This window comes from Seinonella peptonophila, from assembly GCF_900129355.1.
Lineage (GTDB): Bacteria > Bacillota > Bacilli > Thermoactinomycetales > Thermoactinomycetaceae > Seinonella > Seinonella peptonophila.
The window spans coordinates 1-56,240 of sequence record NZ_FQVL01000016.1 but is presented as its reverse complement, the minus strand read 5'-3'; the positions used below and the strand labels follow the sequence as shown (position 1 = coordinate 56,240).

Annotated in this window: 68 protein-coding genes and 1 pseudogene (1 of these 69 running past the window's edge); 53 read left to right on the top strand and 16 right to left on the bottom strand. The window is 36.1% G+C overall.

The annotated features are described in order from the left end of the window. The 15 genes from BUB71_RS16975 to BUB71_RS16905 form a co-directional block, all read left to right on the top strand. Positions 1-57, top strand: the end of a protein-coding gene (locus BUB71_RS16975; RefSeq protein ID WP_139279168.1) for a hypothetical protein. The gene continues 843 nt to the left of window position 1, outside the view; the window shows 57 of its 900 coding nt (coding positions 844-900); its start codon lies off the left edge, out of view; the stop codon is at positions 55-57. Then, a complete protein-coding gene (locus BUB71_RS16970) occupies positions 41-814 on the top strand; it encodes an ATP-binding protein (RefSeq protein ID WP_073157760.1) in 774 nt (257 codons plus the stop codon). The genes BUB71_RS16975 and BUB71_RS16970 overlap by 17 nt, the downstream gene beginning before the upstream one ends. A 96-nt stretch (positions 815-910) precedes the next feature. Then, positions 911-1,432: a sigma factor-like helix-turn-helix DNA-binding protein gene (locus tag BUB71_RS16965; RefSeq protein ID WP_073157757.1), complete on the top strand. Its 522-nt coding sequence runs from the start codon at positions 911-913 to the stop codon at positions 1,430-1,432. A 147-nt stretch (positions 1,433-1,579) separates the two neighbouring features. Continuing rightward, positions 1,580-2,104, top strand: a complete 525-nt coding sequence (locus BUB71_RS16960) for an HNH endonuclease signature motif containing protein (protein WP_073157754.1) — start codon at positions 1,580-1,582, stop codon at positions 2,102-2,104. A gap of 19 nt (positions 2,105-2,123) precedes the next feature. After that, positions 2,124-2,636 carry a formyltransferase family protein gene (locus tag BUB71_RS16955; protein ID WP_073157751.1) on the top strand — a complete coding sequence of 171 codons (513 nt, stop codon included), beginning with the start codon at positions 2,124-2,126 and terminating at the stop codon, positions 2,634-2,636. An 87-nt stretch (positions 2,637-2,723) separates the two neighbouring features. After that, the gene (locus BUB71_RS16950; protein ID WP_084731750.1) at positions 2,724-3,617 is read left to right on the top strand and encodes a conjugal transfer protein; all 894 of its coding nucleotides are present in this window, start codon (positions 2,724-2,726) and stop codon (positions 3,615-3,617) included. A gap of 11 nt (positions 3,618-3,628) precedes the next feature. Further along, positions 3,629-3,853, top strand: coding sequence for a hypothetical protein (locus BUB71_RS16945; RefSeq protein WP_073157743.1), 225 nt, complete (start codon positions 3,629-3,631; stop codon positions 3,851-3,853). Positions 3,854-3,866: 13 nt separating this feature from the next. Continuing rightward, positions 3,867-4,274 carry a hypothetical protein gene (locus BUB71_RS16940; RefSeq protein WP_073157740.1) on the top strand — a complete coding sequence of 136 codons (408 nt, stop codon included), beginning with the start codon at positions 3,867-3,869 and terminating at the stop codon, positions 4,272-4,274. Next, positions 4,267-6,750: an ATP-binding protein gene (locus BUB71_RS16935; protein WP_073157737.1), complete on the top strand. Its 2,484-nt coding sequence runs from the start codon at positions 4,267-4,269 to the stop codon at positions 6,748-6,750. The genes BUB71_RS16940 and BUB71_RS16935 overlap by 8 nt, the downstream gene beginning before the upstream one ends. Continuing rightward, positions 6,747-7,265 carry a hypothetical protein gene (locus tag BUB71_RS16930; protein ID WP_073157734.1) on the top strand — a complete coding sequence of 173 codons (519 nt, stop codon included), beginning with the start codon at positions 6,747-6,749 and terminating at the stop codon, positions 7,263-7,265. Before BUB71_RS16935 ends, BUB71_RS16930 begins: the two co-directional genes overlap by 4 nt. Next, the gene (locus tag BUB71_RS16925; protein ID WP_073157731.1) at positions 7,246-9,036 is read left to right on the top strand and encodes a CD3337/EF1877 family mobilome membrane protein; all 1,791 of its coding nucleotides are present in this window, start codon (positions 7,246-7,248) and stop codon (positions 9,034-9,036) included. Before BUB71_RS16930 ends, BUB71_RS16925 begins: the two co-directional genes overlap by 20 nt. Continuing rightward, on the top strand, positions 9,026-9,544 hold the full coding sequence (locus BUB71_RS16920) for a hypothetical protein (RefSeq protein ID WP_073157728.1): 519 nt from the start codon (positions 9,026-9,028) through the stop codon (positions 9,542-9,544). The genes BUB71_RS16925 and BUB71_RS16920 overlap by 11 nt, the downstream gene beginning before the upstream one ends. Beyond that, a complete protein-coding gene (locus BUB71_RS16915; protein WP_175552413.1) occupies positions 9,528-10,628 on the top strand; it encodes a peptidoglycan DD-metalloendopeptidase family protein in 1,101 nt (366 codons plus the stop codon). Before BUB71_RS16920 ends, BUB71_RS16915 begins: the two co-directional genes overlap by 17 nt. A 20-nt stretch (positions 10,629-10,648) precedes the next feature. After that, positions 10,649-13,195, top strand: a complete 2,547-nt coding sequence (locus BUB71_RS16910) for a type IV secretory system conjugative DNA transfer family protein (protein ID WP_073157722.1) — start codon at positions 10,649-10,651, stop codon at positions 13,193-13,195. Between the two features lie 60 nt (positions 13,196-13,255). Next, entirely contained in the window at positions 13,256-14,038 is a 783-nt protein-coding gene (locus BUB71_RS16905) for a DNA-methyltransferase (protein WP_073157717.1), read from the top strand. Positions 14,039-14,363: 325 nt separating this feature from the next. On the opposite strand, the gene BUB71_RS20410 is transcribed toward BUB71_RS16905, so the two are convergent. Both BUB71_RS20410 and BUB71_RS16890 read right to left on the bottom strand, forming a co-directional pair. Further along, a complete protein-coding gene (locus BUB71_RS20410) occupies positions 14,364-14,528 on the bottom strand; it encodes a DUF433 domain-containing protein (protein WP_084731748.1) in 165 nt (54 codons plus the stop codon). Between the two features lie 723 nt (positions 14,529-15,251). Further along, positions 15,252-16,565 (bottom strand): helix-turn-helix domain-containing protein, encoded by a 1,314-nt coding sequence (locus BUB71_RS16890; protein ID WP_073157711.1) that lies wholly within the window; start codon positions 16,563-16,565, stop codon positions 15,252-15,254. 258 nt (positions 16,566-16,823) lie between these two features. On the opposite strand from BUB71_RS16890, the gene BUB71_RS16885 reads away from it, so the two are divergent. The 12 genes from BUB71_RS16885 to BUB71_RS16835 all read left to right on the top strand — a co-directional run bounded on the left by BUB71_RS16885 (position 16,824) and on the right by BUB71_RS16835 (position 26,069). After that, a complete protein-coding gene (locus tag BUB71_RS16885; RefSeq protein WP_073157708.1) occupies positions 16,824-17,237 on the top strand; it encodes a hypothetical protein in 414 nt (137 codons plus the stop codon). A gap of 91 nt (positions 17,238-17,328) precedes the next feature. Beyond that, the gene (locus tag BUB71_RS16880) at positions 17,329-18,135 is read left to right on the top strand and encodes a hypothetical protein (RefSeq protein ID WP_073157705.1); all 807 of its coding nucleotides are present in this window, start codon (positions 17,329-17,331) and stop codon (positions 18,133-18,135) included. A 37-nt stretch (positions 18,136-18,172) separates the two neighbouring features. Then, positions 18,173-18,481 (top strand): hypothetical protein, encoded by a 309-nt coding sequence (locus BUB71_RS16875; RefSeq protein WP_073157702.1) that lies wholly within the window; start codon positions 18,173-18,175, stop codon positions 18,479-18,481. A 31-nt stretch (positions 18,482-18,512) separates the two neighbouring features. Continuing rightward, positions 18,513-18,752, top strand: a complete 240-nt coding sequence (locus BUB71_RS16870; protein ID WP_073157699.1) for a hypothetical protein — start codon at positions 18,513-18,515, stop codon at positions 18,750-18,752. Positions 18,753-18,855: 103 nt separating this feature from the next. Beyond that, positions 18,856-19,116 (top strand): hypothetical protein, encoded by a 261-nt coding sequence (locus BUB71_RS16865; RefSeq protein ID WP_073157695.1) that lies wholly within the window; start codon positions 18,856-18,858, stop codon positions 19,114-19,116. 212 nt (positions 19,117-19,328) lie between these two features. Beyond that, positions 19,329-19,592: a PqqD family protein gene (locus tag BUB71_RS16860; protein WP_073157692.1), complete on the top strand. Its 264-nt coding sequence runs from the start codon at positions 19,329-19,331 to the stop codon at positions 19,590-19,592. 78 nt (positions 19,593-19,670) lie between these two features. After that, a complete protein-coding gene (locus tag BUB71_RS19780; RefSeq protein WP_175552412.1) occupies positions 19,671-19,811 on the top strand; it encodes a hypothetical protein in 141 nt (46 codons plus the stop codon). A 64-nt stretch (positions 19,812-19,875) separates the two neighbouring features. Continuing rightward, positions 19,876-20,796, top strand: a complete 921-nt coding sequence (locus BUB71_RS16855; RefSeq protein ID WP_073157689.1) for a phosphoenolpyruvate carboxykinase (ATP) — start codon at positions 19,876-19,878, stop codon at positions 20,794-20,796. 27 nt (positions 20,797-20,823) lie between these two features. Continuing rightward, positions 20,824-21,219 (top strand): lasso peptide biosynthesis B2 protein, encoded by a 396-nt coding sequence (locus BUB71_RS16850; RefSeq protein ID WP_073157684.1) that lies wholly within the window; start codon positions 20,824-20,826, stop codon positions 21,217-21,219. Between the two features lie 3 nt (positions 21,220-21,222). Then, positions 21,223-22,962: an asparagine synthase-related protein gene (locus BUB71_RS16845; RefSeq protein ID WP_073157681.1), complete on the top strand. Its 1,740-nt coding sequence runs from the start codon at positions 21,223-21,225 to the stop codon at positions 22,960-22,962. A gap of 20 nt (positions 22,963-22,982) precedes the next feature. Then, complete coding sequence (locus BUB71_RS16840; RefSeq protein ID WP_073157677.1) at positions 22,983-24,404, top strand: S8 family serine peptidase; 1,422 nt, start codon at positions 22,983-22,985, stop codon at positions 24,402-24,404. Positions 24,405-25,319: 915 nt separating this feature from the next. After that, positions 25,320-26,069, top strand: coding sequence for a nucleotidyltransferase domain-containing protein (locus tag BUB71_RS16835; protein WP_073157674.1), 750 nt, complete (start codon positions 25,320-25,322; stop codon positions 26,067-26,069). A gap of 236 nt (positions 26,070-26,305) precedes the next feature. Here the strand turns inward: BUB71_RS16835 and BUB71_RS16830 are convergent, their stop codons facing one another. Continuing rightward, a complete protein-coding gene (locus tag BUB71_RS16830) occupies positions 26,306-27,520 on the bottom strand; it encodes a helix-turn-helix domain-containing protein (RefSeq protein ID WP_073157670.1) in 1,215 nt (404 codons plus the stop codon). A 323-nt stretch (positions 27,521-27,843) separates the two neighbouring features. On the opposite strand from BUB71_RS16830, the gene BUB71_RS16825 reads away from it, so the two are divergent. The 3 genes from BUB71_RS16825 to BUB71_RS16815 all read left to right on the top strand — a co-directional run bounded on the left by BUB71_RS16825 (position 27,844) and on the right by BUB71_RS16815 (position 30,793). After that, positions 27,844-28,068 (top strand): hypothetical protein, encoded by a 225-nt coding sequence (locus BUB71_RS16825; RefSeq protein ID WP_073157665.1) that lies wholly within the window; start codon positions 27,844-27,846, stop codon positions 28,066-28,068. Positions 28,069-28,091: 23 nt separating this feature from the next. Then, positions 28,092-29,816: an ABC transporter ATP-binding protein gene (locus tag BUB71_RS16820; RefSeq protein ID WP_073157662.1), complete on the top strand. Its 1,725-nt coding sequence runs from the start codon at positions 28,092-28,094 to the stop codon at positions 29,814-29,816. Between the two features lie 290 nt (positions 29,817-30,106). Continuing rightward, positions 30,107-30,793, top strand: a complete 687-nt coding sequence (locus BUB71_RS16815) for a class I SAM-dependent methyltransferase (RefSeq protein ID WP_073157659.1) — start codon at positions 30,107-30,109, stop codon at positions 30,791-30,793. Positions 30,794-31,020: 227 nt separating this feature from the next. Here the strand turns inward: BUB71_RS16815 and BUB71_RS16810 are convergent, their stop codons facing one another. Both BUB71_RS16810 and BUB71_RS16805 read right to left on the bottom strand, forming a co-directional pair. Then, positions 31,021-31,563 carry an imm11 family protein gene (locus BUB71_RS16810; protein ID WP_073157656.1) on the bottom strand — a complete coding sequence of 181 codons (543 nt, stop codon included), beginning with the start codon at positions 31,561-31,563 and terminating at the stop codon, positions 31,021-31,023. A gap of 16 nt (positions 31,564-31,579) precedes the next feature. Beyond that, a complete protein-coding gene (locus BUB71_RS16805) occupies positions 31,580-32,161 on the bottom strand; it encodes an imm11 family protein (RefSeq protein ID WP_073157652.1) in 582 nt (193 codons plus the stop codon). A gap of 173 nt (positions 32,162-32,334) precedes the next feature. Between BUB71_RS16805 and BUB71_RS16800 the strand changes: the two genes are divergently transcribed. Then, on the top strand, positions 32,335-33,291 hold the full coding sequence (locus BUB71_RS16800; RefSeq protein WP_073157649.1) for an AHH domain-containing protein: 957 nt from the start codon (positions 32,335-32,337) through the stop codon (positions 33,289-33,291). 166 nt (positions 33,292-33,457) lie between these two features. Here the strand turns inward: BUB71_RS16800 and BUB71_RS16795 are convergent. Beyond that, positions 33,458-33,616 (bottom strand): annotated as a pseudogene (locus tag BUB71_RS16795) (Tn3 family transposase); the annotation flags it as partial. Between the two features lie 146 nt (positions 33,617-33,762). On the opposite strand from BUB71_RS16795, the gene BUB71_RS16790 reads away from it, so the two are divergent. Further along, positions 33,763-34,215, top strand: coding sequence for a VOC family protein (locus tag BUB71_RS16790; protein WP_073157645.1), 453 nt, complete (start codon positions 33,763-33,765; stop codon positions 34,213-34,215). Between the two features lie 513 nt (positions 34,216-34,728). On the opposite strand, the gene BUB71_RS16785 is transcribed toward BUB71_RS16790, so the two are convergent. Beyond that, complete coding sequence (locus tag BUB71_RS16785) at positions 34,729-35,307, bottom strand: TetR/AcrR family transcriptional regulator (RefSeq protein ID WP_073157642.1); 579 nt, start codon at positions 35,305-35,307, stop codon at positions 34,729-34,731. Then, entirely contained in the window at positions 35,294-35,632 is a 339-nt protein-coding gene (locus BUB71_RS16780; protein WP_073157639.1) for a hypothetical protein, read from the bottom strand. The genes BUB71_RS16785 and BUB71_RS16780 overlap by 14 nt, the downstream gene beginning before the upstream one ends. Before the next feature lie 173 nt (positions 35,633-35,805). Between BUB71_RS16780 and BUB71_RS16775 the strand changes: the two genes are divergently transcribed. From BUB71_RS16775 to BUB71_RS16735, 9 genes are all read left to right on the top strand, one after another. Continuing rightward, complete coding sequence (locus tag BUB71_RS16775) at positions 35,806-36,729, top strand: phosphatidate cytidylyltransferase (RefSeq protein ID WP_139279166.1); 924 nt, start codon at positions 35,806-35,808, stop codon at positions 36,727-36,729. Positions 36,730-36,748: 19 nt separating this feature from the next. Next, positions 36,749-37,387 carry a lysophospholipid acyltransferase family protein gene (locus BUB71_RS16770; protein ID WP_073157635.1) on the top strand — a complete coding sequence of 213 codons (639 nt, stop codon included), beginning with the start codon at positions 36,749-36,751 and terminating at the stop codon, positions 37,385-37,387. Positions 37,388-38,269: 882 nt separating this feature from the next. Then, a complete protein-coding gene (locus tag BUB71_RS16755; protein WP_073157626.1) occupies positions 38,270-38,569 on the top strand; it encodes a hypothetical protein in 300 nt (99 codons plus the stop codon). Between the two features lie 307 nt (positions 38,570-38,876). Beyond that, positions 38,877-39,527, top strand: a complete 651-nt coding sequence (locus tag BUB71_RS16750; RefSeq protein ID WP_245815689.1) for a BRO-N domain-containing protein — start codon at positions 38,877-38,879, stop codon at positions 39,525-39,527. 55 nt (positions 39,528-39,582) lie between these two features. Further along, the gene (locus BUB71_RS19775; RefSeq protein WP_175552411.1) at positions 39,583-39,729 is read left to right on the top strand and encodes a hypothetical protein; all 147 of its coding nucleotides are present in this window, start codon (positions 39,583-39,585) and stop codon (positions 39,727-39,729) included. A gap of 64 nt (positions 39,730-39,793) precedes the next feature. After that, positions 39,794-40,036 (top strand): helix-turn-helix domain-containing protein, encoded by a 243-nt coding sequence (locus BUB71_RS20475; RefSeq protein WP_084731745.1) that lies wholly within the window; start codon positions 39,794-39,796, stop codon positions 40,034-40,036. A gap of 27 nt (positions 40,037-40,063) precedes the next feature. Continuing rightward, complete coding sequence (locus BUB71_RS16745; RefSeq protein WP_139279165.1) at positions 40,064-40,564, top strand: hypothetical protein; 501 nt, start codon at positions 40,064-40,066, stop codon at positions 40,562-40,564. 97 nt (positions 40,565-40,661) lie between these two features. Beyond that, complete coding sequence (locus BUB71_RS16740; protein ID WP_073157623.1) at positions 40,662-40,874, top strand: hypothetical protein; 213 nt, start codon at positions 40,662-40,664, stop codon at positions 40,872-40,874. A 215-nt stretch (positions 40,875-41,089) separates the two neighbouring features. After that, positions 41,090-41,689, top strand: coding sequence for a hypothetical protein (locus BUB71_RS16735; protein WP_139279164.1), 600 nt, complete (start codon positions 41,090-41,092; stop codon positions 41,687-41,689). A 90-nt stretch (positions 41,690-41,779) separates the two neighbouring features. On the opposite strand, the gene BUB71_RS16730 is transcribed toward BUB71_RS16735, so the two are convergent. Next, positions 41,780-43,111 (bottom strand): helix-turn-helix domain-containing protein, encoded by a 1,332-nt coding sequence (locus BUB71_RS16730; RefSeq protein ID WP_073157615.1) that lies wholly within the window; start codon positions 43,109-43,111, stop codon positions 41,780-41,782. A 307-nt stretch (positions 43,112-43,418) separates the two neighbouring features. On the opposite strand from BUB71_RS16730, the gene BUB71_RS16725 reads away from it, so the two are divergent. From BUB71_RS16725 to BUB71_RS16695, 8 genes are all read left to right on the top strand, one after another. Further along, positions 43,419-43,691: a hypothetical protein gene (locus tag BUB71_RS16725; RefSeq protein WP_073157612.1), complete on the top strand. Its 273-nt coding sequence runs from the start codon at positions 43,419-43,421 to the stop codon at positions 43,689-43,691. Between the two features lie 7 nt (positions 43,692-43,698). Next, positions 43,699-43,968 (top strand): hypothetical protein, encoded by a 270-nt coding sequence (locus BUB71_RS16720; protein ID WP_073157608.1) that lies wholly within the window; start codon positions 43,699-43,701, stop codon positions 43,966-43,968. Positions 43,969-44,237: 269 nt separating this feature from the next. Next, the gene (locus BUB71_RS16715) at positions 44,238-44,618 is read left to right on the top strand and encodes a glycine-rich domain-containing protein (protein WP_139279163.1); all 381 of its coding nucleotides are present in this window, start codon (positions 44,238-44,240) and stop codon (positions 44,616-44,618) included. Further along, the gene (locus BUB71_RS16710; RefSeq protein ID WP_175552410.1) at positions 44,557-45,279 is read left to right on the top strand and encodes a hypothetical protein; all 723 of its coding nucleotides are present in this window, start codon (positions 44,557-44,559) and stop codon (positions 45,277-45,279) included. The genes BUB71_RS16715 and BUB71_RS16710 overlap by 62 nt, the downstream gene beginning before the upstream one ends. After that, positions 45,252-46,154, top strand: coding sequence for a serine/threonine-protein kinase (locus tag BUB71_RS16705; RefSeq protein ID WP_073157599.1), 903 nt, complete (start codon positions 45,252-45,254; stop codon positions 46,152-46,154). The genes BUB71_RS16710 and BUB71_RS16705 overlap by 28 nt, the downstream gene beginning before the upstream one ends. A 193-nt stretch (positions 46,155-46,347) precedes the next feature. Beyond that, a complete protein-coding gene (locus tag BUB71_RS20250; protein ID WP_281248221.1) occupies positions 46,348-46,473 on the top strand; it encodes a hypothetical protein in 126 nt (41 codons plus the stop codon). A 64-nt stretch (positions 46,474-46,537) separates the two neighbouring features. Beyond that, positions 46,538-47,068, top strand: coding sequence for a hypothetical protein (locus BUB71_RS16700; protein ID WP_073157596.1), 531 nt, complete (start codon positions 46,538-46,540; stop codon positions 47,066-47,068). Positions 47,069-47,160: 92 nt separating this feature from the next. Next, positions 47,161-47,397, top strand: a complete 237-nt coding sequence (locus BUB71_RS16695; RefSeq protein ID WP_073157592.1) for a hypothetical protein — start codon at positions 47,161-47,163, stop codon at positions 47,395-47,397. 565 nt (positions 47,398-47,962) lie between these two features. Here the strand turns inward: BUB71_RS16695 and BUB71_RS20405 are convergent. The 3 genes from BUB71_RS20405 to BUB71_RS16680 all read right to left on the bottom strand — a co-directional run bounded on the left by BUB71_RS20405 (position 47,963) and on the right by BUB71_RS16680 (position 49,334). After that, positions 47,963-48,121: a tyrosine-type recombinase/integrase gene (locus BUB71_RS20405; RefSeq protein ID WP_175552409.1), complete on the bottom strand. Its 159-nt coding sequence runs from the start codon at positions 48,119-48,121 to the stop codon at positions 47,963-47,965. Continuing rightward, positions 48,115-48,504: a phage integrase N-terminal SAM-like domain-containing protein gene (locus BUB71_RS16685; RefSeq protein WP_175552408.1), complete on the bottom strand. Its 390-nt coding sequence runs from the start codon at positions 48,502-48,504 to the stop codon at positions 48,115-48,117. The genes BUB71_RS20405 and BUB71_RS16685 overlap by 7 nt, the downstream gene beginning before the upstream one ends. A 116-nt stretch (positions 48,505-48,620) precedes the next feature. Then, the gene (locus tag BUB71_RS16680) at positions 48,621-49,334 is read right to left on the bottom strand and encodes a VOC family protein (RefSeq protein WP_073157584.1); all 714 of its coding nucleotides are present in this window, start codon (positions 49,332-49,334) and stop codon (positions 48,621-48,623) included. A 1,319-nt stretch (positions 49,335-50,653) separates the two neighbouring features. On the opposite strand from BUB71_RS16680, the gene BUB71_RS16675 reads away from it, so the two are divergent. From BUB71_RS16675 to BUB71_RS16665, 3 genes are all read left to right on the top strand, one after another. Next, positions 50,654-50,842, top strand: coding sequence for a hypothetical protein (locus tag BUB71_RS16675; RefSeq protein ID WP_073157580.1), 189 nt, complete (start codon positions 50,654-50,656; stop codon positions 50,840-50,842). Between the two features lie 89 nt (positions 50,843-50,931). Further along, on the top strand, positions 50,932-51,495 hold the full coding sequence (locus BUB71_RS16670; protein ID WP_073157577.1) for a hypothetical protein: 564 nt from the start codon (positions 50,932-50,934) through the stop codon (positions 51,493-51,495). 203 nt (positions 51,496-51,698) lie between these two features. Then, positions 51,699-52,406 carry a Type 1 glutamine amidotransferase-like domain-containing protein gene (locus BUB71_RS16665; RefSeq protein WP_073157574.1) on the top strand — a complete coding sequence of 236 codons (708 nt, stop codon included), beginning with the start codon at positions 51,699-51,701 and terminating at the stop codon, positions 52,404-52,406. 250 nt (positions 52,407-52,656) lie between these two features. Here the strand turns inward: BUB71_RS16665 and BUB71_RS16660 are convergent, their stop codons facing one another. The 4 genes from BUB71_RS16660 to BUB71_RS16645 are packed head-to-tail and all read right to left on the bottom strand — an operon-like array spanning position 52,657 to position 55,461. Next, the gene (locus BUB71_RS16660) at positions 52,657-53,424 is read right to left on the bottom strand and encodes an ABC transporter permease (protein WP_073157572.1); all 768 of its coding nucleotides are present in this window, start codon (positions 53,422-53,424) and stop codon (positions 52,657-52,659) included. Beyond that, on the bottom strand, positions 53,425-54,186 hold the full coding sequence (locus BUB71_RS16655) for an ABC transporter ATP-binding protein (protein ID WP_073157571.1): 762 nt from the start codon (positions 54,184-54,186) through the stop codon (positions 53,425-53,427). Positions 54,187-54,200: 14 nt separating this feature from the next. Beyond that, on the bottom strand, positions 54,201-54,800 hold the full coding sequence (locus BUB71_RS16650) for a hypothetical protein (protein WP_073157568.1): 600 nt from the start codon (positions 54,798-54,800) through the stop codon (positions 54,201-54,203). A 7-nt stretch (positions 54,801-54,807) separates the two neighbouring features. Beyond that, entirely contained in the window at positions 54,808-55,461 is a 654-nt protein-coding gene (locus BUB71_RS16645; protein WP_073157565.1) for a TetR/AcrR family transcriptional regulator, read from the bottom strand. Between the two features lie 432 nt (positions 55,462-55,893). Between BUB71_RS16645 and BUB71_RS16640 the strand changes: the two genes are divergently transcribed. Next, on the top strand, positions 55,894-56,240 hold a 347-nt coding region (locus BUB71_RS16640; RefSeq protein ID WP_139279162.1), incomplete at its 3' end, for a methyltransferase domain-containing protein.

The window sequence follows — 56,240 nt, the reverse complement described above, 5'->3', positions numbered from 1 at the left end:
GTCGATTTCCAAAATAGTTACTATGCAGGAGTCATCGCGGATGAGTGCCTTGAATAATTTATGCCCTCATTGTCAGGATACGGGTTATGTTTTGAAAGATAACTGGACGGCACAAGAGTGTATGTGTTTGGAGCAAAAACGTTTGCATGCACGGTTGAAAAATAGCCTGATCCCTGATGAGTTTCAAGAGGCAACATTTCATAATTACAGCACTCATCATTCTGTCCAGAAAAAACTACTGAAAGCTGCCTTACAGTATATCAATCAATTTCCATCTATTCACGATCAAGCCTCAAATAGTCTAGGGTTTATAGCGAAGGTTGGCGAACAAAAGATTCGATCAGTTAACAATCTAGTGGAAAAACGAAAATTGAAGGAGCGGCATAATAGCTTTGGCTTAGGTAAAACTCATTTGAAAATTGCTATTGCTAAACACTTAATGAAACAGGGAATTTCGGTTTTGGTCATTTCGGATGCTACTTTTATGGATGAACTCATGAATGTCAAAATGTGTGAAGATCAGAATATATTTTCGCAATTGCTTGAAACAGTGACAAAAGTACCAGTACTTGTTTGGGATGACATCGGAAAGGCGAATCCTAGTGAGGCAAAAAAATCGGCTTATTTTCGAATCATCAATGATCGTTGTAGAAAGAGGAGACCAATCCTCTTTAGCTCAAATGAGGACTTAGAGACCCTTGCTTTTCGAATTGGTGATGGAGCAGCTTCACGTTTATTTGGAATGTCTGAAAAACGTCTGTATCTAGTCGAGGGCCCAGATTATCGAATGAAGGGAAAAAATAATTCCCTTTGAATATACCTTGCCGTTTTAAAAATTTCGGGAGTCATTGTCCAAACTAAATATCAGTATCTTCAGACTCCCTGTTCATGTCTTGAGGGGAGAGAGGCAATGAAGGACTTAGTGAAAGAGTATGCTCACTCGCTGAGAAAGGTGAGACAAGCCATCAAATCGTTAGAACTGTCAACGAAAAATACAAGAGATGATGCTCAACTCAAGATCTTACGGAATATGGAAAGAGATTTGGTCTACACCATTCACTTAATGAAAAGGCAAATTTGTGCTTCAAAACGAGATTTATCGCGCAGGAGCAAATCTCAACGCGAGATACCAACTGATCCAAATAAAATGGATTACTATTCATATATGGAGGTATTCAAAGAACCTATCTGTTCAGTTACGGACAACGATCGATTGAAGTTATTTCGAGTGTTGCAAATATTGTCTCCCCACGAGAAAGAAGTCTATATATTGCGAAATGGACAAGGTTTTTTACATAAGGAAATTGCGAGCTTTTTAGGTGTAACTGAATGGAATGTACAACAAACACTGAAGAGAGCAGAACAAAAAATAAAAAGAAGAGTGGAGAATATGGAAATAATTGATTTTTATCAAAATAATTGTTTGAAGTAATGCTGCTGATGTAGATTTTTATTTTATATCGATTGATTCGAGTCAGGTTTTGCCACCTATTAGTGAAAGGCTTTTGATCTAACATTGTGCGAGAATGAAAATAGACATTTCTCAGTTGAAGAATGATAGAGAGGAGATATGAAAGATATGAGATGGTCACAAAAAGTGAAGCAGAGAGATGGGAAATGCGCCATTTGTCAGACTCCAAAGAATTTGACCGCTCACCATTTGTATTCAAAAAGTCGTTATCCCATGTTCTCGGAGGATTTGAACAATGGGATTACCTTGTGTCAGAAACATCATCAGGAATTTCATGATCAATGCGGGAATCAAGCAGGTTTTGGATTTGCGAAATGGCTTTTGAACCAACAACGGGTAAGTAGGAGTCACAAAGATAAAGTGTTTCAGAGAGTTTGCGAGCTGCAAGAAAAACTAGAAGAGTTGCAACGAAAAAGATGGAATCATAATAAGTCGTCATCATTTTCTCAAACGAAAAAAAGATTTGTACTGTTACAAACGAGTGTTTCAGAGAATGAATTTGATACGTTTCAAAGTCTCTGTCAAGCCCTATCGTTAACACCTCAACAAGCATTGCATCGATTGGTTCATGATGAAGGACAAGCATGGTTAAAAAAAGAGAAAGTAAGAGAAACATTACTGTCATTGGCTTAGATGGGAGGTGAAATAGGAGATGAAAGTCTTTGTATATGAATCCAAGCAATTATTGGGTAAGCTTTGTCTGTGGTATTTTCGAAGAAATAAGATTGAGGTTGTTTCGAATCGAAAAAAAGCTGATGTCGCTTTTGCTCCATTTCCTATTCGTATTCTTTCCAAACAAGAAATTGAAAAACCGAAATATGGAACTTTGATCTTCCATCCAAGTCTATTGCCTCGTCATCGTGGCCTTGATCCAATAGCCTGGGCGTTTCGATTTCGTGAAAAGTATACAGGAGCTTGTTGGTACTGGGCAACTCCTGAAATTAATCAAGGTGATATTTGTGAAATGGAAGTACTAGCAATTGGTCCTAATGATACACCTCAAACGTTTTGGGAACATGTTGCAGTTCCTTCAGCCATTCGAATGCTTTATTTTATTATAGAAGACCTTTCAAATGGAATTCAAAGAAGAAGACCTCAGAATCATGATTTCGCCACCTTTGAACCATATGTGACGGAGCCTCCTGGAAAGGAGGATTTTTTTTGATATGGGTAGTTGGATATCTAAAAAAAGATGGTGTTCTCAAAAGAGTAAAGGGCTACAAGAGACAAAATAGGTTGTCAGTAGGTGATAATGATGTTGAAGCAACGAAAGCTAACGTTGCGTGAAATGAAGTTAAAGAAGTGGTTGTTATGGGGGTTATTAATTGGCAACTGTTTGATGGGACTATTGATTGTATTTCTTTGGTTATCTGGAGAATTAAATATAAACGTCTTGAAGAAAAATGAAAAGGAGAATCTAGCGCTTTCAAATGAGGCAAAAGCTTTCGCTGTGCATTTCGCGGTCGATTATTACAACTGGACATTGGGACAAGAAGAAGCAAGAGTGAAACGATTACAACCTTATTTGCCAGAAGGAATGGATACACAAGCAGGTATCCATTTCACTCAACTACAAAGAGAAGCTAGACCTGGAGCAGCACAAGTTTGGAAAGTAGAAAGTCAAGGTTTCAATCAGTCTACGATCACTATCATGATCAATGTGACTTACTATAACCCCAAAAATAGTCAAGATTTTTACACCATTAAACGATGGCTCGCAGTTCCTATTCAAGCGAATCGTTCCGATGGATTTATTATCCGAAATATTCCGTACGTAATTCCTCCTCCTGCTATTGTCCATATGAAAAAATCAGTAGAGGAGGTAAAAGGAAAAGTGGTGGACACTGTTACTCAGAGGCAAATACAAGAGGTGTTGCGAAATTTTTTTGATGTATATAGTCGTGGCAATTTAGATGATATTCGATACTTAACACAATCAGATAAACCAATACAAGGCTTTCAAGGATTGATGAAGTTTCTTTCGCTAGAAGATTTAAAGGTGATTCAATCAGGTCCCAATTGCTATGCCTATACAACAGTTGTTTTACAAGAGAAGGATTCCTCGACCGAGATGATGTATCCCTTTGAAATTAGACTTCGCAAGGAAAAAAATCAATGGTTTGTTTACGAATTGAACCATCAATAGGGGGCGATTGGATGGATGTGCCTATCATAGGCAATGTGGTGGATTTTTTTCTACATGCGTTGAGTTATATTCTAGGTGGCATAGTAGGATATCGGGTATTTATTGCCTTTCAACAAGATAATGATGTTCAGTTATGGAAAGCATGGTTTTGGGGGTTTATTGCATTCGGTCTGATTTCTAAGGTGGGAAGTGTATTCCAGATATTTGGTGATATATGGGATGATATAATCAAGTGAAGTGAGGTGTTATATGCAGAATTTAACCAGAATTTTGGAACGTGAAAACAAGTGGTATAAAGTCGGTCCGATCGTAATTGCACGCGGAATCCCAAAACGGATTCCTTTTTATTTTGTTCTACTTCTTGGGATAGTTTATTTCATCTCTTTGTTACCATTTACGCCTTTTTGGTTTTTTCTTCAGTTGAAAGCGGGTTGGGTGATCAATTATTTGATAGTGCCTACATGGGGTGCGTTATGGATGGAGCGGTTTCAAAATGGACGAAGATCACCTGAGCGATCGGTTTGGATATGGATACAATTTCTTCTATCCAATAAACGGGTGAATCCCTATCGGTCAATAGATCAGCCAGTATGGATTCGTGTTGTCCTTGATTATACGTACCGCCTGAAACCCCGAAAGGAGGAATTGCATGTTTAAATCCTTTGTTTTCCCCATACAACATTTGGAAGGAAATCTTGTTTTTACAACTAAAGGTGAAGTAGTTGCTTATTATGAAATCCCATTGATTAATTATGCCTATTTATCTGATCAGGAAAAACAAGCAGTTACACAACCGTGGATCAAATTGTTTGGTCGCTTGAAAAGAGAGATTCATATATTGTCAGTCCCGCATTTTTTTGATCTAGAGGCGCACCAGGGTCGGCTCAAACAGGAAGTCCCAGATGGATCAATGAAACGGAATGCATTGAAGTACTTGGATCGAATGACGACATCTTTACATCATCTTCAACAAAAGCCCATTCAATCTCGCATTTTTTTAGGTGTGAAGCTCAAAAGAATGCGAATCCGGACTCGACGAAAAAAGCTACTGAAACGGCTGGAATTTAAATGGAATGATTTCCGACAGTATGTTCAATCCGAAGCTGAGTTAGAAAAGACAGATATTCTAGAAGAAGAACTCTTTACCTGCCAAGAGCAAGAAAGAAAAGTGTATGAGGATATTAGCTGTATTTCGGCTCAACCAGTAACCACAACAGATTTAGAATTCATTATTCGACATCAAGCATTTCGAGGGGTTAAAAAGGAAATAACAGGGAATTGGAAGCCTCGAGTCGAAAAGAATAGGGATCAAGCATCTATTCAGTCGAATCCAAAAGATGTTCGTAATTTATTATTAGGCGAGTATGAAATCTCTCCTCAACATATCCGTGTTCGTCATGTTCGAGATGGGACGTTAGAAGATGAGTGGACACAATTTTTGTATCTCTCCTACTTACCAGATCATATTCATTTTCCAGGAGATGAATGGTTATATTGGTTGCAATATCTGCCTTTTCCTTTAGATGTATCGCTAAGAATTCGTCCCATACCAAATGCTCAAGCTATTGAATTGATTGCAAAGCAAAAAAGACGTCTCAATCATTATGTATCCCATACACGGGAGGAAGGGAAACAGCAAGATTTAGATTTGGAGCAAGCATATCTAGAAACAGTTGAGGAAGAAAAAAATCTTAGAAGAAGTCGTGCTCCGTTGCTTGATATTTCAATTGCATTTGCTGTATATGGCTCAACTCAAGAAGAGTTATATCATCGTTCTCATCAGCTGATGAATTTGTATCGAAATTACAATAAAGATATGGAGGTCATCGTTCCAGCAGGGGATCAGCTCCAAGCTTTTTATGAGTTTTTACCTGGTGGCGATACACTTATACCAGACTTTCGCCACAAACTAAAGCCTGAGATGGTTGCGCAAAGTATGGTGAATGGATCGCAGTATTTAGGGGATAATCGAGGGATTTTTGTTGGATTAACTGGACCTGCTGAGTTCTCCAATGAAATGCTAAATCGTCCAGTTTTTTTACATCAGTCCTCAGCGATTCAAGGAGGAAATCAGATTGATACCAAAAGCCCTGGCATTCTATTAATTGGACAAACGGGTTATGGAAAATCTTTTGCTGCATCGCTACTGATGTATCAAGCGATTCATCATTTAGGTGCAAGGACGATTTTAATTGACTCCAAAGGTGAACGTAGTCATTGGATAACTGATTTGCCAGGTTTAGAAGGTCAAGTGGGATTAACCCGACTCGGCAGTGATCCAAAATTCAAAGGTATGTTAGATCCATTTCAGCTATTTCCGCAAGTGGAAGCACCTTTGTATGCCAAAGATTTTTTACAGCAATTGGTTCAAGTCAATCGACAACATCCTTGGCATCATCTCATTCAGGAAGCCATACATCAGGTTAAATGGAGCAAAAATCCATCAATGTCTCAAGTATTATCGGAAATCGAAAAACGAGACAAGTATCTATACAAAACCCTTTCACTATATGAATCGTTTCCGTTTTCTCAGTTAGTATTTGGTACTGGGGAATCCATACTCAATCCATTAGATCTAGATAAGCCGCTAAACATTATCCAAATCGATGAGCTACGAATCCCTGAACGCGATAAGCAGCCTGAGCGTTATGATGAAATGGAGGTTTTGTCTAAGGCATTGATGACTCCAATCACGGGATTTGTAAATCAGCTTGTGAGAAAGAATCGGTTGTACAACCAGATATACTGGGAAGAGGCTTGGATTCCTTTGTCTTCTGAGTCTGGAAGACGTGCAATCGAAGAGGGCATCCGGTTAGGAAGATATTGGAACAGTGGAATACTATTGGTTACTCAAAATGCAACGGATGTTCCAAGAGAGCTTGTGAATAATTTAGGTATTAAGTGTGTATTCAAACTATCCGATGAGAAAGAGATAGAAAGAGCGCTTGAGATATTGGAGATGGAGATTAATCAACAAAATAGACAATTGATTCAGAATCTAAGGGAGGGAGAGTGTATGATGCGTGATGCATTTGGTAGAGTGGGTCGTTTGTTTTTTCATTGTGTATTTCAAGAACTAGCTCAGGCTTTCGATACCACTCCTCCTGAACAAATAGGAGATGAACAAAAGTGAATCTATTACACAAAAGAGCTTTGAGAATTCCGCTGATCTCCATTGGTGTTGTTATGACCATAATTGCTCTATTGATCATGATTGAATTTGGAATCAATTACTTTCTTGTTCCGACCGACAAGTTTGGAAGAGGACCAAGGGGTGTTGTTGCGGCATATGAAAAATCAAAAAAAGAGAAAGATGGTATTACTCTTCAACAAGTCGCACAGCCCCAATTAGCAGAGATGATTGCAGATGTTTATGATTTTAGTCTAGATCAAAAAGCGAAAAAAAAAGTTCCAAGTCCTGGTTTTGTAATGAATGAATACAAAATTGATTCATTTGAATTCTATTATCATGTTAAATGGCAGTATTTGAGCGGAACATCTTCAGAGGAAGGCTATCGAGTGATTTATGACCGAGACAAGAATGAGTGGAAGTTAGAGGAGATTGATAGGAATAAGTTTGAGGTTTTGACAAATGGCTTAACTTCGGAAGTGATACGGAGGAATGTGCATGATCAAGATGTGGATTAGAGTCCTATTAGGAGGGCTCTTATTTTTTATAGTTATTCCGCAAATAGTTTATGGAGCACCTGAACAAAAAGTACCTGATTGGAATTGGATAAGCAAAACAGGTCAATGGATCGGAAACTTGTTCAAAGAAGGAGGGAAACGATTAGATCATTGGGTATCTCCAAATCAATATAGTAAGAAAAAAGAGAAATCAAGTGACTCTGTTGGTATAAATCTCATTGATAATTTGTTGCCACATTCTAAAGGAAACATGAGAGTGGGAAGAGTTGAAGTATTATATAATCAGTACCCATTATCGCACTATCAAATTGATTTATCTTTGGAGAATCCATATTTTTGGGAGTTCAATGACAAAGCAAATAATGTAGGTAACTATTTTTTCAATGAAATCAATAATGCAATATGGAAAGTTAATGTTTTTGGTTCACGTGTGACAGTTTGGGTGTTAGAGAATGCGATCAATTTAAATTTGGTTGAGGATATAGGACAATCAATAAGCGAAGCTCTTAAACGTTTGGCAGGAATCAGCCAAGGAGAGATTTCTCAAAAAGGAATTTATGGTTTGTTGTTTCCATTGATGGTCATCATAATGGGTTTTTGGGTGGGATGGCAATCGATTGCATTAGAGAATGAAGAAGGTGCAATCAAAGGAATTATACATGCATGTGTGGTGATTTTTTTCGCTCTATCCTTTTTCTATTATTCTCATTCAATTATCCAATCGATGAATCAAGCAAGTAGTGGTATGACAAAAGAGTTTCTAGGCATTTCAACGAATCTTATAAGTATGGATTCGATTGATTATACATCCGATGAGGCGGAAGTACGTGCCGGCAATAACTTATGGAATGTGATGGTGTTTAAACCGTATCTCCTGTTGCAGTATGGAACAACATCTGTTGAGGAAAAAAGAAGAAATGACTTATTAAAACAAGATCCACAAAGTAAAAAAAGAGCAGATTTAGTAAAAAAAGAGATATCAGTAAAATCGGATGAAGGTTATGAAAATAAAAATATGACATCATCAAATAACAGCACACGATTAGGTTTTATTGTGATGGTGCTTTGTTTCAACGTCGTGTTAGGGTTGATGGTGATTCTTTTATCAGCAGGTATTCCCTTTTTTCAACTTTACTTCATGTTTTTAATTTTACTCTCTCCTATAGCTTTAGCATGGGCCATTGTTCCTTTTTGGAAAGAATCACTTTATCGATGGTCTTCAGAAGTACTTGGGGCCTTGCTAATGAAATTGTCCTTAGGTGTCGTATTAGCTATCTTTTTTGCTTTTAGTAGTGCTCTGTATGATTTCTCTGAAGAAAAAGGTTATGTGTTTATGATGTTTATGCAGCTTTGTCTTCTTGCGCTTTTATTTTGGAAAAGCAAGGAAATTTTTCAGTTGGTGACAGCTCCAGCAGTGTGGTTAGGGAAATCAGGAACTGGGGTTGATCAAACGATGGAAATATTATTGAGAAAATTGTCTAGTCAATTAATGACGAAAGAAAATATTTTGGGAAAAATCATCCCGAATTCAGACGGAAATTCATCAATGAAAGTAAATATACTGGATTCAAATCAGCCTAAGTCAAATCCACTATATCAAAAGTCAACAGAAATAGATCAACATTTAAGTGTAAAGAAAGAAAATCAAGTTACGAAGCCTACAATGAATCAGAATATCATTCGAAAAAACAATGAAACTGCATTTCCAATGGTCGAAGGTTCATTATCTCCGAAAGATAAGATTAGAAAGGACGAAACGAATGAAACATAAACAAGCTCTCATCTATATCGTTTTTGCATTGTTGATTGGTACCCTGATATGGGGCTTTTTTTATTGGACTTATTCAGAAGATCAGTTGAAAGAAAAACAGGTATCGATTCCTTCAGATTCTATGGTAGCAAGTGAAAAACGATATACGAAAGAAGATATGAAGCAATCGGAAAAAGTAGCAAGAGAATTCTTAATCATGTATCTCAAAGAAAAAATGGAATTAGATCAAATGAAATATCTTGTGACGCCTTATTTGTACATGCAGTTGCAACAGATGCAAAAATTTCATCGAAAGACGGCAGAGGTTCAACTGTATCAAACAGTTTCCATCAATCGTGGGCTTTCAGAAATGACAGAGAATGGAATGTCCTGGACATTTGATGTAATTGAAGAAATCACAAACGCTCAATCAGAGAAAACAACTGAGGAAAAGTTCTATACTCTTCAGCTTATCAAAGAGGATCGATGGCAAGTGGATGAGGTGGATGCACATGGAACCTTTGATTAAAGATAGAGTGAAAAAAGTTAGCAAAACTAAACGTTTAATCAAATGGATCTTGATCTGGAAATATCCGCTCTTATTTTTGACATTATTCCTTGTACCAATCATGATTCCAATTGGTTTTTTATTTGTACTCTTCATTTTGTCCAGCGTTTCCTCTGCCCCAAATCATCAAGAACAGGTGGTGCAGGGGGCAGTTTCTTCTCATTTCCCATCAGTGGCCGCTTCTTATTTACCTATTTACCAAACTGCTGGGAAAAAGTATAGAGTTCCTTGGAACATCTTAGCTGCTATTCATAAAGTCGAAACTAACTTTGGTCAAAATCTCAGTGTTAGCACAGCTGGAGCAAAAGGTCAGACGCAATTTATGGAGAAGACGTGGTTGGGGTGGAGATATCCAGGGGGAAATCGACTTGGCAATTTACCAGACTACATCAATATCACTGATCCAAAACAAATAGCTAAGTACGGTGGATACGGGGTAGATGCAAATGGGGATGGAAAAGCTGAACCAAGTGATCCAATGGATGCGATATATGCTACTGCGAAGTATCTATCTGCCAATCATCGATCAGGAGAAGATTGGTTTTCTCAAAAAGGAGCAGTCTGGCAGTATAACCATGACTATTCTCGCTATGTACTCAAAGTTAAGAAATATGCAGAAGAGTTTATCGATCCAAAAATTACATCGACAGACTCTTTTTTGTTTCCTGTACAGGGTGGACAGATTACTTCACAGTTTGGATCGCGTAGACACCCGATACAAAAAATAGTACGTCAACATGATGGAGTTGATATTGCCAAAGAGAGAGGCACACCCATCTTAGCTGCTGAACAAGGAGAAGTCGTAGAAAGTCGTCCTTCAAGTGGATATGGATGGAAAATTGTTGTTCAGCATGTAAATGGATTCAAAACAACCTATGCACATATGTATCCACAAGATGTCAAAGTTAAGGTGGGTCAGGTTGTGCAAAAGGGTGAAATTATCGCATTAGTAGGAAGCAATGGATGGAGCACGGGGCCTCATCTCCATTTTGAAGCGGAAAAAGATGGGCAGTTGATAGATCCAATGTATTTATTCAAAAAGTAGTCTTATGGGGGATTGATCAAATGAATAAGAAGGAAACTCCATCAATTCAATTCCCATATCAAATTGTGGTTCCACTGTTATTGGGCTGCTATATTTTTAGGAAATATTTATGGGAAGCAAAGTGGAGTTTTAAGACTTGGAAGAATTTCTATGATATATGGAGTTCAAAATCTATCAATCTTACTGTTATGGGTGTCATGCTTTCACTAATTGTAGTAGTATTTCTCTTATTCTATTATCGATTGCGGGCAAAGAGCGATGTGAAATTTTTACGTATCATTCCCTCAAACAAAGTGTCCACTACAGCAAAGATTGCAGAAGAATTTGTAGCTGATTTATATGAGCGTTATCGAACCAAATGGATGCGAATCAAGAGAGGAAGGGAATGGTTTGGACTTTTAACCTATGTGAATCGCTATAATGAGATTGAAATATACTTTTCATATCCTGAGGATAAGCAAACAAGTGTAATACGAGTGTTACAGGAATACTTCCCAGCTTGTGCATTGGAAGAGATCGCAAAAGAAGAGTTGCCCTTGCCAAAGAATCAAAACATGAGTGGGGGCCATTTTTTTATGAATCAAATAGGGAAACAAGCTGGGCTTCCACTTCAATCAATCCAAGAATCTAAGTTGGGAAGTATCTACAGACATATGGATCCATATACTTGGATTTGGGTACGCTTTAGTCCAAATCAATCCTCAAAACGATTGGAAAAAAGGGCTGCTAAGGGATTGGAAAATTTGGGATTTACAAAAGAAGAATTGAAAGGTCTAGTATTTTCAGAGATAGAGTATCCAGAAAAAAGAGTCATGGATTTAAAACCAGAGGAAAAAGCTAGGTATCGATCATTATTTCAGCAACATACTGGACGTGAGAAATCGTTTCAAGTCGCTGTATGTGTGTGGTCACAAAGCTCGGCGAGAGATCGTGTGGTGCAGGATGTAAAAGGATCAATTAAACGTGTGCTGGAGTGGGATAATTATGTTGAGTTAAGGAAGAGAAGATGGTTGTCACATTGGATGAATCCTCTATGTACCTATCAGTCAATTCCTTGGTGGAGACAAGGAATGACGTGGAGCCATAAGGAGTTGGGAAATCTGTTGCATGTCCCTGATGGGAAAGATCCCATATATAACTTGCCTGAGGAGGATGAAGAACGTCCCTATATTGCGACACATGGAGTTCCAGGCCATGAATTGAATGAAGGGATGTTAGTTGGTCGATTGGATCAAGGGTCTGAAAGGGAGATAAGAATTCCCTATCGACAGTGGACATACATGGGATTTGGTTCAGGAGAGACAGGAAGTGGTAAAACTGCTCTATTTTTGAATATGATGTATTCACACTTAGAAGAAGAGTGGTATCGGAATCCATCAGCTCCTGGATTTACATTTGTCGATCCAAAAGGGGATGCGGGACTGAAGTTATTAGCTAAAATCAACAGTGATTTCAAACGATTGGAGCAAGAAGGAATAGATATAACCTCATTAAAAGAACGGATTCATTATTTTGACTTAGCTTCAACTAAGTACATTTTAGGATTGAATCTGTTGCATAAGCATGAAGGAATAGACAAAGAATCAATTGTGAATCAAGCAATGGATTTACTTAAAAACGCCTATCAAGATGACTCTATGTTACTAGATAAATTTGGTCAAATGGCACTACATGCATTACTTGCAGATCATAAAACACACAGTATTTTAGGGATGGAGCAGATATTGAAAAAAGACTCCTCATTTCGAGACCAGGTATTGCCATATCTTGCGGGTTCGATCTATGAAGCTGATTGGGCTGAGAACAAAAAAGCGATTGATCAGGGTAAAGTTACACAACCGATTGTGAATAGAATGCAGAAGATTCGATTAAATGCTAGGATGCGTCGGTTATTTGGACAAGCCGATTTGGGATTACATCCAGCTAAATGGATGGATCGGGGAGACATTTGTATTTTTAATGTTTCAGGACTCGGAAAAGAAGAAAGACGAATGGCAGTTGGGTTTATTATCACGCAATATCATGTACAAGCTCAACAACGAAAACGAAAAAACAAAATTCATTTGCACATGGAAGATGAATATCACTTAGTGCAGATTCCAATTGTTAAAAATATCTACGCGATTGATCGGTACACAGGTCACTGTTTTTTGCCAATGACTCAATATGTAGATCAATTAGAACCAGATATATTGGATGCTTTTGATGGGAATGCCAGTACTCTTATCGCATGTAACCAAGGAAATAAATCGGCTCGTGCAATGGCCGAAATATCTGGAGATCATATTGATCCTTACGAGATACAGAACTTGCCTAGCTTAACAGCTGTGGTTTCCACAAAAAACAGTAAAGGAGAACGTATTACGTTTCGAATCAAATCGAAGCCACCTTATTTGTATCATGAGTCTGGAAAGCCAACCTATTTTGGAACCGATCAGGCAAGGCAAGATCGTGAAGAAGAGGAAGCCTTTCAGGTAGCACAACGATTTGGGGAAGAGCTAATGAAAAGAGATTGTACTCCTGTAAAAGAAGTGGATCAATGGATTCAACAATATCTTAGCAAATAAGGTGGAATCGCTGTTTTTTAAGACAGCGTTTTTTTTGTTGCAAAATGAGGAGGGAAATCGATGAAGAAAAATCATATTTATTGTATCGATAATGTAGCAGGACTGCGTCAATACACCCCAGATGAAAGCATTGATTTGACTGTGACAAGCCCTCCGTATGACCGTTTACGCAAATATCATGGATATATTTTTGATTTTCCAAATTTAGCACGAGAATTGTATCGAGTGACAAAGCCTGGGGGTGTTGTTGTTTGGATTGTGGCCGATCAGACCATCGAAGGAACTGAGACTGGAACGAGCTTTCGCCAGGCTCTTTATTTCAAAAAAATAGGTTTTTTGCTTCATGATACGATGATTTATCAAAAAAGAAATCCAGTACCATCAAATCAAATGCGATACCAGAGTAGTTTTGAATATATGTTTGTTTTTAGTAAAGGGAGGCCTAATACCTTTCATCCAATAAAAGAGCCTACTAAGTATGGTGGAAAACAGGAGTTTCATGGACGAAAACGATTAGCCAATGGACAGTTAGTGAGATACAAGAATAGTGGAAAGCCCATCAAAGCAATGAAAGTACGTTGTAATGTTTGGACCTATAACGTAGGATATCAGCATAGTTCCAGGGATCAAATTGCGTTTGAACATCCAGCTATTTTTCCAGAGGCATTAGCAGCTGATCACATTTTATCTTGGTCAAATCCAGGTGAAGTGGTTCTTGATCCGTTTATAGGTAGTGGTACAACTGCAAAAATGGCGATACTTAATAATCGGTATTATGTAGGTTTTGAAGTTAGCCGTGAATACGTTAAAATTGCGAACAAAAGGATGTCCTCTATAAAATAGCTAGGGATTTGATTTGACAAGATCTTATGGTTGATCATTTTTGAATCTGTCTGTTGGTGGATACTCCTATAGCTAGCCTTTTAGCGTTGGTACAAGATACTCTTTCTATAAGCTAGCTTCCCACAGTCATTCATAATCACCATAGAGGATTTTGAGAGATAGGAAGTTGGGTTAAACACTAATAGAAGACAAGACAATACGACGGGAACATAGTTTTAATATTAGGAGAACTCTAATCCTTTTCTCACCTGCAAAAGGGTTATCCAAAACTTGAATAGCATATTCGACTAATTCTTTGACCATATTGGAAGTTAGTTGGTAATCTTCACATATTTCTTTTTATTGTCATCTCGTCTCTTAGACACGCTAGAACTAGAGAAACTTGAATTCGCGTACCTTTTATTACGGGCATTCCATTGATTATTCTTCTATTACTAGAAATACAATTATGTGCCTCGGCTATTTTGTTCAAATATAAACAACCATCCATTACAATTCCTCCTCTTGTCCATCATCTTATTTATTAGTCATATTATCTTGAAAAAACATGGGAACTTTGTTGAGATAGCCCTGTGGATTGGCACGAAAGCTATCAACATGTTGATTCTCTTCACTCCACCATATCGCTTTGGTTAGACCAAATGCTTGTTCAAGTGGATGCCCTCTATATAATGAAAATAAGACTAAAAAGATTGGGATCTTTCTTAATTGGTTCATTTTCGTACGGGATGGTTATTTTGGAAATCAAAACCCTATAATTCGGCTAACATCGTACAAGACGTTTCTAATCTGCTGATTACTTCTTCAGATCTAATTCAAGGGGTACTTACTTAGCACCAATCTATTTGAGTAACTCTAACATATAGGGCTGTATGATAGGTCGATGTAAATCCTCTTATATTCGAAAATAGGAAGAAGAGCTTTTCAATATGTATTTAGTGAATCAAGTAATATTTTATAAAATCAATAGTAGGTGTGTGACAATTGAAAAAATTGGTTGTTGACGATACAGCTTTCCTAAACCTAAATGAAGAACGTAGGGAGTGCCTTAAAAACGAACAGGCACTCCATGTTTTTGTAGATAGGAATTATATAGAAACTCCTTTTTAATCAAGAACCTGGAGGATCACTTACAAAGTTATGATGAATGGAATCTAAATTTTTTAGCATGAAAACAGAAATGACTTTTGTCATCTCTTTTCACCTCCTTTGTTTAGTTGAATTCTAGCTTACTAACTTTATATTTAGCAAGATAATTCTTAGATCGACTCGAGTCTACTTCTTCATAGCAATGGGATAATTTTAAGTAAAGTTCTGGATCAGTAAACGGGAAGTTATTATTTTCCGATAGAGACTTTGCCTTTTCTAAGAATATAATCGCTGATTCAGGTTCTTGGGTTTTAATATAAAAGTCACCAAGTGTAACCAATGAAGTATAATAACGAATTCCATCATCGTTTTTTTTGCCAAGATCTACAGCCTTAATTAAGTGTTCTTTGGCTTTATCCCAATCAGATAAGGTCATATATAGTTTTCCTAACCTTGTATAGGTTGTAACAAAAAAGTATTTTTGCTTTATTTTCTTTTCTAGTGGTAGAGCAGATGAATACCAATCCTCAGCTTCCCCATAATCTTTTTTAGAGAAGCAAATATCACCCATTGCAGTTAGTAGTTCTACAGCTCTTGAGTAGTGTTTGTTTAACCTCGCTAATTCGATTCCCTCTTCTGCATAATTTAACGCCTCAAGATGATACCCTTTTTTTGAACATAGTATTGCTTTAATTTCAATCGCGTTTAAAAGAGAATCCAAACTCTTATGCCAATTATCCTTTTCTTTTAAAAGCTTTTCCACTGTTAGTAATGCTTCTTCATCCTGATGCATTTTTTCTAAATAAGAGGCTTTACCACTAAGAAGAGAAAGTTTTATGAATGATCTTAATCCGTCTTCTTGAAATGCTTTTAAACCAAGATCAGAATAATGTAAAGCCTGCTCTAAATCATTCTGATAGAAAAAAGCAATCCGACCCAATTCAACGAAACAAGCTGATCTAATATTTGTGTATTCCAGTTCAGGGTATTTGTTTAATAAGACTATAGCTTGATTGAATCTCTTTCTAGCTTTTTCATAATTCCTTTTATAATATAAACAACGACCTTCTAGATGAAGGTATAAAACTTTTAAGTGATTGTTTGTTGGAACAGGAATACTTTTGAGCTCTTTGTATACTTTTTCCGGGTCAATGATATCAGTTAACTTTTCAATTCTCAATAATTTTCTTTGGATTGATTTTTTTTGTGTGTTTTCTTCTTGAATAATTGAAGGTAATTTTTTGAAAGGAATTTTTAAGAAAGTGCAATACTCTTGAATATATTTTTCGGTAACGCTAGGGATGCCACGCTCTATATTACTAAGAGTGGCAGAGGATAATGTTTCCATCATTTTGGCCACGTTTTCAATTGACCAACCGTTCTGTTTTCTTACCTTCCTGAGTGCCTCACCTATTACCTTACGATCAGAATGTATCATAATTAGTCCCTCCTAGAAAGTTCTCTTTAATCTCGTATTAGACGAAATTCAGTGAATTTCCTGCATTCGTAATGTAATTTACCCGAAAAAATATGTTTATTATTATTTTTCTGCATTTCACTATTACGAATCGGGGATTTTCGATGAATATATATATATTTACAAATATTTTATATATTAATAAAATGATGATACCAAGTTAAGTAGTAATGATGAAACGCTATCTGCTATTCAATTACTTATTTACGGAGGCCGAATATGGAAGATAAACATATCAATCGGGTCATTCTCCGATCCTTAAATGAGTATCAACGAACCCTTATGTCTCAACAGGAACAGATTCAAAAAAGTGAAAAACCTTATCGATTTTCTAACGCTTTACTCAAGGGAGAATTGATATGGGTTGAAAAGGCGCAAGCTCTTTATAATGAGAGAACAAAATCACAATCGAGCAAAAATTTAACAAAAAAGATGCAGGATACTCGTCTATTATTGAAAGATTTAAGATCTGAACCAGAAGGTAGTGTGATGGGAATATCTGGAGATTATCAGCAAGTTCAAGTGCTCTATAAAACAACTCAAGGTTTTATTCTGAAAATCGATGGTCAGCATATTTGGGAGACAGAAGATTTAGAGAAAATAAATTTACTGTTTGCAACATTGATTATTTGAAAAAGAATTTGATTGATCAGAATCAATTGCCAAGTTTCATAATGAGAATTTCATCTTCATTCTAACATGAAGAAATGTGGGAGGATTATAAATGAACTTTTTGAAGAAAACCCAACAGGTTGCATTTAGTTTACAAGAGGATTCAAGATTTCCGGACAGCTACGATACATTTACTGAGACGTTAGGTATTCAAACACAATCTAATATTTATGTTATTGAAAAAGGATTAGAAAAAAGGTTAATCAGTTCTTACTCATGGAACGATAATGATCCAATTAATGGATGTTTTAAAGAAAATGGGATTCATGACGATGTTGAGATAGAGTTTGAAGCAATCGATAAGACGATGTCAAATCTGCAATTTCAAGATTTTTACTTTGTCGAATCAGACGGAACTGAAGAAGAGAGTGTTAGGAAACTTTTATCTAATAAAGTCACTGTTGTTCCGATACGTAATAAAAAAGAAAATTTAGGTTGGATCATTTTGTCGCGATACCAAAAGTTTGGTGCAAATGAAGTGTTATTAGCTGAATATGGAGCGTCGATGATCGCAATTCTTATGACCATAAGCGAGCAGGGAAAGAAAGAAAAGGAGTATCAGGATCGTTCTAAGGTTAGACGAGCTTTAAATTCTCTATCATATAGTGAATTGGAAGCTGCGAATTTAATATTAAGTGAATTGGATGGTCTTGAAGGTCTATTGGTAGCAAGTAAAGTGGCTGATCGAGAAGGGATTACCCGGTCTATCATTGTAAATGCATTACGCAAACTAGAAAGTGCTGGGATGGTGTATTCAAAGTCATTGGGTATGAAAGGAACCTTTGTTAAAGTGCTGAATCCAAACCTTTTATCAGCTATTGAAAAGGTAGCGACTTCATATTTAGAGATGACTGTTTAAGATTAGCATAAACGCATAGGATAGGAGATTCTTGTATTTGAAAGAACAACAGATCAATGAGTGGGTAAAAAGTTTGTCTTATACCATTCATGTACAGTCGGAAGACTCATGGAAAATAGAAATAATGGAACGATACAAGGAACCTAGTAAGGTAACATTTCAAACTTGCTGTGCTAAACAATCCTTTGAACATTTACAGAATAAAGGACTTCCACCTATATTAGCAGGCTTTAAGTGTTGCCAGTGTAATGCAGAAAGCCACAAAGTATTAAAAGGGACTCGTTTAATTCTTTTAAAAAATGGTTCATTCATTTTCCTTTTTGATTTTGCAGAGGGGTTTGATTGAATAATACTTCAAGTACGAACGGAGAAATGATATGGTTCCCTATTCAACTGATATAAATGTCTCCCAGTTGATTGAAGAAGAGTTTAAACAGACCATTCCTATCATACATAAAGAAAGCGAATACGATTATAGGATTATACAATTTACAAGAAGCGGTGTTGCGCGGGTTTTAGGTCGAGTATCCACTCAAGAGCAAGCTCGAAAGCTTGTAAATTGTATGCTACTAGTACAAATGAAGAGTCATCCAGTAGGCGGCAACCAGACTGGATGACTAGATAACATAGAAAAGAACGAAATTTAATTATAACAGATTCATCATTATACGTGGAACAAAGGTAACTCTGTTGAGACCTTACAAAAGGGGAGTTGGCTTTATGAGAAAACTACCCAAGGATCAATTATATCAACTTTATATTGAAGATTTTTACACATATCAAGAAATCGCTGAATTCTTCAGATGTTCTACTGAGACTGTACGGAAAAATATTGAGTTCTTTAATCTACCTAAACGCTCAAAAGGAATGTCAATAACAAGAAGGTTGAAGATGAAAAATCAAGAATTGCGAAGACTGCTGAATCATTTGTATTGGGAGAGGGGAATGTCTACTCATATGATTGGGATCATTTCAAAGTAACACAAATATCGGTATGTAATAATATGAATCGCCTAAGCATTAAACTATGCTCTCCTGGAAGAAGATCCAGCCATAATAAAGACAGATTATGAAATATTGGAATGGTCATTGTATTTGGGCTTAATAGGTAAATATATGTTATCTAGCTTATTTTAAGATCATGGTGACTAAAAGTAAATGATAGATACGCCTTAATTCGAAGGAGGAAATAAATGAAATATCAAGTGGCAAAAGAAGCTTTTTTTAGTGAGATTGATGAAGGTGCGTTTATTTATCATAGTCAAACAGAAATATGCTTTGGGTTGGATGAAGTTGGATTAAAAATTTGGCAATTGATTGAACAAGGAAAGGAGCTAGAGAAAATTATTGAAAGTATCAATTTGGAGTACCAAGAAGATAGATTGCAGGTTGAAAAAGATATTATTCGTTTTGTCAATCAATTAACGGAACATGATCTTGTGATAATGAACAAATAGATTACTGATTAATGCAGGGAGGTGATGCAAAAAAGATAACTACACTTTCTTGCAAATTAAAAAAAGGGGGTATAAATCGTGAAAGAAACTAAAAATTCACCAAAGAAATACACAACTCCAAACCTAATTGTATTAGGTAACATTGTTGATATTACTTTTGGTGGTAAAGATGGTCATAACACTGACACTTTTTCAACAAGGTATCCTCGTAGTGAATAGTTTTTGAGTATATTTCGAAGAGTGCCTTTGGGTACTCTTCGAAATATTAATATCTGGAGGGAACATGAACTTTTATGATGTATCAGGAATAAAGATTAGAACTAAAATAAACTTTGATTCATTACTATATAAAAGCTGCAAGAATAATTTTGATTTCGAGGTTATACATGATGATGATTTTTTCGAAGAGAGTTATTTTAAAAAAGCTGATGTTTTATTCAGGAGGTTTATTATAAACGAGTCAACTCCGTTCGAAGAAGTTTTCCAGATGGATAATGGAAAATACCTTATTAGATGGTTGAATACTTACTTTTTTTATATTGACAAGCGATTAGTGATATTTAAAGGAAAACTTGATAGTGAGTTTTATAGTTTGTTTTTCTCAAAGGTACTTTCTTTTTTGCTGTATTTAAAAGGATATACTCAGCTACATGGCAGTGCTGCACGTTATATAAATAAGACTGTTTGTTTTATAGGAGAGTCTGGATCTGGAAAGTCAACATGTGCCTCCCAAGCTGTTTTAAATGGAGGAAAGATCATTACTGATGATATTATCGCTTTGCATCCAGTGAGCCAAAAGCTTATCAGCGGTGTGCCAAGTCTGAGATTGGAATCCACGTCTTCTCTTATAAAAATGGCAACTAAAACTTTTGATGAGGTAGATAAACTTCGAATAGATCTTTCGCACGGTTTTCATTATAGTGATTTATCAACAATTGATTGTTTTATTTTTTTAGAGGTTAATGACGAGACTAAGCTTTCAATTTCTAAAATAAAAGGAAATGAAAAGATGTTGCACCTCTTAACAAATGTATTTAATAAATTTTTTTTGAAAAACGTATTTAATCATATTCTCTATAAAGAGAACATGAAAGTCTTTTCTTATTTGACTAAAAGAATTCCTATGTTCAAGGTTTATAGGCAGTCCAAAACGAAACCTACTGAACTATTGAATCTAATCCATTCTATAGTTTTGAAACTCTAATTTTGAGGAGAAAGCAGGGATAAAAGAATGATAAAATTCATTTTGTTCTTAAAGAGCTATTGGTATTTACTGTATTTTTATGTGATGTTGAGAAGAAGGGGTCTTCGAATAGTTCTTGATGGAATTGACAATAAAGAAAAAATCAGTAAAAGATCCATTGAAGTTGACAAAAATTCTCTTGTAGCTGCCTTTCGTTTGGCATGCAATTTCCATTTTCTAAACGTGGAGTGCTTGGAGCGTTCAATCACACTTTACAAACTACTCATTTCAAGTAACTTTGATGGAACATTATGTGTTGGTATTAGAAGAAAACCTTTTTTAAGTCATGCGTGGGTTGAAACAACCAGCATTGAAGAACTTAATGAAAGTAAGTATAGAGAGAAATTTCAGGTGTTTTTATCTGTGTCTCAAGGAGGTTCTTGAAATATGTCTATAGTAGTTTATTCAATGCAAACTAACCAAAAAAATAATACATCTTACTGTATCTTATCTACTTCCAGCAATCTTAAATGTTATAAAACAAGTGAATTTGAGTTTGTGGTTTTTGAAGATGTGAATAATAGGATGGGAGCATTAATAACGAAATGGATTGAAGAAGGCCAACAATTTCATGGTGAATTGCTTCAATCAATGAAAGGTTCATACTCCCTATTAGTATATGATAGAAAGAAAATGAAAATAGAAGTATTTAGAAGTTTGACAGCTAATCCGATATTCTATATTGAAGAAAATGACAAATTATATGTGTCTAATCATCTTCAATCATTGAGTCAATTTAGCAGAGATTTGGATGAAGATTATTTTCGCATGTATTTGCACACAGAGTTGACTGATATCGAACTAACACCTTATAAAGATATTAAACGTCTTTTACCAGGATTTAAAATGGTTAAAGATAAGAACCTGAGGTTAAAAACGAAGAAAAATTGTTTTTTTAAAAAGCTAGAAGTAGCTAACATGAATATTGAAGAGTATATTTTTATTTTTTCAAAAATATTAAAAGAGATTGTAGAGGATTCTGTTAATAACCAATCAGTTATTGGATGCGAAGTAAGTGGCGGATTAGACTCATCAAGCGTTTCTTGTTTAGTTAATCAATTAAAAAGTAAGGATGCACAATTGTATGGATATACCTATCTATTTAATCTGCTAAAAGATGGAAAATCAAATCGAGAAAAAGTAGATATTATATATGAAAATACAGATATGGCTCCGAAATATCTAAACCTATCTGATTATTGGTCTTTTAAAGACACAGAATATAATATTACAACGTATGATGAGCCTAGTCCTCTTATTTTGAATCTTGCAATGTACAGAGATCTTCACCAATATGCAAAAAAAATGAAAGGGAAAGTTCTTTTCTCAGGAGAGGGCGGAGATGAACTTCTCATGACAAGCTCACATTTTCTTCGTGATTTATTCTTTAGAGGAGAGATTAAACTGGTTTTTGATAAATTAATGGAGCAATCAAATAAAAGAAATCAACCGTTGTGGAAACTTTTCAGTATTCATATACTCCCAGCTCTATTACCTATAAAGTTAAGATATCGTCTTGAAGGCAAAATTAGAAAAAGAACTTGGCAGAATACAGGATTTGATCTTAACTGGTATCATACGCCTACCTGGATAGGTGACTGTCTTAAAAAAATTGATTATACCGAAGTAGAATCTGAAAGACAAAAGGTACGAGATGAAAATATCGAAGGTAGATATTTACGGGAAAATTTTGAGAGAATGATACTTGTGAATCCGTGCCCTTGGTTAAACAATAATATTAGCAGACCATTTGGTTTGTCTAGAATATACCCTTTTCGAGATGAAAGAATGATTGAATACCTATTCGCATTACCACCGACGATAAAACTAGAGATAAGTGAGAATAAAAGATGTATTAAGGAAGGACTTCAACACGTAATACCAAAAGAGACGTTAATAAGTCCTGATCGAAGTCGATTTATAGAAATATTTCGTAAAGGGTTTTATATAGAATCTAGGTTTGTAAATGAGTTGATTCAAACGTCTAGAGCTGTTGAATTGGGATGGATTGACAGAAATTTGCTACGAGATGCAGTCGAAAAATTTAAATACGGCTTTAATAATGAGGTAGGATTAATTTCAAAAACATTTGGGTTAGAACTTTGGCTCAGACATCAAGGATTCTAATTTAATTTGGAGATGATTATATGGTAAAAGTTGAGTCAACCTGGCAAAGAATAGGACTCTCTCAACCATTAGGTGAAGCTTCAGGACAAGATGTAGGTATTATAATTTTAGATGATATCGTTCCACATACTTGTATTAGTCATTTAAAAGGAAGAGTAAAACGGATTGAAGTAGATAAGGAAATGACTGTTACTTGCCAAGATATTTTTGAAGAACCATTTGTTGAAAAAGTATCAAGGTATTCGGAGCATGGACTAATGGTACTAAGCTTGTTAGCTCACGCACCGTTTAAGTGGAGAGGAAATACTCATTGTGGACTAGCTCCATCAGCAAATTTTGTTTTTCTTCCTACTACCAAACCGAAACGTATAGAAGCAGGCTTGAAGTGGATTTTGAAACAAAGTTGGGATACTAAGATTTTACTAAATTTATTGATTCCACAAGAAAGAGGATGGATGTCCCCAACTGAACGAGATCCTTATGTACAAGCTATACAACCAGCCTTAGATGCAGAATTGCTTGTCATTGCAGCTGGAGGTAATTCTCGTGTGCACAACAATCTACATCCGAAAAAGTTTTTCGTTGCAGGTGGTTTCAATGATAAAGGAGAAAGAAATTTCAGTGATTATGAGTTACATCCATCAGCATCTTCAGGATTAAATGGAGATGGTCATTGGAGACCAGATATATTAGCACCTTACACATACTTGCCTGTTCCAAGTTTTAAAGAAAAAGGAATTGACTATTTTGCAGGAACATGTGGTTGTTCAACGTTATTAGCAGGTTTTAGTGCATATCTTTATTCACGAATGCCAGATCTAACACCGAATGATTTACGCAGTGTTATAACGGAAACAGGGGACTCTCTGAATAATTTTCCAGCTCCCATTTTGAACGGAGATAAAGTGATACAAAGGTTAAAAGAAGGTTTTCGAAATAGACATTCGCCTTCTTATGAACCAAAAGTAGTGGTGACTGATGAAAAAAACTCGATATCATCTGTGAATTCTCTCGAAAGAGCACTGGCTTTAACAGAATTGATAAAAAAGAAGAAGTTAACAAGAGCAAGGATATGGGGATATACACAGGATGAATCTCCTATAGTGAAAAAAGTAGCTATAAGAGGTTTAGGTAATCCAATTGATGAAATGGAAAGAGAAAAGTATTGGCGTTTTCTTCATAAAGAATCGAGTGAATTTGGTGTAAAAGAAGATTGGGCGTACACACTATTACCAACAGCTTTCAAAGAAGAATTGCATCAATGGATAGGGATTGGTAAGTATTATTCAATAGATATTCAAATTTGTATTAACATGTTTTTGAGAAAGTTTTATCCAGATGCTCCCAAGTTAGAACCATCTCCTGACCCTGATCTTAAAGTGGTTCGTTCAATTATTCAGCCAGTGTTAGATTGGTATCAAACGATTCAGCAAAGCCAATAGTAGATGGTGCAACAGTATAATGGGATTTGATTGAATCTAATGAGCAGATTCATTATATGAAATTGATTTTTTGGAAAGTGCTTCGATGCCGGATTAACCTGATAAATTTAATCCCCTCAACGGAGACTGAAGGGAAAGTGGGAGATTACATTTCGGATTGATTGGTCCTATATACTTTCTAATTTTCCTGTGACACTGATTTTGGCGATCCTTTTTCCCAGTCTTCGTTGAACATCAATTTAATAAATTCTTGGTTTTCTATGGAAATTTGAATCTGTGTTTTTAACCATTCGTGTAATTGTGCTTCACGGTACGGATAATAGAATCAGCAATTTGCGCTCCGATTCGAATTATTCGTGAAGTGATTTTAAGGAACCTGGAAATCGAGGTGGTTGCTTTATCCATTCGGCAGCTATTTGTTTGAATTAAAAGAAAAAGGAGCTTTAATTATCGGGAATAAGCGTGCTGGAAAGACCACCACGACTATGTGGCAGTTTCTTTTGACAGATCAAGCAAGTTTGACCGAGTTGTTCTTTTGCAGTCGGAAGTCGATGTTCACATGTAAACATGGCCATTATCTATTAATTTAAGGATGGGAACACTGCAATCTACAATGACGACAATAAGTTTCGTCAAAAGCAAGATGAAGGATTGTGGCAGCAAGAAGTAGAAATCGAGATTAGTGTATAAGCAATTGAGTAAATCGTCAAAAGCTAGAATTAACACCTGTAGGAGTTTCTAATCTTCTGGGGGTAAACATACGAGAACATTCAAAAGTACAATTGATTATCTTTCCTATGTTGGCTATTTGTACAGGTGAATTACGAATCGGGGTAGCTGATGACCATTTTCAAGTTTTGTCAGCGAATCTGCGAAAGTCAGATGACGAGGAGCAGTCAATTAGGAGTTGTATTTATGATTGAAGGTGAAGTAAAAGAGGTAGTAAAACAATATTTTGAAAGAAATTTAATGAATCAAAGTGCTTATAAATACTTGGGATCACAAATTGAAAAAGCATTGTTGTTAGTTGTAGGTAGCTACTCTTCCGGAATGGCTCATTCTCAATCAGATTTGGATATCGAAATGATCGTTTCTGATGAGGCTTATAAAGAAATGTTGCTGATTTCTGGAAGTCCAAAGGCATTATGGGTTCATGATGAGGAATATTCGATACTAGTAGATATAAAGGTAAGGTCTTATAGTTGGCTTGAAAAAAAGTTGAATGGAGATCCTGAGTTTTTATGGGTTTATGAGCAAGCTATCTGTATTCAAGATCCAGGGCTCTTTAAAAGTTGGATTGATGAGTCTAGAAAACTTTTTAAAGAAAAATTGGATCAATATATCTTCAACAGCTATAAGGATTTGAAGATTGGAGTAACTCTAGATGATCAGAAAGATTTATTAGGAAGATATCTTATTAAAGCGAAGACAATAGAAGCGGCTCTAGTAATCCCGCTCCTATTGAATGAGCTTCCCTATCCATACCCTAAATGGCAAACGTGGTGGCTAATGAAACATGTAGATATAGGAGAAAAAATTGTTGGAATGTGTGAACTATTTACAACAAGGGATCAGACTTATCGGACTATCTTACATTTAATTAATGATCTTCTTGTTCAAAAAGGACACGGTGAGCTAACTAAAGATTTTTGGCGTAAGTTGTAGTTCAAAAAAAGTAATTAAGTATCTTTATCACCACTTTGTGATTACACATAACCATACAAACTATTATAACAGTTGTATGGTAGATAAATTAATTTGTAAATATATAAGGTTGAATTTTATTAGTTAAAGCTGTGTGTCTAATAGTAAACGTTTGCTTTGTAAAGAAACGCTGTAATAGTATTGAAAATAACCTCTCTACCAATGAAGAGGGTATTTCCTTTTATCAGCTCTAAACACTAAAATTCTTCATTTAATTCTTTTAAGTCGTCTTTGTTATCTTCATTATCAAGCATATTTCGAAAATCTATTACAGCTTGATGATCACTATAACCAGATGATTCAAGTGTATTCAATAAACGATAGGCCCTACTTTTGGCGTGCGGAGATTTTAACAATTTTGCTTTTCGATAAAACTCGAGCCCTGCCTCTACACTTTTTTCAATTTGCCCTAACATTAAATTAGCTCTTGCCCAATCTAGTGGAATCCAAGCATCTAACCAAATATTCGCTTCCAATGCTATCTGATTTTGAATTTCCTCTTTCATTGCTAATGTTGCCTCTGGATCATTAACTTCAAGATGACCATAGCTTTTTTCTGCTAGAACACCACTGAAACTATGAAAAACGAAATCAGTTCCATCACCATAGGTGAATTCTTCCATACTATTTGCTGTACGAATGGCAGCATTGATTGCCCTTTCGAATTTAACTTTCATTCCAGCACTTGCATAACATCTTGCCAGATAAGCATGAGTCACAACGATAATATGTTTAGATCCTCTTAAAGCCTCATCTCTCGCCAATTCTAGGTGATCAATTGCTTCTTCCTGCTTTCCCATTCTTTCTAGCTCTGTCCCAATATTTAAATAGCTCATTGCCAGCGTTGCTGGATGATCAATCGCCTTTGCTATTTCGTTCATCTTTCTGAATTTATCCAAAGCTTCTACATATCGCTGATTTTCTACATCAACTACCGCGTTTAAACGAAGTACTTGTGCATAAAGCATCTGAAAACGCTTGTCTAATCGTATTGGTGGTGGAGTATGCACATGAAGATATTCAAAAAGTCGATTTAGATCATTAACAGACTCTTCCACATAGGGTACAGACATTACACGGCGTAAACCCCATGTTCTTTTAATTAAGCTTTCAGCGGTGTTTAAAGTTTCCTCATACATATTAGTTCCCCTTATTATGGTAGTTGGATTATGTGGATTGTAATCAGATAGTCCTACCTTCCAAAGTGGTATTTGTAACAGATTACATAAACGACGTACTGTTTCCAAATCGGTAATTTTTTTTAAGCCTCGTTCTACATCTGAAACATAGTTCTCACTTACTCCAGTTCCACCACCTGATTTTGGCCATTTTTCTGCTAATTGAGCTTGGGTCATGTTCATCTTTTCTCTACCTTCTCGGATAGACATCCCATAATGATATTTCATATTCATCCACGCTCCAACCTATTAGTATGGATAGTCTATTCACTCGATATAGTAAATACAAACTATTCAGTTTGTTCTATCTCCTTTAGCCAATAACACCTGTTTACAATTACTATTGAAATCTACTTCTTGATTCACACTCATTGAAACCATCTTCAATTTTTCGTAAGAGTTTTTTTTCTTATAACAATTGATTAATCGATAAACATAAAATGGTTGTTTCAATAAAAACCACTTTGATATATGAGAATCTACATGATCGGATTTTCTTTCACCTGTTATAAAATATTCGCATACAGACTCATCCAGATATCACCTGGAGTGAAGATATGGGAGACATTACGATTTTAGATAGGCGGTCTGGTGAATATTTTAGTTTTAATCGAACGGGTGGAGTCATTTTTTTGTGCTTACTAACATCATCATCTGAAGATCAAGCTATGTCAAAAGCGTCCAAAGTGTTAGCAGTTGAGTTGAATGAATTAAAGATTTCTTTTCAAGAATTTCGTAATCAATTACTTACAGAGGAAATCTTGATAAAAGTCAAATTGTAGATTAGGTAGGGAGAGGGTAATCAATGGATGAGATGAAGTCGACTTCTATGTATCAGTTAATGAAACTACAGTATAAGCGGGTTTTGCTAGGGGTCTTATTTATGACCTTCGGAGTCGGGATTCAATTACTATCGCCTTGGGTTATGAAAATATTAGTTGATCAAGCAATTCCTCAAAAGAAACAAACGTTATTGTATGGATTGATTCTCATATTGGCGCTCTCTCCGTTTTTGGTAACATCGTTAGGTGCGATTCGGAATCAAATGACTCATTATATTGGTGGATATGTGACAGATCAATTTCGGCGACTTATTTTTAGGAAATTGACTCGATTGTCTCCAACAACATATTATCAATTCCGCTCAGGTGAGATAGCCAATCGAATCTATAGTTGTGGTGAAATTGGAGATTCACTCATTTCTCAGACCATCGTTCCAGCTATTTTTGATACATGTATGTTAGTTGGGATTACTGGGGTAATGTTTTATATGAATTGGAAAATGACCATTGTGATTTTATTTATGCTACCTATTTTATACATCCTTACTCAAATATTTACTAATAAAGCTCGTCCGAAGATTGATCAAATTATTCAGATGCAACAAGAACTAAGTGGATATTCCACAGAATTTGTAAGTGGGCTTAAAACTGTACAAAAGTTCAATCAAGCAGAGCGTGAACATGAGTATCAAGACCACTGGATTAACAAGTATCGGAAGCTACGTAATCGGGCTGCATTTTTTGATAACTTTACTACGCTAATCGTAGATTTTGGTAGGGCCTTGGGTTTAGGAATCGTGTTTTCATATGGCGCAATCCAAATTATGAAAGGTCATATGACAGTGGGTTCATTAATCGCGTTTTCTGTATACTTCCCTCAAATGTTTGGTTCGCTTCAAGAGGTACAAACAGCTTATATGAGAACGGAGTTAACGAAACCAAAGGTAAAGTTGATTTACGAAATTCTACAATTACCCGATGAGATTGTGTACCTTCCAAGAGAACACAGTCAAGTTGAAGGAAAAATCAAGTTCGATCAGGTTTCTTTTTCTTATGATGATGGGAGAGGGGAAATCTCAGATATGAGTTTTACCATTCTTCCTGGGGAATTTATTGGGATTGTGGGTCCAACGGGGAGTGGAAAATCTACACTTTTAGATTTAATCATGCGATTTTATCAACCACAAAAAGGTAGAATATTCCTTGATGGTAAAGACATCGCTTCCTACTCCTACGAAGATTTACGCTCGCAGATAGGACTTGTTTCTCAGGATGTTTTTTTATGGAATCAATCCATTTTATATAATTTAAAGTACGCGAATCCAGAAGCGACAGAGAAAGAAATTAAGATGTGTTGTGAAAAAGCGCAGATTCTTGAGTTTATACAAGAACTACCTGATGGATTTGATACAATCATTGGGGAACGTGGCGTAAAATTATCGGGTGGAGAAAAACAACGGTTGGGGATTGCTCAAGTATTGCTTCGAAAACCTCAGATATTATTAATGGATGAACCCACATCTGCTTTAGACGCAAATACAGAGGCATTACTACAACGCCAGTTAAAGAATATCTTTCTTGGAAAGACAGTGTTGGTAGTTGCGCATCGATTAGCCACTGTTCGGGACGCGGATCGGATTTTTGTATTGAAAGATGGTCGGCTGATTGAGATGGGTACTCACGAAGAATTAATGAAAAATCAATCATTGTACTATCGTCTTTTCAACGAACAGTATAAAGAAAAATAGAGTTACCTGGAGTCATTAGAAATAATGTTAAATGAGATCGGATCCTTCAAGTGGTTGATTAATAACTATTACCTGCACAAAACACCAAACATGAATTATAGATAATTAGCAGATGAAACTGTCAAGTAAACAATTGATGTCATTAAAATTGTGATTACTTTCTCTTTATTATGTGAATTTGTTATCGTTTTTTTCTCAGTTTATCCTATCATGACATAGTAAATTGGAAATCCTTTTGGATTTATCGAACAAGATTTATTAGTTGCGATTCCAATAGGAGGTTAGAGATAATGGTTAATCATGAACATGTTTACAATGAGTTAGCTGGAAAGTATGATCTTTTGATATCCAGACAAGCAGATATACTTGATATAATAGAATCTATTAGACCAATCGAAGGATTGGATGTTATTGATTTGGGGGCAGGCTCAGGGCGACTTACATCGGTTTTAGCTCCGAGGGTGAAATCGGTCCTTGCCCTAGATTCGTCAGTTGAAATGTTAAAAATAAATGCAAAAAAATTGAACGAGAAAGGTCTCTCTAATTGGAAAACACAAGTTGCTGATCATCGTAGAATCCCAGTAGAAGATCATAGTATAGATTTAATTGTAGCGGGATGGACTATTTGCTATGTAGGAAGTTCCAATGTATCAAATAACGAACAAAATATCGAAAATACGATTCAGGAAATGAAACGCGTTCTCCGTCCGAATGGCACAATTATTATCTTTGAGACATTAGGTACTGGATACAAAGAACCTAATCCACCTGACTATTTGAAACAGTATTATTTCTTGCTTGAGGATCAATATAAATTTTTACATCAATGGATCCGATTAGACTACCAATTCAAAAACCTAAAGGAAGCTGAAGATTTAACTAGATTCTTTTTTGGAGATAAACTAGCTAATAGGGTAGTAAAGGAAAGATTAGTCCACTTACCTGAGTGTACGGGTATTTGGTGGTTAACTAAGTGAGAATGGAACAGATTATGGATGCCATTAGGGCGCAGCAAATCAAATATTTAGGCTGGCTAAAAATATCGAATCATTCTGATTAGTAATCGGTTGAAAATGAACTCCTCATGACTGATATTATCAAGATTAAACTAATTGAAAGAATGGTTGCAAAAACATCAAAGCGAGCTAGATGAATTAATTTAAACAGTGCAATTGGAATAACCATCAATAGTAAGAGTTGATGGTTATTCACTCTTCCAGCATTGTTCAAACTGCCATCCTTGGAATTGCGTTTTTTCTAGAATGTCCATAAAAGAATCAGTAGCAAAAAAAGGAGCTGGTGATTGAGGTAAACGGAAAAATAAAGGTTCTTTTACTTGTTCTTTATGAAAATCATACTTATCGATTAGCATTGGTTGTTTTGGATATGGGTATATGGTGCTTTGATCGATGTTAAGTGCATGATAGGGCTTTAATACATGATATGCGTAGTATATACCATTCTCACTGGACATTGGTAAGAGTTCGCCGTATGGAATTAGTAGTGGAGCTAAAAGTTCAATTGATTGTTCATGCAATAAGGGAATAGATGGTGTAAGAAAAGTGAGTTCACCATAGGATAGCTCTTGTTCTTTAAGACCTGTTGTTAGTGAGAACTGTTGGGAATTCCATTCAGACTTCCAAGAGTGATCGTTTGAATTATGTAGAAGTTGAAACAGTGGTTGTGGATCTTTTAACTGGAATAAGCAATAACGACGATTACGGAATACCCGATAGACGGACAGCATAACTGATCCTCCATTTCTATAGATCTTGCTGGCTACTTTTCCAAACCGGGATAAAACGCAAACCATTTAACTGGTATTTCTTGACGACCTTAACAAACTGATCTGTTACAAAAATGCGTGAGGAAGATTCGGGAATTTGGAAAAGATATTGATCTTTAATTAGGTGAGGTTTAAAAACCAGTTTATGGAAATTCGCAATTTCTCCATTGCTAGGGTAACGTCGGACGATCGATTGTTCCAAATCAAGAGCAGGTATCTTTTTGAGCAAATGATAAAAGTAGATCTCTTTCTCATGATTGTGGATGGGTAAAAACTCACCTGTTTTAGAAAGGATTTGTTCAAGGAGAATTTTGGTTGAAGCATCGAACAATAGGATCTCTGGTAAAAACAATTGCATGCTAGCATATGGAAATTGTATCGTTTCCTCATTCGTCTGTACATGAAATGGAAAATGAGACCATACATGATGTAGAGGATAATCCCAATAGGTTTTTAATAAGTCGAAAAGTATGGTTTGATTGTATCTTGAAGATACATAATGGGCATAATCCCATGTTCGATAAGATTTTTCATTACGTAGTTGATATACCTCTGCCAAAGATAAATCGCTCCTTTCTGAAGGCTCGCTTTGATTGTATCATACTTTGAATTTAGAATATAATGAATGAACAAAGTCCAATGTTCTATTCAATTCATTATAATTTTAATTTCTACGATAAAATAGTTCGTTACGTTTCTAATCAAGGTAGAAAAAAAGAGGTTATCATCAGCGTGAAAACATCAGATAAAAATGCACAAACATTGACAAGTAAGCAAATTAGGAGTCGATCTGGAGAGATATTAGGAAAGAATTTAGCGAAAAATGAGGAGTTTGCAATTCAAAATCATGCTGCTCACCATATCATTCCGCTGGCAGACGGTCGAATCAAAGCTGCACGTGATGTTCGGGAACTATTTGATGAATTCTTTCCTCCAGAAGAATATCAATATTTACCTTTAGAAGAATGGCCAATTAATCAACATTTTAATGGAGTTTGGATGCGAAGCAGCAATCTTCATGAGTTAGAAGAAAAAGAAATTCCCCATACCATTACTCATGATGAGGATTATTATAACGAATTGTATGAACGGCTAAGGGGTGCAAGTACAAAAGAAGAATTTTTAGCAGAGTTAAATTTTATCAAGGAAGATATTGAGCAAAATCATTTTTGGGATCATGATCCAGAAAAATTATCAGAGATTGAAAGCTATCGGCAGCAAAAAATAGAAGAACAACAAATCCTGGATCGATATGAAGATGACTTTGATCAATCTTTAGATGAATTAAAAGCGCTAAAGGATACATGGACAAAAAAAGAAGAAACCGCGGCAATGTCAAAAGTACAAGATGAGTTTTCAAGCATATTAGAGCTATATGAAGTAGCAAAAGAAGAAAAGAACCCAGACTTGTTTGATCAATTTTTGTTAGATGAAGTTCCATCAAATGAGATAATTAAAGAAGAGAGTAGAGAAGAAGTGATTACTACACTTCACGGTATTATCAATGAACAAGGCTTTATTCCTTATGAACACTCGGTCTCTCCGTCAGATATTGAATATTTAAAGAAAGAGGCTAAAGGAAAAGCTGCCAAATTGAAAACTAAGTTTCAATCGAAATTAAAACATGGAACAAAGCGTGAAATCGACTTGGAGAATATTCATCTAAAGGATGATATAAGAGAGAGATAAGTTTTATAAAAGATTTTGTAGGAGTAGCGTCAGGAAAATGCAGATTTACAACTTTAAGCCCATGTTCCTGATGATTCTCTCATTTTTGTCAATACCAAGAAGGTTTTAATGATTTTAAAAAATCTTATGATACCACTTTCCCCGAATTAAAACGGTATTCTTCTAGTAAATTGATATGTTCCCATCCTAAAGGTGACATATGGTGCAATAAGTCTTCAATAAAAACTACCTGATTGTTTAGATATTCAACTGCTTTGTTAGATGTAGAGTATTCCAGATACTGATAGCATTGATGAATTATGTTTAAGGCACTGGCTCTTTGCAGATGTTATATGACATACCTAAAAACCCAATTTCACATTTCCTAAACTGTGACAAGGCGTTTTTTGGTTGGAAGGAATTTGTAATTTTTTATAGATTAATTATGAAGATGATCAGATAATAAATTTTTACACATAAGGAGATAAAATTATGGCAAAAAACAAATTACTAAGAATGGACAATGTCGGCATTGTTGTAGAATCCCTTGATGATGCAATTTCTTTCTTCGAGGAGATTGGATTGAAACTCGAAGGGCGAACCACAGTTGAAGGTGAATGGGCTGGTCGCGTAACTGGACTGGGTTCTCAGTGCGTAGAGATTGCGATGATGGTTACCCCAGATGGCCACAGCCGACTTGAACTTTCGCGATTTCTCAACCCACCTACTATATCAGATCACCGGAATGCTCCTGTAAACGCACTTGGTTATCTACGTGTTATGTTCACCGTTGAAGACATTGACGAAATGGTATCCAGACTCACTAAGTATGGTGCTCAGCTCGTTGGCGAAGTGATTCAGTTTGAGGACTCGTATCGGCTCTGCTACATTCGTGGAACCGAAGGACTTCTAATCGGTTTGGCGGAACAACTCGGTAACAAATAAGTTAGTGACGTTTTATAAAAAGACTTTACTGAAATATACATTACTGAAGTAAAATTGAAACAGAAAAGCAGTATGAAAGTAATGCTAAGAAGTCGGATACGTCATATAACACAGTATTCACGCTGCAGAAGATGGCAATATGGCTGCTACTGCAGCTGCCTCTTGGCTATATATGTCCGTCAAAGGATTAAGCATTTTAAGAGAATTCCCTTGTATTTCGCTCACAGAAAGCAGGATCATTGCACACGATTAATTCGTAATGTCGTTGAAAAGTATAGGATAGGGGCAAGTTTTGCGGTTGTCCCAAATACATTGAGAATATTGAGGCATTCATGTAGAATGAGATTATGGATGCAAGGAAATTCCGAAAAGTTAAGGTTTATTTCTTGGACTGAAAGATTGTCAGGTTTCAAAATAGCAGATCATTTAATAAAGTAAATCCCCTCAATGGAGACTGAAGGGAATGATTAAGATTTCTAATTGAATAGTTTGTTTTACCAATTGTTGATTAGGTCATCTTTTGACTTGATGTAAGCTTGATTGAATCAACTGCCATAATACTTGTTCGAGGATACGGATTTCATCATGTGCTGGTTGCTGATCCTCAAGATGATAAAGTGTTTGGATAATGGATATGCTGGCAGCTCCAAAAATGGCAGTCGCTGTTTGATAGTGCCGTAAAGTATGAGGTTGTTTCTCTGCAAGAATGGATGCGATAAACTCTATATACTTTCTAATTTTCCTGCGACATTGCTTTTGGCGATCTTTTTTTCCAAAACCTTCGTTGAACATCAACTTAATAAATTCTTGATTTTCTATGGAAAACTGAATATGTGCTTTTAACCATGCGTGTAATTGTGATTCACGATGTTGATGGCTTTCAATACTAGTTTTCGTATAGTCGATAAGCTGATCCATTCCATGATTCATTATAAATTTAAATAGTTCCTCTTTTCCATTCTTAAAGTGGTAATAAATAGTTCCTTTGGCTACTCCAGCTTGTTGTGCAATATCATCAATGGTTGCTTGGTCGAAACCACGATTCGCAAATTCTTGTATAGCGCCATGAAATATTTGATCAGCGGTACTCATCAGGAACACCTATTGCATCAAGAACAAGCTCTACAATCTTTTGTTCTTCTTCTTTCGATAATTTACGATCACCCAAGCAAAAAGTTATATCCTCTATATCAAAGTCATCAGAAATAGCGCCCTCGTTTGAAAGATTACGAAGAAGTAATTCCATTGGAATCTTCAAAGCAACTTTCATAATGAGTATCTCTCTTAGACTTGGTTGGCTTATGCCTTCTTCCCATTCTCGAATGATATTTACAGGTTGCTGCACAATGGATGCCAGTTGATTTTCGCTCAAATGATTGAAAATACGTTGCTCAAAAATAAGTGTGGCTAACGACATGAACATTTTCCTCTCTTACAAAATATGTAATGATTATAAATCATATTTTCCGTACTAGCAATAATATTCGATAAATGATATGGTGACTCATTGACTTTTTATACTGATAATAGTAAATTATCTAAATAGTTGATAGTGGAAATGAAGTGGGAATCAACAGAGAGGAGTTTTCATTGAAGATTCAATCTCACCACATTTTCATTGTTTTTTGGTCCCTCGTCAGTATTTTGATCATTGTGAGCCTATTGTATAAATGGTGGAAGCAGAGAAAGCAAAAGGAATTACAGGTTGTTCATATTAGTATTCGTTTTTGGTGGTTAATGGTTGGCATTTTTCTAATTGCAGTGATCATCCACTCTAGACTTTCAGTTGCTTTTTTTGGTTTGATTAGTTTTTTGGCGTTAAAGGAATTTTTTACACTTATCCCTAATGCAAGAGCGCATCGAAGGGTGCTTTTTTTTGCTTATCTAGCTATTCCAACCCAATTTTACTGGATCTATATCAAGTGGTATGGCATGTTCATTATTTACATTCCAGTATATATGTTTCTATTGATACCTTTCATGGTCAGTTTAACAGGGGATAGTCACCGATTCTTACGTTCTGTGGGATCGATTCATTGGGGATTGATGTTGATGGTTTTTAGTATCAGTCATATCTCTTATCTATTTATTCTTCCTCCTTCTTCAGAAGTCAATTATGAGGGAGCGGGTCTATTGCTTTATGTGCTGATCTTAACTCGTGTAAATGACACAGCACATTTTTTGATAGGGAGGAGGTGGGGGAGACATTCACTTGCTTCACCCCAAACTAAAACTTGGGAAGGCTTTACAGGAGGAATGATTGTAACAATAAGTATGTCTTATTTATTAGCCCCGATGTTAACCCCTTTGAACGCCATTCATTCTTTGTTTTGTGGTTTCATTTTGAGCATAGGAGGGTTTATGGGAGCAGTCAATATTTCTTCTTTGAAATATGATTTAGGAGTGAAACCAGAGGAACTCATTCCTGGTCATGGTGGAGTGCTAAGTCGATTAGATAGCTTAATGTTTAATGCACCTATTTTCTTTCATTATATGCACTACTTCTATTATTAAGAGAAATACAGGAGTGTGTATGAGGTTACTGCAAATTTTGTTTTTCTTGCTCATTGTTCGTCCCATTTTGTTTATCATTTTAGGAGTCAATATTCGAAACAAGGAAGGTCTTCCTAAAAAAGGTCCAGCTATTATAGTGGCTAACCACAACTCCCATTTGGACACTTTGTTGTTAATGTCGTTATTTCCTTTTTATATGTTGCATCAAATTCGCCCGATTGCTGCTGCTGACTATTTCTTACGAAAAAAATGGATTTCATGGTTTTCACTTAATATCATGAACATACTTCCGCTTGAACGCCAAAAATGGAGGAAGATCGATCAATTATTCGCAGAAGTATATAAGGCGTTGGCTAAAGGAGAAATTGTCATCTTATATCCTGAAGGAACTCGTGGTGAGCCTGAACAGTTACAAAGATATAAATCAGGGATATATCATTTAATGAAGAAATTAAATGAAGTTCCGATCTACCCTGTCTTTATACACGGTTTTGGGAAAGCATTGCCAAAAGGAGATCCAGTTTTAGTTCCTTTATTCGTAGATGTTTTTGTAGGTGAGAAATTCTTTTGTAGAAATGATAGAAAGCCATTTATGGAGGAATTGAACCATCGAATGAGTTCGCTTGCGAATATGGGAAATTTTTCGGAATGGGATTAAACAGATCCAAAGTTAGACGTCCGATCCAATTGGGAAATAAGGGATTGGACGTTTTTGCTCTAGGAGTGATTTAAATGAAAATGGCTGAAATCTCTAATACATTATTATTTGTAAAAACGTATTCAGCAATACTTGTCACGTCTTCTGTAGAATCTTTTATTATTTTTATTTTTTTATCAGAGGCTTTTTCGAGTTTAGGAAGAATGATCTCAATTCATTCCTTTTACTTATTCCAACACTATATGTTATCTGTTCGAGCTTACGCATGTTATCAACTATTTTATTGCCTCTTAAGAAACCTAAGAACCTTCCTGCTTTACCTTCCAAATTTAAATTTTCCAATTCCATTAAACCTAGGCTATCAAGAGTATATTGTTTTAGTTGCTATTATGTAGCAATAGATCAGTAACCAGACTTGATTTTTTCTTCATTCGACATATTGTTCCTCAATGAATAAGTAATTTTATAGGTGTTATTTTTTTCAGATTATTCATTTATATTGATTTGTTTTTGTCTTTATCTAAAGCAAAATAAAGAAATGCTGATTTGTTTACATAGAGTTAATCAGGAATAGGGAGTTGATTGTATGAAGGATTACTTGTTTGCGTTGGAAATTTTCGTTAATGAGAGACAATTACATCTCTTCTATTTGTTTCAAGGAAAAAGATATTCCTGGGAGCAATACAAGAGAGATGAAAAAAGATATGGACCAAAGCCTTTTTCAGACAATAACTTTTGTGCAAATTCTTTTATCTCTGATTGGGTTAGTTATGTTGAATCTGAGTTTAATAATATACTCATATATTCCACTTCTAAAAAATACATGAATCGATCAGTATTAGCCAATTGCATGGTTGAATTAGACCAGTTAAGTCGAGGGCAATGCCTTTTAAAATTTCTAAGATAGGTCAAGATACAGACACAACGGTTACTTTAGTGCCTGTAATGAATGTAAATGCACTGTTGGATACACAAAAATCTAATTTTGAAGCTACAGCGGGACAGAAATTCAACTATGATTTATTTTCCAAAGTTTTGTTTGTGAAATCAGAAGAACATATGATAAAGGATCTTACTAAAATCAGATTTGATGTTACCCGAATCGGTTTTGAAGTTCCTGAAGTGGATGAAGTGAAGACAGATGAAGAAGTGAAAGAAGCAGCTAATGATTTGCCTTTTTAAGGAGGCTTGAATATGCAAACATCACAAGATTATTCATAACAAGATTATTCATATGAGAGGAAATTACAAGAACCTAGGTTAATTCAACCAGGTTCTTTTGTTTTTACTTTTGAGGATTTAGGTGAATTTATTCTTTTGATCAAAAAGGATTGTGAGCAGCAGGCGTTCAACGTAGCATATGAAGCCTTTATCAATGGATTAAGAACTGCGCTTAATTTTGATGAATGTGATGATATCGACAATTGGTAAATGGAAGCCTACGGGCTTCTTTTTTGTTTGTCTAAAACAGCTTTTGGAGGTTATTCAATTGATCAAAATCGAGAAATGGTTAGAACATGAAATTCGGTTTGTTTTAGGTGAAGATGGTGAATGGTGGGCAGTTGCTAAAGATGTAGCTGAAGCGTTGGGTTATCGTGATTCAAACGATATGACAAAACGTATGGATCAGCAGGAGATACAATCTTTCAATTGGAAGAAAAAGCAAACCGAAGATTACGCGGGTTGCTTTCGAGACTATAAATATAAACCCCAAGTACCTATCATTTCGGAATTTGGGATTTATGAGGCAATACTAAATTCTAGACGTGAGGAAGCAATCGAATTTAAAAAGTGGGTTAAACAGCTCTTAAAAACCTTACGACAACAATCAGGTCTTAAGGGTTTTGCAGTCTTCCGAATGATGGATAAAGAACATCAAAAGAACGCGATGGATCAGATCAGCCAAATTCGAAATGCAAAACCTAAGCATTACATGAAAGCAAATTCAATCGCAAACAAAGTTGTGTCTGATAATTATGGATTTGAAAAGATGATTAAAAAAGATGAAATGACTCCAGAAATGTTGCGTGATCGACAACCAGTTTTAGATGACACTGTTGATCTAATGAAAGTAGAAGAGAATTTAGGATTGGATGTATCTGTAAAAGAAGCAGTTAGGGAAAAATGGATCAAATCATAGATCAAAGGGTACCGATTTGGGTACTCTTTTTCAATTTAAGGAAAGGTGAAAACAAATGTTAATCCTCGAAAAGCGAAAGCCAAATAAGCGTAAACGATTGGTAATCATCGATATCAAGGATTGGAACGGAGAAGACGCTGATTATATCAAAGTTGGGGATGAATTAAAGACTTTTGATCAGATGTTAATTGAATTGAGTTAATAATCAAGACCTCCTATTGGGGGTCTTTTTCATGTCAACTAAATAGATACATGGGGGAAGCACCATGAACAATCTGAATTCTGAATATGTAACCTTGGCTAAAAAGTATAGTCAATTTAAGGATATCGGTTCCTTTAATAGCTCAATCCGGCAACATTTGTACAACAAGAAGCACAACCTCACTAAATCAGCAATAACCATCTACAAAATCCTTGCTCGTTTCGCTGCTAAATACGTTGGTTGTGCGTTTCTAAAGATCAATTCAATAGCCGAGAAGGCGGAACTATCTAGAAGTACCGTTATTTGATCCTTGAAGTTACTAGAAGAGCTAGAGATGATTTCAAAGCATCATATGATGCGTACTAAATCAGGTGGGAATGGTGCTAACCTCTATGTGTTTAGATCGTACATCAAAGAAGCTGAAGAAGTAAAAGACACTCCGAATATGGAACTCCGAGAGGAACCCGAAAACACAGAAAATATAAACGTTGAACCTCAAAATTCGGAACCTGAAACAGAAATCTATCAAAACATAGATATAAAGATAATTAATAAACGTATTTGTAGCCCGTATGAAAGATTTAAATCGATTTGTTTTTCTTTTATAGAGGACAAGAAATTACTTTATCGATTGTATGGAGTCTACTTAGGACAAATCAAGTATCTCAAAGATGCTTACCTTGAATCTGAATTACTAGAAGCTGGAATCTATGCCTTGCGTACTGCTTTTATGAAAACAAAGAAGATGAACATCAAGAATCTCCCTGGATACTTTCATGTGGTTTTATCTAAATGTCTTGATCGACTTTATGAGGAAGCTATGACCGATTATTGAGGAAAACGACTGATAGACGCATAACAGCTCGCGGTTCGAGGTCATTCCTGTGAAGGAACAGACCGATCACGCGAGCTGAAGGCCCTCAGATGAGGGGATGGTCTTAGAGAGGACTCTCGTCTCAGGAAATCGTGGTGAGAACCCAAATAGACTCGATGACAGTGATCAGCCCGGTGATCACCACGAAAGCTCCGGAAATTCGGTACTCACGGTCTCGGCACATCATGACCCCGAAAAAGGTCAAGAAGAGCCCCAGGAGCAGGAACGAGATTATCAAGAACAACTAAAACTCCCTAAGTCGAGCGGCTGAGTCCAACTAGGGCTAGAAGCTTCACTAGGTGGACAATTGACAATGTACTATGCTCTTTTAGGTAATCACAATTAGGCAGTTTGTTCAATGGAATTTTTAGTAAGTACAATAGGAGATTGATATTGTGTATTCAAAATTTAGTAATGGTGAAAGTCCATTTGAAAAACTAAGTAAAGACGGTCTAAAGAACCCAAAGATATATTTGGAAGGTTCATATGATACTAAATATTGCAGATATTTCCAAGCAATGGGGATTACTAGGAGGTGATCGAGTGGACTATAAAGAGCAATTTAAAATAGATGTATCAATGCTGTTAGAAGAAAATGAGACCGACCGCGAGTTTAGAATTAAGAAAATACAGAAATTTATTGATGGATATATAGATCAAGTACCCAGAGATGAAAAATACCCACAAAATGAAATTCCTGACACAAGCCAACTTGAACGGTTGGCTAATTTTATTCTGAAGGAAGAATTTGAGGATAAGGACACATGGAAAAGGAACCGACATGAGTACCCTATATTAACAGATTATCAACTAAAAAGACGACATAATAAGGAAATTTTAATCAGTCGTCTGACCAACGATTCAGGAGAATGTCACATAGGGACAGATGGGATTGATTACTCAACTCGTAATAAAAAGATACCCATTAAAGAGCAGTTAAGACGGGAATGGTATCCAATATGGAAACAAAATCGAGAACGGATTTATGGGGTTGAGGATGAGTTTATAAAGGCGGCTAATAGCGAACGGAAACGGAAGGAAAGGGAGAGTAAAAGAGCTGGGGAAGTAGTTGTGTATTACAATTGATATGGAATAAAAAGATAACCATCATTGAAACGATGGTTATCTTAATAAGAATTTACAATTCGCTATGTGATATCATCATCTCCATGGAATTTATTCATTAATCTCACCTCCTTCATCTAATTCTACGGCAAGACGAAATAGTTCATTTAGGTTTTGATTGTACATGTTTTGGTCAGTTTCTTTCAATAGTTTCCCTAATTCTAAAATGGTTTTATACTCAAGATTTCTTAAGTTATGTTTTTTAGATAGCTTTAAGGCTTGTTCAAAGTGTTCATTTGCTTCTTCGTATTCCTTCAAATGATAACAACTTATTCCAATTGTGAGTTTAGCTTGTATATATCGCAATATATGCGTTTTACTAATGTCAATATTAGCGAGCGATGATTGCAGCAGATTTTTAGCTTTTCTCCACTTTTTTTGTTGGTTATATATCTCAGCTAGTTCCTTGTCGACCACAATAAGTTGATGTTTTTTATTATGGTGGCTCAGTAAGAATTTTGCTGTTTCCAAATATCCAATAGCTAACGAATTTTTATGCATGGATTTTGTGATTATTCCTAGCGTTTTCCATAGCTCTCCTGCTCGTCCATGCTTATTATTTTGTATAGCTATTTCTAGTCCTTTTTCAATGGATTCGATTGCTTTACGATATTGACCAGATTTTTTTCTGAGGATCGCATTTACATCATACATATTTAAAATGACATCAACATGTTCAATTTGATGAACCTCATTTTTCAGGTTGTTTAATATGTCTTGTGCTTTTTCGTTTTTATTGAGTAACTCAAGGTATACAGCTTGGTTCATTAGAATAACATGTTTTAGAAATTTCCGCATTCCATTATCAATAAATGATTCTTCTGCTCTTTTAGCAAACTTCAGTGCATTAGTAAAGTTACTTTTTTTATATTCAATCGACCCTAGTTCCACAAAAGCATTAGCTTTAATATTAGACTTGAGTGCGTATTCAGGGTGATTTTCAATGGATTGTATAGCTTTTTCGAAGTAATTTTCTGCTTCGTTTACATTGCCCTTTAATAAATATATTTTTGCTCTTAAAAAATGTTGGGTGGCCTTTAATGGATGAGATGGATGTAAATCTAGTTCTTTTAGCTTTTCTAAGGCTAATTTAGGGTGATTGTCTCTGATCATATTTTCGATGATCAGTAATTTTAGTTTAAGAGGCTTGTCTTGATCCTTTTCAACCGTTTGGGTGTCTAGCATTGGTGATTTACTAAAGTCAAATCCCAAAATTCCACAATATTTTTTAATCATTTTGAGTCCAACTGAAGGATGACCATTTTCTATTTTGCTCGCCGAAGCACCTGATAAACCCATTGAGTCAATGTCTTTAATAATTAAATTTTTACTTTTTCGTAATTGCCTCAGTTGTTCCCCAAGAGCTTTACGATCCAAATCCATTTAAATCACCTCTTGTTGAGAAAGTTTATTTTTTTTTGCGAAAAGATGGCGTTTAGCAGTATTTTCCGGAAAACAAGAAATTATACGTGTGTAATTTCGTGAATTTATTGTTTTTAGAATAGTAAAAAACGAAAATTAACGAAAAACAATCTATTTTTACGATTTGTTATACTTTGTTTTATTGTAGCAAAAATAATAGAATATGAATATAGGGACAATCAAAAAAGTACAAACATTCCTGAGAGAAAGTAGTTAATTACATCAGTGTTTATATCAGGTTGAATTCAAACAAGAAAGGGGAGTCTTTATGGATTTTCAAGTTATTGCTCATTCGTTTGAGATAGGGAGGGCGAAAATCCAAAAATCTTTGAGAGGTGATTTAATCTATAGCAGAAAAAAATATCCGGAAATGAAGATTAAAATTCTTGAACAGTTACAGGGAAAGGTAGAAAATCGAAGTTTGAGGGAACCCAGATTTCTACCTTTTGAAATTACTAATCTCTTTTATAATACACCGAATGATGATGGTTGTTCAAACAAGCCAATAATACAATTAACGTCTAACACCCGTTGGAGTTGATTATTCAATGAAAAGAAAATTAACTTTGTGGGTGGATGAAGACGAAAAACGCATTTTAGAACAAGCTCTGAAACAGAATCAAAAGAAGTTAGTTTCAGCTATCACGAGTACTGATTTTCAACGGAAGTTTATTCGAGATGAGCTAGCAATAACAACAGAATTGATACAGCAAATAGAAAAAAGACAACACCTTGTTGAATTACCTACCATAACAAGACTTCATGAAGTATGGAGATTAAATAGTTTCAAAAGAAATGGAAAACATTTTGGAAGGTAAATGCAAGAAACAGCGGCAATGATTGGGCGAGAGACAGAAATTCCACTGTCATGGCGGGTAAAGTTGCATAAGAGTTGTCTATAGCGAGTTTGAAGACAGTTGTTGAAGCAAGAACTCCATTCGGCCTACATGGGGCTGGTTGAGTGGTGATTGTACCTCTTTTGAAACCTGTGTACAGTAACTTTTTTCTCACATTCCTATTTGCAGGGGAGTTATCCAGTCCCCTGCGCTTTTTCCAAAAACTGAAAATAAACTCCCGGAGGAGATAGATGATGACTGAATCAAATCGACAAACCGCTTTGCTGAGAGCTGCAAAACAAGAGTTAGGCCGTTTCTTCCAGATGTTTGCTGATGGAGTTAAAGGACTAACCATGCCAAGTAAGTTAATTGACTTGGTTTGGCATGGTATGCAGAAAACGGAAGCATACACTTCATTTTGTTTAGAGAATTGTGGTACTCTGGTTCAGCATGCACCAATTAAAGGTGTTGGAACCGTATCTTGGGTTAAAGATTATGAAAATCGATTTGGTTCGCTTCATCCAGTGTGGTTCATGAATGAAAATGGGCGATTGGATGAACAGGCATATAGTGAATATGAAGCATCAGGAAATTGGCATCGGGCATCGTGGGATTGTGGACCAAAAGAATAGTAAGGTCATTCAATTTGACCAAGCCTCTGTATTCGCTGAGTATTGCAAAGTAATTTCTGATACATTTTGCCCATTTTTAAAACCTGCCGAAAAAGCGAATGTTCTATTTGCCACTGAGTATAAGGTAAATGCGGATGACTTAGCAGGAATTCAAGAAACAATGTTTTACTACGGGGTTATGCACGTGGAGGCGCTTCGGCGCTTCCGTTATCAAAATAGAAACTCATCTAAAGGAATCTTGGCTTGCGATAACGTAATTTTCGTGTTAGATGATAAGTTCCATGGAATAGATGGACAAGCTTTATTTAGTTGGCCGCATTGGTTACTAAAAGTATTGTATTCTCAAGTCGGCGTAATGATAGGCAAGTTCTGGATTGGTGAGAAAATAAACGGTCGAAATGGACTGGCGATCCCTGAGCCTCCTTGTCATTTCTTTTCAATTCGTTCGGTTATAAAAGAACGCGACCCCTATTTCTTCACAAAAGCACCTCAGCTATTATCTCAGATTATTCAATCCACCGATTCATTAGCTAATGTTCATAAATCTCTTTTGCCAAATGGGTGTAATCTGGATTTTGCGAGTATGATGAAACATGATTATTATCAAATCGTACTAGAATGGGGTAGGAAAGAGTGGGAAAAGAAGGGTACGAAAGCATAGGAATGCTAACTCCTGCACTGCTTGAGAGTATTCAGAATCAGGTAGGCGAGAAAATAGAGATTATCCATTCTGTTCGTGTAAGGGATGGTGAATCTTACAAGGTTGAGATACAAAAGCAGGCGATGTTGTTAAAGGTAACAGAACAGATTGAACGGAAGAATGGATTCAAAAAAGAGACCCAAATACTAAAACTAATTGATGCTACCAAAAATCAAACAGCTAGTTATGGTCAGTTGAATTCGCGAACATGGTTTTTGCGTCCATGGATTGATGGAGTAAGTGCTTGGAAACGCTGTTCTTATGTGCATGACAAACCGTTAGATTCCGCCTCAAAGGAAAAGTTTATATCTGACCTATTAGCCATGTTGCAAAAGTCAATTGATTTGAAGCAAGTCGGGTATTTACATGGAGATTTGCAACCTAATCATTATCTGTTTGACTCTTTTGGTACTGTACATTTAATTGATCTCGAAACGGCAGTTCAAGTCAATATATTTCCGTCAGGTTATCGAGGCGCACTCGTTCACTTTGTCCCACCTGAGACAGCAATGGGAATGATTGAAGGGAATAAGGATATACCTTTAGATGTGATATCTGAAATCTATTCTTTTGGCGCAGTTGCTTACTTTCTATATACAAACGCTTCCCCAGTTGCTTACAGCTCTTCAATGGAAGATACCGATTATCGTTCGATTCCGTTTGAGGACAAGTTAAAAGCTATCAAAGCCGGAAGGATTCGACCGTTTGAATATGTAAGGAAAGATTCTAGATTCACTGAGCTAGAATTGATAATTAGCAAGTGTCAATCGAGGGAAAAGGAAGAAAGGTATCAAACATTTGAAGCGTTGTATTCTGACTTACAACTACTGCAATAGTAAGTGAATAGAAAGTGCTAATTTGAAGGGGTGGTAGATGAATTATCCAACTTAACTTCATCTTCTATCTACTATTTGTTTAATTATTTTTGACCCATAATAAATATGAATTAGTTATTAAAATAGATCGACCATTGATTCAATAACTTTCTTATGTTGTTGTTGCGATTACGGAAATAGGAGGGTTGTGGATATGGCTAAACCGGATTGCCCTAACTGTAAAGAAAATGATAAAGTAGTGCAAACGGATGACGGAAATTATGGTTGTCAAAGATGTGGCGACTTTTTTGACAAAGAAGGTAAGAAATTAAACCGATAGTATTAAGAGAATAAGGGGTACTAAGTCAGTACCCCTTTAAATACATAGAAATGGGGTGATTTTTTTGATCGATTATGAGATGTTTCTAATGGGCGAAAAACCAGCACTCATTGAATACTCAAAGAGTAATGCGTTTCTATCTAATAAACATCTGTTGATGCATTACCCACACATATTAACAAATGATTATTACATATTCTTTCAGACAATAGAGCAAAAAAATGAATTCATTCCCAAATTACGAAAGGTGAAGTTTGATTCTCCAGAATTTCGAAAACTAGTAGGGTTAGAAATAGGATACCCACCTAAAGCAGTTGATTTCTATGTCAAATACTCCGAACTTGAGAAGCAAGAAGGAAGCTATGAAATTAATCAATTAGAGTCACATAGAGTTTCCATTCGTTATGCTGGTATTCGTTGTGTATGTCATTTGGATGACTTAATAGAGTGCTTTGAGTGGCTATGGGAAAAATATCCGAGTTTAGATGATACTCCGAAAGTGTTAGTTGGTACGACATTTTATCCTATTCATGGTCGACAAGATATTGAAAATGTGCGGCAAATTGTACTAAAGAATGTTAAAGAGCTGGTTTAAAAGAAAAAATTGCCGTGGGCTTTAGCTCGCGTTTTTTATATGGAATAAAAAACACTCAAAAAGGGCTACTCTAATTTAAAAAGGTTGATAACATGTCTATTAACAGCTCAGAGGTAGCCCTGCTTATCCAAAAAACTGTATATCTTCAGATTTTAAGGGCTGTTCTTGAATTGGTTTCAAACAATGCGAAAATTGTTTTAGAGGAACAAGAAGAAAAGAAAAGATATGTGAAATATCAGCATAATAAGTATACATTTGAAGCTGAGTACCTTAATCACAATATAAAAATTGAATGTCAGAATATTTTGTTATCATATTTAGAATTATAGACTTGCGATGCTCCATATTTTGAAATTGTACAAAAGAAAGTCATTTTGATTAGTTAGGTAAGTTGTATTTCTTAATGGGATACAATTTTTTTGTGTGGAAAAAAATTAATTTGGTTACATCAATCGATTTTTAATTTCTTCAATGGTTTCACTATTAGTGTCATTATAGTGTTTAGCATTTACCTGCTCTTTTTCAAGAGATACAGATTAATAATACTCCAATAGATATTGTAATAATCGCATAAGATCATGTAAAATGAATATTCCGAAAAAAATTATTGAGAAAATATTATTCTATTTAGGAGGATTATATGATTCGTATAATGGCAATGGATGGAACAGGTGAACTGCATTTTCTGGATCAAATTGACGATCTACTACAAAAAACATGGAATTAGTATAGGGTTGATTTTTCAGAACCGACACCTGCTGAAGCAAAGGAACTGGAGCGATTCTCTTTTCATCCATTGGCTGTGAAAGATTGTTATTATTAGTTTTAAAAACCGAACGGAAAAGCAGCGTTTAAAACAAAGTCTCAATAAAGCGCAAGGTAACACGGCAATGGTTACGAAATGGGTCTTCCCCTCCCATCTCTTACTAGTAACTCTTGTGATTCCAAATAAAGATCATGGATAACCAGTGAAAGAGCCTCGCTGATCCGCAGACCGGTATAAGCCAGTAAATTCACCAAAGCATAATCGCGTTTGTTTTTTGATTCTAACACGGTCTGAATAAATCGTTGTACATCGGATTCACTATGTATGGCTGGTGAGGCATACCATGTTGAACCTTCTTCCAATCCTCTTTCTGGACCACAAAGTGATCTTCTTCCCTTGTTTGAATAAGATATTCATTCCAAGAACATAAACCAGCCATATGAGAGTTAAACGTACTCAGATCAATCCCTCTTTGCTGAAGAAAAACTTTATATTCTGCTACATTCTCCATATACATCTGCTGTGGAACCCTCTGAAATCGATCTTGAAACCACCGAATATATGCCTTTACAGAAGATAGATAAGAAAAAATTGTGTTTGGAGATTTTCCGTTCGAGATCAAATGTTGTTCGAACAAGCAAAGAATATCTTCTGATAAATTATGTTTCATAGAATTTTGCACTCTTTTCATCAATTTATGTTTCCTTATTGGGTAGAACCAGCATCCGGCGACTGAGGGGTAACGAAACCATATAATTGTGATGACACATAAACAATTTCAGTTCTTTAGCGTATTTTTTTGGTTTGTATAAAGTAGGGATAGGGCTCCAATTGGAAATGATCATTTTTGTTTCCTGCAATACTCATATGTATAGGATGAATCTCTGGTGATCTTGAAATCGGATACCATGTTCGAGTACTAGCACCAAGAATAAACATCCCTTGGTCATTTCCTAATATTTGAAATGTTTTCCCATCCCCTGTATATGAAGTTACATCAAATTCAGCACATAACTTTTCAATTGTTTGCTCCATATCATTTTGTAAACCAAATCCTATTTCACTTATATTGATTATCGATAGAGGATCAAATGGTTTTACAGACGAATTATCCAGATTTTTACGAGCGATAAATTCAACCAGATTACCCTGAGGATCATAGAAATACACAGACTTAGCATTCGTTGCCCCAAAAAAAACAATCTTCTGATCAGCATAAATATTTGCCTCTTCAATGGTTGTAGCATCTAGTATATGGCATCCCTTTTGCAATAGCCAATCGTGAACTTCCTGTATTTGATTATGTGGTATATCCATTGCGAAATGATAATATGGATTCTTTTGATCCTTATCATAAGTAAAAGTGAGTTCCGTATGACCTGCAGTAATAGTAAAGGAATCCTCGGATTCTTGTTTCAAAGGAAAGCTGAGTTGTTCTAAATAAAAATGCTTCATTTTTGAAAGGTTAGTGATTGAAAGTTCAAGAGAAAGAATTTTCATATGTATCCCTCGCTTCATTTATTTATAATTATTATTATATGGTAATTAGAATAATATATAATAGTTTCAATTGCAAGATGTAAGAATTAATAATGAATGTCGGGTAGGTCAGGCTCTTCTCGGAGCCATCCCCACCTAAGAACTAATTATTTTGGTATTTTATTATTTTCAGAAAATTTTCTTTCCATTACTTGAGCAAATTGCGCTTTATGACACGGATGCTGGTTCTGGGCCATTTTGAAATAATCGAATGGGATATTGAAAAATAAAGAAAAGACCTTGAGATTGCGCCCAAGGTCTTTTTATACCAATAACTCCACTAAGGAGTAAAAAATATTATAGCCTATGTGTCCATGAGATCTGTTCGTTTGCTTATTAAAGCCCCAACACCTGTCCTAGAGGCACAAATTGGATCGCCGCAACCGCACAACCAAACATAGATAATAAAGCGAGACTTTTCATTGAAACAACTCCACTCTAATATTTTGATAATGTTCTTTCTATTATCCCTTAAAATATGGAAATTGTCTAACTTAATGAGGAATGACCAACTTCGTTTTTTTAAAAGAAGTAGCTCATTTTTTGTTAGAGCGAAAACTCGTTAAACTAATTACAATATGGGAATGAATAAAATGGCTTCTCAGATTGGAACAACACGAAAATATACTACATTAGATGAGGGTATAAACCAACAACACAATGCCCACAATGCCACGTTCGAGCGGTACCAATTATATAAATTAGCCGAAGCCATAGCTCACAAGAACGATTTCCTAAATATAATATTGTAACGGAATTAGGTGTCTGTTTTGAGCAGATAAACGATCCCAACGGTTTAAACGAATATGTATACAAATTTTTTCAAATAAGAAAAAGGTGGATTGAAGAAAGGAGCATTGAACAATGATAAAATATAATTCCTTTTTTCTTGGACCAAGTGCCCCTGAAGGAGATTAATACAGATAATTCTAGGGTGAGCAAAGGCTCACTTTTTTTATTGCTTTAGCAATTTAATATTTCTACTTCTAATTTTTATAGAAATCACCTGAATATATGTAAAAGTTACTTAGGCATGATAGCCTCTTAAAACGAACATCCAACCTTTAAGAATTCGGCTGAAAATGCTGATTTAGAGCGGTTTTTAAGCAATCGGTCAATTTGCGATATCGGTGAAATATTCGGTATACTAATTTTAGATCGTAACTAAGATTAATTTACATCTCACCGTTACCTTTAGGATTTTTTACAACCTATCCAAGCTGTTTTATCGTTTACGATGTTGCGATCAAGAGTCTATAACAGTAAGGAGGGTTGTATGAATGTCCAGCAAAAAACGTAAATTTAAAATTAACCTTCAACCTTTTAATGGCCCCATTCATCTACAAGGGCTTGCTATGTGGGGTAGTGACGAGACACCATATTGTCACGTGTGTAAAAAGAACGATAAAGTAATTTGGGATGAAGGAGAATATAAGTGCAGTCGCTGTCATGTAGTGGTTGAGCGCTAAAATAACATGGTTTGAATAGTTTGATGATGTATAATTAAAGGTAGCTTCGTTTACTTGGAGTTACCTTTAATTATTGAGGAGTTGATTAAATGAGCCAACGAAAGAAGTACGAGGTTGCTTTTCTAGAAGGTTATAAACCAGCAGTAATTACTACTAAGAAAAATCCTTTTATTCCTGAACTCATTAAATACCCGCACAACTCTTCTTTCGATTCTGATTCTAATTTATATATTTTCTTTCAAGAGGAGCAGCAGAAGACTGAATTTGAAAAACAGATAGAGAATATTCAAGAGGAAAGCTATGATTACCATTACATTATAGGTTTAACTCTCGGATTTCCCAAACGATCCGTCCAATTTTATGCGAATATGCGTCAACTTGAAGAAATCTTAGGTAAGTACCCAGAAGAGGAAGAAAGAAATGGTATAGGGGTTATATGGTCAGGATTCTTTTTTTCATCTCATTTTGTATTTTTCAAAGAAGATGTTCGATGGTTATGGGATACATACACTCATCCCAAGGCAATAAATCACCCATTATTCTTGTGGACAGAAGAAACCAGTTATCTAGAAGTTCCATATGGTGATTTTCACCGTTTAAACGAAATGCATGAATACATATTACAGAAACGTGGACTTGTACCAGCGATATAGCTTAAATGTTGTACTATTACGATGTCTCACGATAGCAAAATCAAATATTCATTTTGTCTCGTGGGCTTAAAGCTCGCGTTTTTTATTGAGAAGTAGAGTTATTATTTTAATAATTGGTGACAGCTTTGTATAATTGTGTAGCAACGTGAAACTTGACAAAGGGGGGTATATTCCACCTTTGATTTTTTAGAGGAGGTCGAATGATGAAACAAATTATTGCTATGGGTGGCGGTGGCTTTTCGATGGAGGAGGATAACCCTCTCCTTGACTTATACATATTGGCTCAATCAAAAAAAAAGAAACCTAGGGTCTGCTTTGTTCCTACAGCATCAGGTGATGCGGATGGATATATTCGAAAATTTTATCGATGTTTTGAGAAGTTCGAATGTGAGACCTCTCATCTATCAGTTTTTAAAGCCCCAGTAGACTTGGAAGGGTTCATGTCTGAACAAGATATTTTTTATGTTGGAGGAGGCAATACCCGAAATTTATTGATTCTGTGGAAAGAGTGGAGAATCGATGAATTACTAAAAAGGGCCTATCATAAGGGTGCTATTCTTACAGGGCTAAGTGCTGGATCGATTTGTTGGTTTGAGCAAGGCGTGACTGATTCAATCCCTGGAAAGTTATCTTCACTAGAATGTTTAGGTTTACTGAAAGGTAGCAATTGTCCCCATTATGATGGTGAAAAAGAACGGAGGCCCAGCTATCATAAATTGGTTGAAAATGGGGAAGTCACAGATGGGTATGCAGCAGACGATGGAGTAGCCTTTCATTACATAAATGAATCCCTACATCGAGTTGTAAGCTCTAGAGAAAATGCAAAAGCGTATCTAGTAAAGAAGAAAAAGGGTTCAATAGTGGAAACAGAGGTTCATCCGATCTATTTAAAGGAATCTGCATTGATTTAAATTTCTTAGAGACTTTACATGAATTTAGACAACTTACCAGCCTAGCGTACTGGTAATAGGTGCGCCGCCCATGTGGGTACATTCTAACTGCATGGGATGGGGTGATGGCACACCCCTGAACTTGAGCGTTGTCTGTCCAAAACGGAAACGGATTGCGGACGCTAACGACTCAAGAATCCCACGCTTTCATGCGTGTGGAGTGTCAATGTTTCTAGCTATGAGTGAGAGATTGGAATGTTAAACTGCTAACTCACACCCGTTTTTTATACATCCTCATTGCAAAGAAATATGCTACGAGTACAATCCCAACACACCACGCAAGAGCAACCCAAATATCATTATCCACTGAATAACCTGACAGCAGCGCACGGATGGATTCGACTATTGAGGTCACTGGCTGATTTTCGGCGAAGGCACGAACAACAGATGGCATCGACTCGGTTGGCACAAACGCCGAACTGATAAACGGTAGGAAGAGAATAGGGTAGGAAAAGGCACCTGCGCCATCCACTGATTTTGCGGACAGTCCTGGAATAATCGCGATCCAAGATAATGCAAGCGTAAACAGCGCGAGTATACCTGTTACTGCAAGCCATGATAGTATCCCCGCCGGCGAACGAAAGCCCATAATCAATGCTACAATAATGATGATGACAACCGATAGGGCGTTGGATACCAGTGAGGACAACACATGCCCCCATAGTAAGGTAGAACGTGAAATCGGCATGGTGTGAAACCGCTCGAATATACCTCCTTGCACATCAATAAATAGGCGGAGAGCAGTGTAGGCAATACCGCTGGCAATAGCAATTAGAAGTATACCAGGCAAGAGGTAATTTACATAGTTATCAGTTCCGGTTTGAATGGCACCACCGAGCACATAGACGAACAGCAACATAAAGCCGATCGGCATGATAGTGACCGTGATGATGGTGTCCATACTACGGGAAATATGGCGCATGGAACGCCCAAGCATCACACTCAGATCGTTGAAAAAGTGTTTTTTTGTCCCTTCCATTTACTTATCCTCCTTTTTTCCGACGATTGCGAGGAATATTTCCTCCAATGTTGGCTGTTTTTCAACGTACTCCACTTTTGGAGATGGGAATAGCATTTTTAGCTCCGATAGTGTTCCGTTGGCGATAATCCTGCCCTCGTGTAGAATAGCAATTTGGTCAGCAAGCTGCTCAGCTTCTTCCAAATACTGTGTTGTTAGGAATACCGTCGTGCCTCCGTCGGAAAGCTCCTTGACAATCTTCCAAACCTCGATGCGCGATTCCGGGTCAAGCCCAGTAGTCGGTTCGTCGAAAAAAATGATCTGTGGTTTTCCCACAAGGCTCAAGGCGATGTCGAGCCTTCGACGCATACCACCCGAATAAGTAGACACTCTGCGATCGGCGGCGTCAGTCAAACCGAAGCGTTTCAGCAATTCGTCTGCAACCTGATGCGGATTTTTGAGGTGTCGCAGCTTGGAAATCATGATCAGATTTTCCCGTCCGGTCAAAATTTCGTCCACGGCTGCAAATTGCCCAGTCAAACTAATCACCTGTCGCACATGCTCGGGTTTTGACACAACATTGAATCCGTGTACGGTGACGGTTCCGCTGTCTGGTTTTAGCAATGTGGTGAGGATTTTGACAACTGTTGTCTTCCCTGCTCCGTTGGAACCGAGCAGGGCGAAAATACTACCCTTTTCCACTTCGAAATCTACACCCTTTAGGACTTGAAGCTGCTTGTAAGACTTTTGCAACCCAATCACTTGAATGGAATGATTTTGCATATTTTCCCCTCCATCTAAATCTTATTGTTATTTTTAATAACGACTGAGTTGTTTTTATCTAGAGTTTGATACCATTTATTTAAACTCCATAAAAAAATACCAAACCAAACGAGCACAAAAAAACTGGCAAGAAGGACATAAATGGTTGGGTCTATAATCGATTTTCCTATCCATGTCTGTATGAAGAGGAAAATCAGGAGAAGTAGCCATGATATACCACTAATATGAACCCATTTGTTGGTAGAAGATATGCGTGTCTGTCCAAGTAACCAGCCAATTGACGGTATCGCCTGAAGACCATGAAACCCGACAAAATGCAAGATCAGAATGTCTCCTTCCAAACCCGCCGTACGACCTAGATTGGAGCTCATCCAAATTCCAGATAAGATTCCGCCTGAAAACACAGCCATTAAACCATAGAGTAGAGAATTGAAAAACGCTTTATCTATTTTCTTACGTTCTTTAATGATTATCACTGTAAAATAGATAAATAGAATCATTAATACTATTTGCAACATTGGATAGAATAACATTGCTTCATCATACCAACCGATGGTATGTAACATTCCAAAAATAATCTGCCTTAGAGGCAGTTCATTTTTGGGTCGTTGCATACAGTAATTATGCTTTTTCATTATATATACGGAAAAGATGTACGAATCGTTCGATCATTTGGTCATCGAGCAGGTCAAGACCCAATTTGAGCGACAACTCCTGAAGGAACCTGCATTTGTTCAACGCACCTTCAGCTGTATCGCTAAACACAAGAGGATTCAGCCACAAGTTGCCCATTAGCATTAAGACTTCGCTGAGTTCCTTGGGATAGTCGGTTTTGATCGATCCGTCCGCCAACCCTTGTTCTACAATGGGTTGTATATACTTGGGGACAGATTCTTCGGTAATGCTGCGCATCTGACCCACCAACATCCTTGGATTATCCATCAGGCTGGGGGCGGTGGACACCATCTCAAGCTGCGAAGGATTATTTAGAGAAACCCAAAATATTTTGCGAAGCTTCTCAATTCCGGTTAGTGACTTGTCATCCCGAATCGAGGTGAGCATTTCGTCAAGGCCTTGATATAACCGTTCGGTCACTGCCTGCATAATCTCCTCCTTCGATTTGAAGTGATGGTAGATTGCCCCTTTCGTCAGACCGCCGAGCCCGTTGATAATATCTTGAATAGAGGTACGTTCATAACCTTTCTCCATGAACAGGTTGAGCGAAACAGTTAATATTTGATTGATAGTTTCTTCAGGGTATTTATTTCGTGCCATTGTCTCTTTCCTTTTCCATACATTCGGTTGGTATGTAATCGATATACAGGATCATTTTGGTGCCGTCAAGACCCGAAAAAGAAGTAATTCGTACAGCACCCTATAACCCGCCACATTCTATATTAAAATACGACGAAAATTGATACAATACCGGTGCCAAACATGAGCAATAAGACCGATTAACGACTAAAAAACTAGTCATGTTTTACATAGGCAGGTGATTCAGATTAGTAAATCCGTGATAAGCGTTGATTATTTTATTCACTAAGAACGCAAAGGACTTCATTCATCAACTATGCAGGCTCATTGGTCTTCGTAAAAAAGTAGTAATGTTAACAGTTACTCTATTCAACAATCGGGCCATTTTGCGGAATAAATCAGATCAAACAGGGAAGTTTGTAAAGAAATGTACTTAAGCTAAAGGGGTAGAATATGAAAAATAGTGTTTTTGAACAGATGGCAAGAAAATATGATACAGAAGAACGAATTGAATTAGCCAAAGTTATCGTTAAGGAAGTAAGAGCAGAATTACGAAATAGTAAATCAAAATCTTTAATAGACTATGGGAGTGGTACTGGTCTAATTGGATTAGAATTATCAGATTTGGTGGATTCTGTTTTGTTGGTGGACTCATCAAAACAAATGGTGGAGGTTGCAAAAGAAAAGATTTCTCACAAAGGAATGACAAACGCCAAGGTGATTTGTTCAGATTTTACTAAGGAAACACCTAAACTTAAGTCAGACATCGTTTTAATGTCACTAGTTCTTCTTCATATTCC

What these genes read in the sequence shown, in the direction of transcription:
- BUB71_RS16970 (WP_073157760.1), top strand. Translation starts at nt 41, where the DNA reads ATGAGTGCCTTGAATAATTTATGCCCTCATTGTCAGGATACGGGTTAT.
- BUB71_RS16965 (WP_073157757.1), top strand. Translation starts at nt 911, where the DNA reads ATGAAGGACTTAGTGAAAGAGTATGCTCACTCGCTGAGAAAGGTGAGA.
- BUB71_RS16960 (WP_073157754.1), top strand. Translation starts at nt 1,580, where the DNA reads ATGAGATGGTCACAAAAAGTGAAGCAGAGAGATGGGAAATGCGCCATT.
- BUB71_RS16955 (WP_073157751.1), top strand. Translation starts at nt 2,124, where the DNA reads ATGAAAGTCTTTGTATATGAATCCAAGCAATTATTGGGTAAGCTTTGT.
- BUB71_RS16950 (WP_084731750.1), top strand. Translation starts at nt 2,724, where the DNA reads ATGATGTTGAAGCAACGAAAGCTAACGTTGCGTGAAATGAAGTTAAAG.
- BUB71_RS16945 (WP_073157743.1), top strand. Translation starts at nt 3,629, where the DNA reads ATGGATGTGCCTATCATAGGCAATGTGGTGGATTTTTTTCTACATGCG.
- BUB71_RS16940 (WP_073157740.1), top strand. Translation starts at nt 3,867, where the DNA reads ATGCAGAATTTAACCAGAATTTTGGAACGTGAAAACAAGTGGTATAAA.
- BUB71_RS16935 (WP_073157737.1), top strand. Translation starts at nt 4,267, where the DNA reads ATGTTTAAATCCTTTGTTTTCCCCATACAACATTTGGAAGGAAATCTT.
- BUB71_RS16925 (WP_073157731.1), top strand. Translation starts at nt 7,246, where the DNA reads ATGATCAAGATGTGGATTAGAGTCCTATTAGGAGGGCTCTTATTTTTT.
- BUB71_RS16920 (WP_073157728.1), top strand. Translation starts at nt 9,026, where the DNA reads ATGAAACATAAACAAGCTCTCATCTATATCGTTTTTGCATTGTTGATT.
- BUB71_RS16915 (WP_175552413.1), top strand. Translation starts at nt 9,528, where the DNA reads ATGGAACCTTTGATTAAAGATAGAGTGAAAAAAGTTAGCAAAACTAAA.
- BUB71_RS16910 (WP_073157722.1), top strand. Translation starts at nt 10,649, where the DNA reads ATGAATAAGAAGGAAACTCCATCAATTCAATTCCCATATCAAATTGTG.
- BUB71_RS16905 (WP_073157717.1), top strand. Translation starts at nt 13,256, where the DNA reads ATGAAGAAAAATCATATTTATTGTATCGATAATGTAGCAGGACTGCGT.
- BUB71_RS20410 (WP_084731748.1), bottom strand. Translation starts at nt 14,528, where the DNA reads ATGGATGGTTGTTTATATTTGAACAAAATAGCCGAGGCACATAATTGT.
- BUB71_RS16890 (WP_073157711.1), bottom strand. Translation starts at nt 16,565, where the DNA reads ATGATACATTCTGATCGTAAGGTAATAGGTGAGGCACTCAGGAAGGTA.
- BUB71_RS16885 (WP_073157708.1), top strand. Translation starts at nt 16,824, where the DNA reads ATGGAAGATAAACATATCAATCGGGTCATTCTCCGATCCTTAAATGAG.
- BUB71_RS16880 (WP_073157705.1), top strand. Translation starts at nt 17,329, where the DNA reads ATGAACTTTTTGAAGAAAACCCAACAGGTTGCATTTAGTTTACAAGAG.
- BUB71_RS16870 (WP_073157699.1), top strand. Translation starts at nt 18,513, where the DNA reads ATGGTTCCCTATTCAACTGATATAAATGTCTCCCAGTTGATTGAAGAA.
- BUB71_RS16865 (WP_073157695.1), top strand. Translation starts at nt 18,856, where the DNA reads ATGAGAAAACTACCCAAGGATCAATTATATCAACTTTATATTGAAGAT.
- BUB71_RS16860 (WP_073157692.1), top strand. Translation starts at nt 19,329, where the DNA reads ATGAAATATCAAGTGGCAAAAGAAGCTTTTTTTAGTGAGATTGATGAA.
- BUB71_RS16855 (WP_073157689.1), top strand. Translation starts at nt 19,876, where the DNA reads ATGAACTTTTATGATGTATCAGGAATAAAGATTAGAACTAAAATAAAC.
- BUB71_RS16850 (WP_073157684.1), top strand. Translation starts at nt 20,824, where the DNA reads ATGATAAAATTCATTTTGTTCTTAAAGAGCTATTGGTATTTACTGTAT.
- BUB71_RS16845 (WP_073157681.1), top strand. Translation starts at nt 21,223, where the DNA reads ATGTCTATAGTAGTTTATTCAATGCAAACTAACCAAAAAAATAATACA.
- BUB71_RS16840 (WP_073157677.1), top strand. Translation starts at nt 22,983, where the DNA reads ATGGTAAAAGTTGAGTCAACCTGGCAAAGAATAGGACTCTCTCAACCA.
- BUB71_RS16835 (WP_073157674.1), top strand. Translation starts at nt 25,320, where the DNA reads ATGATTGAAGGTGAAGTAAAAGAGGTAGTAAAACAATATTTTGAAAGA.
- BUB71_RS16830 (WP_073157670.1), bottom strand. Translation starts at nt 27,520, where the DNA reads ATGAATATGAAATATCATTATGGGATGTCTATCCGAGAAGGTAGAGAA.
- BUB71_RS16825 (WP_073157665.1), top strand. Translation starts at nt 27,844, where the DNA reads ATGGGAGACATTACGATTTTAGATAGGCGGTCTGGTGAATATTTTAGT.
- BUB71_RS16820 (WP_073157662.1), top strand. Translation starts at nt 28,092, where the DNA reads ATGGATGAGATGAAGTCGACTTCTATGTATCAGTTAATGAAACTACAG.
- BUB71_RS16815 (WP_073157659.1), top strand. Translation starts at nt 30,107, where the DNA reads ATGGTTAATCATGAACATGTTTACAATGAGTTAGCTGGAAAGTATGAT.
- BUB71_RS16810 (WP_073157656.1), bottom strand. Translation starts at nt 31,563, where the DNA reads ATGCTGTCCGTCTATCGGGTATTCCGTAATCGTCGTTATTGCTTATTC.
- BUB71_RS16790 (WP_073157645.1), top strand. Translation starts at nt 33,763, where the DNA reads ATGGCAAAAAACAAATTACTAAGAATGGACAATGTCGGCATTGTTGTA.
- BUB71_RS16785 (WP_073157642.1), bottom strand. Translation starts at nt 35,307, where the DNA reads ATGAGTACCGCTGATCAAATATTTCATGGCGCTATACAAGAATTTGCG.
- BUB71_RS16780 (WP_073157639.1), bottom strand. Translation starts at nt 35,632, where the DNA reads ATGTCGTTAGCCACACTTATTTTTGAGCAACGTATTTTCAATCATTTG.
- BUB71_RS16770 (WP_073157635.1), top strand. Translation starts at nt 36,749, where the DNA reads ATGAGGTTACTGCAAATTTTGTTTTTCTTGCTCATTGTTCGTCCCATT.
- BUB71_RS16755 (WP_073157626.1), top strand. Translation starts at nt 38,270, where the DNA reads ATGCCTTTTAAAATTTCTAAGATAGGTCAAGATACAGACACAACGGTT.
- BUB71_RS19775 (WP_175552411.1), top strand. Translation starts at nt 39,583, where the DNA reads ATGTTAATCCTCGAAAAGCGAAAGCCAAATAAGCGTAAACGATTGGTA.
- BUB71_RS20475 (WP_084731745.1), top strand. Translation starts at nt 39,794, where the DNA reads ATGAACAATCTGAATTCTGAATATGTAACCTTGGCTAAAAAGTATAGT.
- BUB71_RS16745 (WP_139279165.1), top strand. Translation starts at nt 40,064, where the DNA reads ATGATTTCAAAGCATCATATGATGCGTACTAAATCAGGTGGGAATGGT.
- BUB71_RS16740 (WP_073157623.1), top strand. Translation starts at nt 40,662, where the DNA reads ATGGTCTTAGAGAGGACTCTCGTCTCAGGAAATCGTGGTGAGAACCCA.
- BUB71_RS16735 (WP_139279164.1), top strand. Translation starts at nt 41,090, where the DNA reads ATGATACTAAATATTGCAGATATTTCCAAGCAATGGGGATTACTAGGA.
- BUB71_RS16730 (WP_073157615.1), bottom strand. Translation starts at nt 43,111, where the DNA reads ATGGATTTGGATCGTAAAGCTCTTGGGGAACAACTGAGGCAATTACGA.
- BUB71_RS16725 (WP_073157612.1), top strand. Translation starts at nt 43,419, where the DNA reads ATGGATTTTCAAGTTATTGCTCATTCGTTTGAGATAGGGAGGGCGAAA.
- BUB71_RS16720 (WP_073157608.1), top strand. Translation starts at nt 43,699, where the DNA reads ATGAAAAGAAAATTAACTTTGTGGGTGGATGAAGACGAAAAACGCATT.
- BUB71_RS16715 (WP_139279163.1), top strand. Translation starts at nt 44,238, where the DNA reads ATGATGACTGAATCAAATCGACAAACCGCTTTGCTGAGAGCTGCAAAA.
- BUB71_RS20250 (WP_281248221.1), top strand. Translation starts at nt 46,348, where the DNA reads ATGGCTAAACCGGATTGCCCTAACTGTAAAGAAAATGATAAAGTAGTG.
- BUB71_RS16695 (WP_073157592.1), top strand. Translation starts at nt 47,161, where the DNA reads ATGTCTATTAACAGCTCAGAGGTAGCCCTGCTTATCCAAAAAACTGTA.
- BUB71_RS16685 (WP_175552408.1), bottom strand. Translation starts at nt 48,504, where the DNA reads ATGAAACATAATTTATCAGAAGATATTCTTTGCTTGTTCGAACAACAT.
- BUB71_RS16680 (WP_073157584.1), bottom strand. Translation starts at nt 49,334, where the DNA reads ATGAAAATTCTTTCTCTTGAACTTTCAATCACTAACCTTTCAAAAATG.
- BUB71_RS16675 (WP_073157580.1), top strand. Translation starts at nt 50,654, where the DNA reads ATGTCCAGCAAAAAACGTAAATTTAAAATTAACCTTCAACCTTTTAAT.
- BUB71_RS16670 (WP_073157577.1), top strand. Translation starts at nt 50,932, where the DNA reads ATGAGCCAACGAAAGAAGTACGAGGTTGCTTTTCTAGAAGGTTATAAA.
- BUB71_RS16665 (WP_073157574.1), top strand. Translation starts at nt 51,699, where the DNA reads ATGAAACAAATTATTGCTATGGGTGGCGGTGGCTTTTCGATGGAGGAG.
- BUB71_RS16660 (WP_073157572.1), bottom strand. Translation starts at nt 53,424, where the DNA reads ATGGAAGGGACAAAAAAACACTTTTTCAACGATCTGAGTGTGATGCTT.
- BUB71_RS16655 (WP_073157571.1), bottom strand. Translation starts at nt 54,186, where the DNA reads ATGCAAAATCATTCCATTCAAGTGATTGGGTTGCAAAAGTCTTACAAG.
- BUB71_RS16650 (WP_073157568.1), bottom strand. Translation starts at nt 54,800, where the DNA reads ATGCAACGACCCAAAAATGAACTGCCTCTAAGGCAGATTATTTTTGGA.
- BUB71_RS16645 (WP_073157565.1), bottom strand. Translation starts at nt 55,461, where the DNA reads ATGGCACGAAATAAATACCCTGAAGAAACTATCAATCAAATATTAACT.